Source organism: Pseudomonas grandcourensis, from assembly GCF_039909015.1.
Taxonomy (GTDB): Bacteria; Pseudomonadota; Gammaproteobacteria; order Pseudomonadales; family Pseudomonadaceae; genus Aquipseudomonas; species Aquipseudomonas grandcourensis.
The window spans coordinates 912,231-969,901 of the sequence record NZ_CP150919.1; the positions used below are offsets into that span (position 1 = coordinate 912,231).

The 57,671-nt window shown below is 59.5% G+C and carries 45 protein-coding genes (2 of these 45 cut by a window edge); 23 read left to right on the forward strand and 22 right to left on the reverse strand.

Annotated elements, in window-relative coordinates:
- From ampD to AABM52_RS03945, 4 genes are all read left to right on the forward strand, one after another.
- Nucleotides 1-59 carry the end of a 1,6-anhydro-N-acetylmuramyl-L-alanine amidase AmpD gene (gene ampD, locus AABM52_RS03930; RefSeq protein ID WP_347910541.1) on the forward strand. The gene continues 502 nt to the left of window position 1, outside the view, so 59 of the gene's 561 nt are visible here — the last part of the coding sequence; its start codon lies off the left edge, out of view; its stop codon occupies nucleotides 57-59.
- Nucleotides 56-892 carry a regulatory signaling modulator protein AmpE gene (gene ampE, locus AABM52_RS03935; RefSeq protein WP_347910543.1) on the forward strand — a complete coding sequence of 279 codons (837 nt, stop codon included), beginning with the start codon at nucleotides 56-58 and terminating at the stop codon, nucleotides 890-892. Before ampD ends, ampE begins: the two co-directional genes overlap by 4 nt.
- A 190-nt stretch (nucleotides 893-1,082) precedes the next feature.
- Nucleotides 1,083-3,113 carry a methyl-accepting chemotaxis protein gene (locus AABM52_RS03940; RefSeq protein ID WP_347910545.1) on the forward strand — a complete coding sequence of 677 codons (2,031 nt, stop codon included), beginning with the start codon at nucleotides 1,083-1,085 and terminating at the stop codon, nucleotides 3,111-3,113.
- Between the two features lie 257 nt (nucleotides 3,114-3,370).
- Nucleotides 3,371-3,760: a hypothetical protein gene (locus tag AABM52_RS03945; RefSeq protein ID WP_347910546.1), complete on the forward strand. Its 390-nt coding sequence runs from the start codon at nucleotides 3,371-3,373 to the stop codon at nucleotides 3,758-3,760.
- Here AABM52_RS03945 and AABM52_RS03950 read toward each other — a convergent pair whose 3' ends face one another.
- Together AABM52_RS03950 and cra are read right to left on the reverse strand one after the other, a co-directional pair.
- A complete protein-coding gene (locus AABM52_RS03950; protein WP_347910548.1) occupies nucleotides 3,761-4,537 on the reverse strand; it encodes a TatD family hydrolase in 777 nt (258 codons plus the stop codon).
- A 3-nt stretch (nucleotides 4,538-4,540) separates the two neighbouring features.
- Nucleotides 4,541-5,536 (reverse strand): catabolite repressor/activator, encoded by a 996-nt coding sequence (gene cra / locus AABM52_RS03955; RefSeq protein WP_347910549.1) that lies wholly within the window; start codon nucleotides 5,534-5,536, stop codon nucleotides 4,541-4,543.
- A 290-nt stretch (nucleotides 5,537-5,826) separates the two neighbouring features.
- On the opposite strand from cra, the gene ptsP reads away from it, so the two are divergent.
- From ptsP to AABM52_RS03985, 6 genes are all read left to right on the forward strand, one after another.
- The gene (gene ptsP / locus AABM52_RS03960; RefSeq protein WP_347910551.1) at nucleotides 5,827-8,688 is read left to right on the forward strand and encodes a phosphoenolpyruvate--protein phosphotransferase; all 2,862 of its coding nucleotides are present in this window, start codon (nucleotides 5,827-5,829) and stop codon (nucleotides 8,686-8,688) included.
- Nucleotides 8,688-9,629, forward strand: a complete 942-nt coding sequence (gene pfkB, locus AABM52_RS03965) for a 1-phosphofructokinase (protein ID WP_347910552.1) — start codon at nucleotides 8,688-8,690, stop codon at nucleotides 9,627-9,629. The genes ptsP and pfkB overlap by 1 nt, the downstream gene beginning before the upstream one ends.
- An 11-nt stretch (nucleotides 9,630-9,640) precedes the next feature.
- The gene (locus AABM52_RS03970; RefSeq protein WP_347910554.1) at nucleotides 9,641-11,380 is read left to right on the forward strand and encodes a PTS fructose-like transporter subunit IIB; all 1,740 of its coding nucleotides are present in this window, start codon (nucleotides 9,641-9,643) and stop codon (nucleotides 11,378-11,380) included.
- Nucleotides 11,381-11,522: 142 nt separating this feature from the next.
- Nucleotides 11,523-13,061, forward strand: coding sequence for an alkaline phosphatase D family protein (locus AABM52_RS03975; protein WP_347910556.1), 1,539 nt, complete (start codon nucleotides 11,523-11,525; stop codon nucleotides 13,059-13,061).
- A 348-nt stretch (nucleotides 13,062-13,409) separates the two neighbouring features.
- Nucleotides 13,410-15,656: an alpha-xenorhabdolysin family binary toxin subunit A gene (locus AABM52_RS03980; RefSeq protein ID WP_347910558.1), complete on the forward strand. Its 2,247-nt coding sequence runs from the start codon at nucleotides 13,410-13,412 to the stop codon at nucleotides 15,654-15,656.
- 105 nt (nucleotides 15,657-15,761) lie between these two features.
- Nucleotides 15,762-16,661, forward strand: coding sequence for a hypothetical protein (locus tag AABM52_RS03985; protein WP_347910560.1), 900 nt, complete (start codon nucleotides 15,762-15,764; stop codon nucleotides 16,659-16,661).
- 38 nt (nucleotides 16,662-16,699) lie between these two features.
- On the opposite strand, the gene AABM52_RS03990 is transcribed toward AABM52_RS03985, so the two are convergent.
- Together AABM52_RS03990 and AABM52_RS03995 are read right to left on the reverse strand one after the other, a co-directional pair.
- Complete coding sequence (locus tag AABM52_RS03990; RefSeq protein ID WP_347910561.1) at nucleotides 16,700-19,228, reverse strand: sulfite reductase flavoprotein subunit alpha; 2,529 nt, start codon at nucleotides 19,226-19,228, stop codon at nucleotides 16,700-16,702.
- A gap of 133 nt (nucleotides 19,229-19,361) precedes the next feature.
- On the reverse strand, nucleotides 19,362-21,686 hold the full coding sequence (locus tag AABM52_RS03995; protein ID WP_347910562.1) for a TonB-dependent siderophore receptor: 2,325 nt from the start codon (nucleotides 21,684-21,686) through the stop codon (nucleotides 19,362-19,364).
- A gap of 208 nt (nucleotides 21,687-21,894) precedes the next feature.
- Here AABM52_RS03995 and AABM52_RS04000 point away from each other — a divergent pair, with 208 nt between their 5' ends.
- Both AABM52_RS04000 and AABM52_RS04005 read left to right on the forward strand, forming a co-directional pair.
- The gene (locus AABM52_RS04000; RefSeq protein ID WP_347910564.1) at nucleotides 21,895-22,575 is read left to right on the forward strand and encodes a Fe2+-dependent dioxygenase; all 681 of its coding nucleotides are present in this window, start codon (nucleotides 21,895-21,897) and stop codon (nucleotides 22,573-22,575) included.
- On the forward strand, nucleotides 22,576-23,364 hold the full coding sequence (locus AABM52_RS04005) for a tetratricopeptide repeat protein (protein WP_347910565.1): 789 nt from the start codon (nucleotides 22,576-22,578) through the stop codon (nucleotides 23,362-23,364). It abuts the gene before it with no gap.
- A gap of 61 nt (nucleotides 23,365-23,425) precedes the next feature.
- On the opposite strand, the gene AABM52_RS04010 is transcribed toward AABM52_RS04005, so the two are convergent.
- From AABM52_RS04010 to AABM52_RS04035, 6 genes are all read right to left on the reverse strand, one after another.
- Entirely contained in the window at nucleotides 23,426-24,589 is a 1,164-nt protein-coding gene (locus tag AABM52_RS04010) for a type III PLP-dependent enzyme (protein WP_347910567.1), read from the reverse strand.
- A 748-nt stretch (nucleotides 24,590-25,337) separates the two neighbouring features.
- Complete coding sequence (locus AABM52_RS04015; protein WP_347910569.1) at nucleotides 25,338-25,715, reverse strand: hypothetical protein; 378 nt, start codon at nucleotides 25,713-25,715, stop codon at nucleotides 25,338-25,340.
- A gap of 225 nt (nucleotides 25,716-25,940) precedes the next feature.
- Entirely contained in the window at nucleotides 25,941-27,098 is a 1,158-nt protein-coding gene (locus AABM52_RS04020; protein WP_347910570.1) for an ABC transporter ATP-binding protein, read from the reverse strand.
- Nucleotides 27,095-27,748 (reverse strand): ABC transporter permease, encoded by a 654-nt coding sequence (locus tag AABM52_RS04025; protein WP_347910572.1) that lies wholly within the window; start codon nucleotides 27,746-27,748, stop codon nucleotides 27,095-27,097. Before AABM52_RS04025 ends, AABM52_RS04020 begins: the two co-directional genes overlap by 4 nt.
- A gap of 12 nt (nucleotides 27,749-27,760) precedes the next feature.
- Nucleotides 27,761-28,654: a glycine betaine ABC transporter substrate-binding protein gene (locus tag AABM52_RS04030; protein WP_347910573.1), complete on the reverse strand. Its 894-nt coding sequence runs from the start codon at nucleotides 28,652-28,654 to the stop codon at nucleotides 27,761-27,763.
- 20 nt (nucleotides 28,655-28,674) lie between these two features.
- On the reverse strand, nucleotides 28,675-29,391 hold the full coding sequence (locus AABM52_RS04035) for an ABC transporter permease (RefSeq protein WP_347910575.1): 717 nt from the start codon (nucleotides 29,389-29,391) through the stop codon (nucleotides 28,675-28,677).
- Nucleotides 29,392-29,718: 327 nt separating this feature from the next.
- On the opposite strand from AABM52_RS04035, the gene AABM52_RS04040 reads away from it, so the two are divergent.
- On the forward strand, nucleotides 29,719-31,302 hold the full coding sequence (locus AABM52_RS04040; RefSeq protein WP_347910576.1) for a peptide chain release factor 3: 1,584 nt from the start codon (nucleotides 29,719-29,721) through the stop codon (nucleotides 31,300-31,302).
- Between the two features lie 355 nt (nucleotides 31,303-31,657).
- Complete coding sequence (locus AABM52_RS04045; protein WP_347910577.1) at nucleotides 31,658-31,912, forward strand: hypothetical protein; 255 nt, start codon at nucleotides 31,658-31,660, stop codon at nucleotides 31,910-31,912.
- Between the two features lie 136 nt (nucleotides 31,913-32,048).
- Here AABM52_RS04045 and AABM52_RS04050 read toward each other — a convergent pair whose 3' ends face one another.
- The 9 genes from AABM52_RS04050 to AABM52_RS04090 all read right to left on the reverse strand — a co-directional run bounded on the left by AABM52_RS04050 (nucleotide 32,049) and on the right by AABM52_RS04090 (nucleotide 43,987).
- Nucleotides 32,049-33,029, reverse strand: a complete 981-nt coding sequence (locus tag AABM52_RS04050; protein WP_347910579.1) for a peptide ABC transporter ATP-binding protein — start codon at nucleotides 33,027-33,029, stop codon at nucleotides 32,049-32,051.
- Nucleotides 33,029-33,997: an oligopeptide/dipeptide ABC transporter ATP-binding protein gene (locus AABM52_RS04055; protein ID WP_347910580.1), complete on the reverse strand. Its 969-nt coding sequence runs from the start codon at nucleotides 33,995-33,997 to the stop codon at nucleotides 33,029-33,031. Before AABM52_RS04055 ends, AABM52_RS04050 begins: the two co-directional genes overlap by 1 nt.
- A gap of 10 nt (nucleotides 33,998-34,007) precedes the next feature.
- Nucleotides 34,008-34,919: an ABC transporter permease subunit gene (locus tag AABM52_RS04060; RefSeq protein WP_347910582.1), complete on the reverse strand. Its 912-nt coding sequence runs from the start codon at nucleotides 34,917-34,919 to the stop codon at nucleotides 34,008-34,010.
- A 10-nt stretch (nucleotides 34,920-34,929) separates the two neighbouring features.
- A complete protein-coding gene (locus tag AABM52_RS04065; protein ID WP_150727461.1) occupies nucleotides 34,930-35,940 on the reverse strand; it encodes an ABC transporter permease subunit in 1,011 nt (336 codons plus the stop codon).
- 72 nt (nucleotides 35,941-36,012) lie between these two features.
- Nucleotides 36,013-37,608, reverse strand: a complete 1,596-nt coding sequence (locus tag AABM52_RS04070; RefSeq protein WP_347910584.1) for an ABC transporter substrate-binding protein — start codon at nucleotides 37,606-37,608, stop codon at nucleotides 36,013-36,015.
- A gap of 78 nt (nucleotides 37,609-37,686) precedes the next feature.
- Nucleotides 37,687-39,120: an OprD family porin gene (locus AABM52_RS04075; protein ID WP_347910585.1), complete on the reverse strand. Its 1,434-nt coding sequence runs from the start codon at nucleotides 39,118-39,120 to the stop codon at nucleotides 37,687-37,689.
- Between the two features lie 174 nt (nucleotides 39,121-39,294).
- The gene (locus AABM52_RS04080) at nucleotides 39,295-40,896 is read right to left on the reverse strand and encodes an ABC transporter substrate-binding protein (protein WP_347910586.1); all 1,602 of its coding nucleotides are present in this window, start codon (nucleotides 40,894-40,896) and stop codon (nucleotides 39,295-39,297) included.
- Nucleotides 40,897-41,197: 301 nt separating this feature from the next.
- Nucleotides 41,198-42,823, reverse strand: a complete 1,626-nt coding sequence (locus tag AABM52_RS04085) for an ABC transporter substrate-binding protein (protein WP_347910588.1) — start codon at nucleotides 42,821-42,823, stop codon at nucleotides 41,198-41,200.
- Between the two features lie 447 nt (nucleotides 42,824-43,270).
- Nucleotides 43,271-43,987: an SIMPL domain-containing protein gene (locus tag AABM52_RS04090; RefSeq protein ID WP_347910589.1), complete on the reverse strand. Its 717-nt coding sequence runs from the start codon at nucleotides 43,985-43,987 to the stop codon at nucleotides 43,271-43,273.
- A gap of 373 nt (nucleotides 43,988-44,360) precedes the next feature.
- Between AABM52_RS04090 and AABM52_RS04095 the strand changes: the two genes are divergently transcribed.
- The 9 genes from AABM52_RS04095 to AABM52_RS04135 all read left to right on the forward strand — a co-directional run bounded on the left by AABM52_RS04095 (nucleotide 44,361) and on the right by AABM52_RS04135 (nucleotide 55,878).
- On the forward strand, nucleotides 44,361-45,623 hold the full coding sequence (locus AABM52_RS04095; RefSeq protein WP_008051702.1) for an ATP-binding protein: 1,263 nt from the start codon (nucleotides 44,361-44,363) through the stop codon (nucleotides 45,621-45,623).
- Nucleotides 45,616-46,176 carry a response regulator transcription factor gene (locus tag AABM52_RS04100; RefSeq protein ID WP_007973041.1) on the forward strand — a complete coding sequence of 187 codons (561 nt, stop codon included), beginning with the start codon at nucleotides 45,616-45,618 and terminating at the stop codon, nucleotides 46,174-46,176. Before AABM52_RS04095 ends, AABM52_RS04100 begins: the two co-directional genes overlap by 8 nt.
- A gap of 97 nt (nucleotides 46,177-46,273) precedes the next feature.
- Nucleotides 46,274-48,001, forward strand: a complete 1,728-nt coding sequence (locus AABM52_RS04105) for an ABC transporter ATP-binding protein/permease (RefSeq protein ID WP_347910591.1) — start codon at nucleotides 46,274-46,276, stop codon at nucleotides 47,999-48,001.
- Between the two features lie 192 nt (nucleotides 48,002-48,193).
- Nucleotides 48,194-48,943, forward strand: coding sequence for a FadR/GntR family transcriptional regulator (locus tag AABM52_RS04110; RefSeq protein ID WP_347910593.1), 750 nt, complete (start codon nucleotides 48,194-48,196; stop codon nucleotides 48,941-48,943).
- Between the two features lie 383 nt (nucleotides 48,944-49,326).
- Nucleotides 49,327-50,238, forward strand: coding sequence for a 5-dehydro-4-deoxyglucarate dehydratase (kdgD, locus tag AABM52_RS04115; RefSeq protein WP_347910594.1), 912 nt, complete (start codon nucleotides 49,327-49,329; stop codon nucleotides 50,236-50,238).
- Nucleotides 50,239-50,299: 61 nt separating this feature from the next.
- Nucleotides 50,300-51,745 (forward strand): aldehyde dehydrogenase family protein, encoded by a 1,446-nt coding sequence (locus AABM52_RS04120; protein ID WP_347910596.1) that lies wholly within the window; start codon nucleotides 50,300-50,302, stop codon nucleotides 51,743-51,745.
- Nucleotides 51,746-51,844: 99 nt separating this feature from the next.
- Entirely contained in the window at nucleotides 51,845-53,212 is a 1,368-nt protein-coding gene (locus AABM52_RS04125) for an MFS transporter (protein ID WP_347910598.1), read from the forward strand.
- Nucleotides 53,213-53,223: 11 nt separating this feature from the next.
- Nucleotides 53,224-54,777: a galactarate dehydratase gene (garD, locus tag AABM52_RS04130; protein ID WP_347910600.1), complete on the forward strand. Its 1,554-nt coding sequence runs from the start codon at nucleotides 53,224-53,226 to the stop codon at nucleotides 54,775-54,777.
- A 159-nt stretch (nucleotides 54,778-54,936) separates the two neighbouring features.
- Nucleotides 54,937-55,878 carry an AEC family transporter gene (locus tag AABM52_RS04135; protein WP_347910601.1) on the forward strand — a complete coding sequence of 314 codons (942 nt, stop codon included), beginning with the start codon at nucleotides 54,937-54,939 and terminating at the stop codon, nucleotides 55,876-55,878.
- Between the two features lie 100 nt (nucleotides 55,879-55,978).
- On the opposite strand, the gene AABM52_RS04140 is transcribed toward AABM52_RS04135, so the two are convergent.
- The 3 genes in view from AABM52_RS04140 to AABM52_RS04150 are tightly spaced (at most 50 nt apart) and all read right to left on the reverse strand, a layout consistent with a single transcriptional unit that may run on beyond the window.
- A complete protein-coding gene (locus tag AABM52_RS04140) occupies nucleotides 55,979-56,359 on the reverse strand; it encodes a carboxymuconolactone decarboxylase family protein (protein ID WP_007981449.1) in 381 nt (126 codons plus the stop codon).
- Nucleotides 56,356-57,417: a calcium/sodium antiporter gene (locus AABM52_RS04145; RefSeq protein ID WP_347910604.1), complete on the reverse strand. Its 1,062-nt coding sequence runs from the start codon at nucleotides 57,415-57,417 to the stop codon at nucleotides 56,356-56,358. The genes AABM52_RS04140 and AABM52_RS04145 overlap by 4 nt, the downstream gene beginning before the upstream one ends.
- Nucleotides 57,418-57,467: 50 nt before the next feature.
- On the reverse strand, nucleotides 57,468-57,671 hold the 3' portion of the coding sequence (locus tag AABM52_RS04150; protein WP_347910606.1) for a septal ring lytic transglycosylase RlpA family protein. Its footprint extends 171 nt past the window's final position; only the last 204 of its 375 coding nucleotides appear in the window; the start codon falls outside the window, past its right edge; the stop codon is at nucleotides 57,468-57,470.

The window sequence follows — 57,671 nt, forward strand, 5'->3', positions numbered from 1 at the left end:
GGCCGGCGTTCGACTGGGCACGCTATCGTGCCGCCCTGGCACAAGAGGAAGGACGATGAGTTTTCTGGTGTTGCTGTTGGCGGTGTGGATCGAGAAGTTCTCGGCCCTGCGCCATCGGGTTCAGCGTGACAATGGCTGGACACACGAGCTGAACAAGCTTGAGGCCAGTCCGCGACTTTCGGAGCGGCCATGGCTGGTGTTGTCGGTAGTGGTCTTGTTGCCGGTGGCGTTGCTGGGTTTGCTGCTGGTTGTCATCGAGCCGGTGGCCTACGGGTTGCTGGCGCTGCCGATCCATTTGCTGGTGGTGATCTACAGCCTGGGGCGCGGTGATCTGCTGGGCGATCTCGGGCCGTTCCGCGATGCCTGGCGTCGGGAGGACCTGCAAGCGGCGGCCCATGTCGCCAAGCGCGACCTGGATATCTGCGCAGACAGTGGCGAGCAGCTGCTGGAGCAGGTCGAAGGGCATTTGCTGTGGGAGGCCTACCAGAGCTTTTTCGCGGTGATTTTCTGGTACTTCCTGTTGGGTCCGGTCGCGGCGCTGAGTTATCGACTGCTGGCGCTGGCCGAAGAGCACGGGAAAAACCCGGCGGTGGTCGAGCGCGCCGGGCAACTGCGTCACGCCTTCGACTGGTTGCCGGTGCGTCTGCTGGCGGCGAGCCTTGCTTTGGTCGGCAATTTTGTCGCGGTCAGTCGGGTCATGCTGCATGAACTGCTGAACTGGAACATCAGCGCTGCGCAATTGATCGTGAAAGTCGGGCTGGTGGCCGGTGAAATTCCGGCACCGGTGACGGGCGCGGAAGGTATCAACAATCTGGACCGCATCTGGGCGCTGCTGCTGCGTGCGGCGGTGCTCTGGTATGCCGGGTTTGCGTTGTGGACGGTGCTGCATTAGCACCGCATTCAGAGCAAGCCCCTTAGCCACGGGGCGATCACTAGTCCGAAGTGCTTCGCCCTGTCGTTAACCTTAAGTTACAAAACCTCCTGCCGATTTAAGTTATACAGAGATAGCGCCGAATAGTGGCTATCTGCTGTCTGTCTGCGCCTGCCAATAAAAAAAATAAGAAATTGAAGGGAGACATCCAGTGAAGAGCTTGCTCTATCCCGCTGTCGCACTGATGAACCGCCTGAGCTTCGGCATGAAGTTCAGCCTGATCAGCGTACTGTTCCTGGTGCCGATGCTGGTGACCAACTTCTATCTGGTGCGTGACTCCTATCGCGAATTCCAGGGCACGCGGATCGAACTGCAAAGTCTCGACCTGTTGGGCAGTAGCCTGACGTTACGGCGCGATCTGGAAACCCTGAACAACCTGGTGCAGATCAATGTCAGCCTCGGCCAATCCGGCAAGGCCGGCAATGTCGAATCGAAGATCAGCGCCCTCGAACAGAATATTCTGACTCGCCTGCAAGGGCTGACGGCGATGACCAGCGACCCGGAGCAGGTCGCGGTGTTTGATGGCAAGCGCGATGAAATGATCGCCGCGTTCAAGGCCCAGCAAACGGAAAACTCCCTGCAAAGCAAAAGTGCCTTGATCGGCAAACTGGTGGGCAGCGCGCAGATTTTCAGCCAGCTCATCACCAGCCAGTCCGGTCTCAGTCGCGACAACCAGAACGACATGCGCCAGTTGAGCGAACTCGTCACCCTCGTCACGCCAAGGGTCACCCAGATCCTGGGCGAAGGTCGGGCAATGGGGTCTTACTCGTTGGGGCAGGGGTTCATCAACTCGGCGTCGAGTACCCGTTTCGATGAATTGCTGGCGCAGATTGAAAAGCTCCAGGCCGAGTATGGCCTGAAGTTGCAGGATGCCGTGGGTTCCAGCAAAGCCGCACGCGATAACCTGGCGACTCAGGCCGATAGCAGCCGGGCATCCTTGAAAAAAGCCAGCGAGCTGTTCGAAGAGCAAGTGGTCATGGCCGATACCCTCGACGCGCCGTGGCAGGGTTTTTACGATCAGGTCACTGCCCTGATGGACCAGACTTACCAACTCAATGAAGCGACCCTGAAGTACCTCGGCCCGCAGTTGCAGCAACGCCTGGACCAGAATCGTACGCACATGATCTTGCAGGCCGTGGCGTTGTCAGTGGTGTTTGTACTGATATTCTACCTCTACGGCGGTTTCTATGCCTCGACCCGCACCACCCTCAAACGCCTGGGGGGGGTGATGGACAAGGTGGCGGCCGGCGACATGACCGTGACCTTCAGCGCCCACAGCCGCGATGAGTTGGGGGAGTTGGGCGAGGTGTTCAACGGCACCGTGAAAAAGATCCATGACCTGATCGAGCGGGTGGGGCAGACCGTCAGTGAAGTCGAGCGTCAGGCCGGGCAAGTGGAAAGCGTTTCCGCGCAAAGCAACCAGGCCGTCGCCGGGCAGCGCACGCAGATCGAACAAGTGGCCACGGCGATGAACCAGATGTCGGCCACTTCCCAGGAGGTCGCGCGCAGTGCCGCCGCGGCGGTCAGCAGTGCCCACAGTGTCAACGATGAGACCATCAATGGTCGCGGTCTGGTGGAGTCGCAGCAAGGCAGCATTGCCGCGCTGGCCAGCGAGATCGATCAATCGGTGCTGGTGATCAACCAACTGGCCAGCGACAGCCAGTCCATCAGCCGCGTGCTCGAAGTGATCAAGAGCATCGCCGAGCAGACCAACCTGCTGGCGCTCAATGCCGCCATCGAGGCAGCACGGGCCGGTGAGCAGGGCCGTGGTTTCGCCGTGGTAGCCGACGAAGTCCGGACCCTGGCCAAACGAACCCAGCAGTCGACCGAAGAAATCGAGCAGATGATCGCCAGGCTCCATGGTGGTGTCGGCGCGGCGGTCAAGGCCATGGGCACCAGCCATGAAATGGCCAGCGGTACGGTGGGGCAGTCGGAGAAGGTCCAGCGGGCGCTGGAAAACATCCTGGGAGCGGTGGGCATGATCGTCGACCAGAACCAGCAGATTGCCGCCGCTGTAGAGCAACAAACCGCCGTAGCTCATGACATCGACCAGAACATCGTCGAGATCAACCGCGCCGGCGAGCGCACCGCTGAAGGTGCACATCAGACCGAAGATGCCAGCCGGGCGTTGTCGGCCCAGGTCGTGGAGTTGAAGCAGTTGATCAGTGCATTCCGGGTCTGAAAGACCGCTCGGGAACCTGTAGGAGCGAGCTTGCTCCGGGCGGCGATCCGACGATAGCGATCTTTCAGTCACATCGATGTTGAATGTGCCGCCGTGTTCGCGGGCAAGCCCACTCCCACGTTTTGGTGTACTGTCGGAAAGTTTCGTAATACTTTTTCCTTTTCCCGGTGAGAATCCTCCTGATTCTTTCCGTGCGCTGGATTTTGAATGTCAATCAAGGAAGAGTTACGCGGCTTACTTCATGGAGGAACTTGGTTATGTCTGTTGCAACATCAGGAGTCCAGGGACGCTGTGCGCATTGTCAGCGCACATTGCTGCTTCAACCCTGGCAACTCAACGCCATTGCGATCAATGAGGCGTTTGCCTGTGCCCACTGCCAGAAACACGTTCAGTTACGTTGTCCGGAACAATTCAGGCGCTTCAAGTCGCTCGACTCTTTTTCGCTGTTGCGCGCCAGCCTGCGGATGATGGTCTGCATCGCCTTGCTGGTGGCGTTGGTGATGGAGTGGGTGGGGATGCTCAGCGTCATCGAACAGTTGAATGCTTCGCTGATCGCCATATTCGTGTATTTCGCGGTGGTCCGTTACTTCCGCCGACGCCAGCACCTGACGCTGATCCTGGAAGCTGCCAGGGCTCACGCCGACTGATTACCAGCCGAACACTTCGCAGCTGTTGGCGGTGCTGGCAGCCGCCAGTCGTTCCGGGCTGATCGCCATCCATTGCGCCAATGCCGCGCAGATCGCCGGCAGGTGTGCCGGGCTGTTGCGTTGGCCGGGGAACATGGCTGGGGCCATGTCGGGCGAGTCGGTTTCCAGCACCACCGAATCCAGTGGCAGTTCGCCGAGCACGCGGTGCATGCGCAGCGCCTGCGGCCAGGTCGGGGCGCCACCAAGGCCGAGTTTGAAACCGAGCTTGATGTATTCCCGCGCTTCTTCCTGGCTGCCGGCAAAGGCGTGGATGATGCCGGCCCGTTTGAGCTTGAAGCGTTTGAGCGTGGCAATCACCGCCGCATGGCTACGCCGCACGTGGATCAGTGCTGGAAGATTGAAGTCAGCCGCCAGTTGCAGCTGTGCGTCGAACAATGCCTGCTGGCGGTCGCGGTCCAGGGTTTCGATGAAGTAATCCAGGCCGATCTCGCCGACTGCGCACAGTTGCCGATGGCCGGCCAGACGGGTCAGCCAGTCAGCGAGTTCGCTCAGGTGTTGCGGGCGATGATCGTCCAGGTACACCGGGTGCAATCCGAACGCGGCGTGCAGGTCGGGATCACTCTGCACCAGCTCCCAGACCCGCTGCCAATTGGCCTGATAAACCCCCAGCACCACGATCCGCCGCACCCCGAGGGCGCGGCTTTCGGCCAGCAACGCCTGGCGGTCGGCGTCGAAGTCCGGAAAATCCAGATGGGTGTGGGTGTCGATCAGCTCCACGGTTCAGTCCTGGCGAATACGCTGCTTGAACGTGCGCGGGATGGCCTGCACGCCGGGCCGGTAATCCGACTGCTCGATGGCTGCCAGGGCCAGCGCAAGGGCCTTGTCGGCGATCAGCTGGTGTTGCTGGGCCATGGCGTTGACCGGCAGCGGCAGGAAGTCCAGCAACTGGGTGTCGCCGAACGTGCCGAGGCGTAGCGGGCGGTTTTTCAGCGGGAAGTCGTGCAGCGCATCGAACACGCCCTGAAGCAACACGTAGGATGTGGTCACCAGGGCATCGGGTAAATGGCCCAGACGCTGCAGCAACTCTTCCATCAGTTGTTTGCCGCACTCACGGCTGAAGGACTCGCCTTCTTCGATCAGCACCTCACCGTTGAACCCGGCGAGCGCCTCTTTGAAGCCGGCGCAACGTTCCTGGCTGATGCTCAGCTCCGGGCGGGCGCCGATCAGTGCGATCTGTTTAGGCAAGGGATCGAGCAGGCTGCGGGTCAGTTGCAGGCTGGCCTCGCGGTCGTCACTGATCACCGAGCAGAAATGCTCGGGTTCCATGACCCGGTCGATGGCGATGATCGGAATGCCCTTGGCCTGCAATTGGTGATAGCTGTCGTCGCCGGCCGGCAGGCAGCTGGCAACGATCAGTGCGTCGCAACGCCGGGCGCGGAACAGTTGCAGCAGTTGCCGTTCACTGTCCGGTGCATCGTCGGAACTGGCGATCAGCAACTGATAACCCCGGGCCCGCGCACCTTGCTCCAGCAATTTGGCGATTCGCGCGTAACTGGGGTTTTCCAGATCCGGCAGAATGAACCCCAATGTGCGGGTGTGCCGGCTGCGCAAACCGGCGGCCTGTGGGTTAGGCGTGAAGCCATGTTGTTCGACGACCGCGCGCACGCGTTCGACGGTAGCGCTGCTGATGCGCTGTTGTTCGGCCTTGCCATTGATGACATAGCTGGCGGTGGTGACGGACACACCGGCCAACTGGGCGATATCACTGAGTTTCAACCCGCTGTTTCCTTGTTTTTTCGAGATTGCCTCGACATTTTCGTCAATCCTAACCGATTAAGGCAGGCGACCATTGTCGCAACGCATCCGACAAGTTGGACTTCAAGGATGGGCCAATATCGAGTAACGTGCCAATCGATCTAGATTAAACGTTTCAGCAAGCGTACTTTCTACGTTTTAGGCGCCTTTGGCCGGTTCTGCCGTGAAACCGCCAAAAGCGATGACCAAGCGCCTAAGCTGACTCATTCAAAACAATACCTGGTGCCCCAAGGCGCCAAAAAGGAGAAAGCATGCTCGAGCTCACTGTAGAGCAGATTTCCATGGGCCAGTCGGCTGTGGATAAATCCGCAGCGCTGCAATTGCTGGCCCGGCATCTGGTCGCCGACGGCCTGGTTGCCGAGGGGTATCTCGCCGGCTTGCAGGCGCGGGAAGCCCAGGGCTCGACCTTTCTCGGTCAAGGTATTGCCATCCCCCACGGTACGCCCGAAACCCGCGACCTGGTGTTCACCACCGGTGTGCGCCTGATGCAGTTCCCCGATGGCGTGGACTGGGGCGATGGTCATATCGTTTACCTGGCGATCGGTATCGCCGCCAAATCCGATGAACACCTGCGCCTGTTACAATTGCTCACCCGTGCCCTCGGCGAGACCGACCTGGGCCAGGCCCTGCGTCGCGCCGGTTCCGCCGAAGCCTTGCTGAAGTTGCTGCAAGGTGCGCCGCAGGAACTGGCGCTGGACGCGCAGATGATCGGTCTCGGTGTGGCGGCCGAAGATTTCGAAGAGCTGGTCTGGCGCGGCGCACGTTTGTTGCGGCAGGCCGACTGCGTGAGCAACGGTTTCTCCGCCGTGCTGCAACAGGTTGAAGCGCTGCCCCTGGGCGATGGCCTGTGGTGGCTGCACAGCGAGCAGACGGTGAAGCGCCCGGGCCTGGCCTTCGTCACCCCGGACAGACCGCTGCGCTACCTCGGCCAGCCACTCACTGGACTGTTCTGCCTGGCCAGCCTCGGTGAGGCCCATCAAGCCCTGCTCGAACGCCTGTGCGCGTTGTTGATCGAAGGGCGTGGCCATGAGTTGGGGCGCGCCACCAGCAGCCGCAAAGTCCTCGAAGTGCTCGGTGGTGAAGTGCCCGCCGACTGGCCCAGCGCGCGAATTGCATTGGCCAACGCCCATGGTTTGCATGCGCGGCCGGCGAAAATCCTCGCGCAACTGGCAAAGAGTTTTGAAGGTGACATCCGCGTACGCATCGTCGATGGCCACGACAGCGCCGTGTCGGTAAAGAGCTTGAGCAAGTTGCTCAGCCTCGGCGCCCGTCGGGGGCAGGTGCTGGAAATCATCGCCGAACCGGGCATCGCGGCGGATGCGTTGCCGGCCTTGTTGGCGGCCATCGAAGAAGGCCTCGGTGAGGAAGTCGAACCGCTGCCACCGGTAAGCCAGGTGCGCGAAGTCGTTGCCGATATGGCCGAAGTGGTCCTCGCCCCGGTGTCAGGCAGCATGGTTCAGGCGATTGCCGCCGCTCCGGGGATCGCTATCGGCCCGGCGCATATTCAAGTGCTGCAAACCATCGAATACCCGTTGCGCGGCGAGTCCGCCGGCATCGAGCGTGAGCGTCTCCAGCACGCCCTGGCGCAGGTACGCCGTGACATCCAGGGCCTGATCGAGCGCAGCAAGAGCAAAGCCATCCGCGAAATCTTCATCACCCACCAAGAGATGCTCGACGATCCGGAACTGACCGATGAGGTCGATACGCGCCTCAAGCAGGGCGAAAGCGCCGAGGCGGCGTGGATGGCCGTGATTGAAGCGGCGGCCCGGCAACAGGAAGCGTTGCAAGATGCCTTGCTCGCCGAGCGCGCGGCCGACTTGCGCGACATCGGGCGTCGGGTGTTGATGCAGCTCAGCGGCATCGAAACCCCGGGCGAACCGGATCAACCGTACATTCTGGTGATGGACGAGGTCGGCCCGTCCGACGTCGCGCGTCTCGACCCCGCTCGCGTGGCCGGGATTCTCACCGCCCGGGGTGGCGCTACGGCGCACAGTGCGATTGTCGCCCGGGCCCTGGGCATTCCGGCACTGGTCGGCGCCGGCCCCGGCGTATTGCTGCTGGCACCGGGTACGCCGTTGCTGCTCGATGGCCAACGTGGTCGCCTGCATGTGGACGCTGACGCGGCGACCTTGCAACGCGCCACGGCCGAACGCGATACCCGCGAGCAACGCTTGAAGGCGGCTGCGGAACGGCGCCATCAACCGGCGTTGACCACCGATGGCCATGCCGTCGAAGTGTTCGCCAACATTGGTGAAAGCGCTGGCGTGACCGGCGCGGTGGAGCAGGGCGCCGAAGGCATTGGCCTGTTGCGCACCGAACTGATTTTCATGGCCCACTCGCAAGCGCCCGACGAGGCGACCCAGGAAGCCGAGTACCGCCGGGTCCTCGACGGTCTGGCCGGGCGACCGTTGGTGGTGCGTACCCTCGATGTCGGTGGCGACAAACCGCTGCCGTACTGGCCGATTGCGAAGGAAGAAAACCCCTTCCTCGGCGTGCGCGGCATTCGCCTGACTTTGCAGCGCCCGCAGATCATGGAAGCGCAACTGCGCGCCTTGCTGCGGGCTGCCGACAACCGGCCGCTGCGGATCATGTTCCCGATGGTGGGTAGCGTCGACGAGTGGCGCCAGGCCCGTGACATGACCGAACGCCTGCGCCGGGAAATCCCGGTCGCCGACCTGCAGCTGGGGATCATGATCGAAGTGCCGTCGGCGGCATTGCTGGCGCCGGTGCTGGCCCAGGAGGTCGATTTTTTCAGCGTCGGGACCAACGACCTGACCCAATACACCCTGGCCATCGACCGTGGCCATCCAACGCTGTCGGCCCAGGCCGATGGCTTGCATCCGGCGGTGCTGCAATTGATCGACATCACCGTGCGCGCGGCCCATGCTCAGGGCAAATGGGTCGGTGTGTGCGGCGAGCTGGCGGCCGACCCGCTGGCGGTGCCGGTGCTGGTCGGCCTCGGGGTGGATGAACTCAGCGTCGGGGCGCGCAGCATTGCCGAAGTCAAGGCGCGGATTCGCGAACTGGGCTTCACTCAGACTCAAACCCTTGCCCGCCAGGCCCTGGCCGTGGGCAGCGCCAATGAAGTGCGTGCATTAGTGGAGGCCCTGTAATGGCCCGGATTCTTACCCTGACCCTCAACCCGGCGCTGGACCTGACCGTCCAGTTGCCGCGCCTTGAAGCCGGCCAGGTCAACCGCAGCGATGTGATGCACACCCACGCCGCCGGCAAAGGCGTGAACGTGGCGCAAGTGCTGGCGGACCTCGGGCATCAATTGACCGTCAGTGGCTTTCTTGGCGAAGACAACCTGCAAGCGTTCGAAACGCTGTTCGCCAAACGCGGATTTGTCGACGCTTTCATCCGCGTTCCGGGCGAGACCCGCAGCAATATCAAACTGGCGGAAAGCGACGGACGCATCACCGACATCAACGGGCCGGGACCGCAGGTCAGCGTAGCGGCGCAGCAGGCCTTGATCGATCGACTGGAGCAGATTGCCCCGGGACACGATGCGGTGGTTGTCGCCGGAAGCTTGCCGTTGGGTGTCAGCGCGCAATGGTTGCAGGCGTTGATCTTGCGCTTGAAAAAACTGGGCTTGAACGTCGCGCTCGACACCAGCGGCGAGGCGTTGCGTGCGGCGCTCAAAGCAGGACCCTGGCTCATCAAGCCCAACACTGAAGAACTGGCCGAGGTGCTGGACTGCGAGGTCGTCTCGGTCAGTGCCCAGGCCTTGGCGGCGGAGCGCTTGCACGCCCAAGGCATCGAGCATGTGGTGATTTCCCATGGTGCCGAGGGTGTGAACTGGTTCAGCGTCGGCTCGGCACTGCATGCCACGCCACCCAGGGTCAGCGTCGCCAGCACCGTGGGCGCGGGTGATTCGTTGTTGGCGGGGATGCTTCACGGTTTGCTCAGTGCCGATACGCCGGAGCAGACCTTGCGCACCGCTACGGCGATTGCCGCGATGGCGGTGACCCAGATCGGATTTGGCATTGGCGATGCTGCGCAACTGGCGCAGCTCGAACAGGGTGTGCGCGTGCGTCCCCTGACAGAACAATAAGAGGGTTTGTCATGAAGTTAGCCATCGTTACGGCCTGCCCGAACGGCATGGTCACCAGTGTGCTGTGTGCCCGGCTGCTCGATGCCGCGGCCCAGCGCCAGGGCTGGAGCACCAGTGTCGAAGTCACCGATGCCGCGCATCCCGAAAAGCAACTGTCGGCGGCCACCCTCGACGCGGCCGAGTGGGTGCTGCTGGTGACCAGCGCGCCGGTGGACATGTCGCGGTTTGTCGGCAAGCGGGTATTCCAGAGCACTCCGGCCCAGGCCCTGCAGGACGTGGAAGCGGTGCTGCGGCGAGGAGCGCAGGAGGCACAGGTCTACGTCGCAACCGAAGCCGTCGTCGAACCTGTGGCAGTTGTCCAGAACACGCCGCGACTGGTGGCCGTCACCGCGTGCCCGACGGGTGTCGCTCACACGTTCATGGCTGCCGAGGCCTTGCAGCAAGCGGCCAAACGCCTGGGCTATGACCTGCAGGTGGAAACCCAAGGCTCGGTCGGTGCGCGCAATCCCTTGAGCGCTCAAGTGATTGCCGAGGCCGATGTGGTGCTGCTGGCGGCCGATATCGAGGTCGCCACCGAGCGTTTCGCCGGCAAGAAAATCTATCGCTGTGGCACCGGCATTGCCCTCAAGCAAGCCGAGGCGACCTTGAAAAAAGCCTTGGCCGAAGGTCAGCAGGAAAGTGCCTCGAGTACTGCAAAAACAACGACCAAACAGGAGAAGACGGGCGTCTATAAACATCTGCTGACCGGTGTGTCGTTCATGTTGCCGATGGTGGTGGCCGGCGGCTTGATGATCGCCTTGTCGTTTGTGTTCGGCATCACCGCGTTCAAGGAAGAGGGCACGCTGGCGGCAGCGTTGATGCAGATCGGCGGCGACACTGCGTTCAAGCTGATGGTGCCTCTGTTGGCGGGTTACATCGCCTATTCCATTGCGGACCGTCCGGGCCTCGCGCCGGGGATGATCGGCGGACTGCTGGCGAGCACCCTGGGCGCCGGTTTCATCGGCGGGATCATCGCCGGTTTTCTGGCCGGTTACGCGGCCAGGGCGATCAATAAATATGCGCGTTTGCCGCAGAGCCTTGAGGCACTCAAGCCGATCCTGATCATCCCGCTGCTGGCGAGTCTGTTCACCGGTCTGGTGATGATCTACGTGGTGGGCAAACCGGTGGCCGGGATGCTTTCCGGGCTTACGCATTTCCTCGACAGCATGGGTACCACCAACGCGATTCTGCTGGGGGTGTTGCTGGGCGGCATGATGTGCGTCGACCTCGGCGGGCCGATCAACAAGGCAGCCTATGCGTTCTCGGTGGGCTTGCTGGCGTCGCAGAGCTATGCGCCGATGGCGGCGACCATGGCGGCCGGCATGGTGCCGCCTATTGGCCTGGGCATCGCCACGTTCATCGCGCGGCGCAAGTTCGCCCAGACCGAGCGCGAGGCCGGTAAAGCGGCGCTGGTTCTGGGGCTGTGCTTCATCTCCGAGGGGGCGATTCCGTTTGCGGCGAAAGACCCGTTGCGGGTGATTCCTGCGAGCATCGCCGGCGGTGCGCTGACCGGTGCGCTGTCGATGTATTTCGGCTGCAAACTGATGGCGCCCCACGGTGGGTTGTTCGTGTTGGCGATCCCGAATGCGATCAACCATGCGCTGCTTTATTTGTTGGCGATTGTGGCGGGGAGCTTGTTGACGGCGGTGGTGTATGCGCTGGTGAAGCGGTCAGAGACGGTGGAGTTGGCGCTCGAGCCGGCCAAGGCGTAGCTCAAAAGATCGCAGCCTTCGGCAGCTCCTACACTGGCAGATTGTGAACACCTGTAGGAGCTGCCGCAGGCTGCGATCTTTTCTCTGTCACCTCTACTTCATCCAGCCATGCTTTAGTTTTTCCTTTTTCAAGGAGAACCCCATGAGCGATTTCAACCTCGGGCGCCGTCGTGTCATGCAAGCGGTTGGCGCCGGGCTGTTGTTGCCGGGGCTGGCGCCGGCGGTGATCGCTTCGGTCAAGGATCGGCCGCAACTCACTGACGGCGTGCAGTCCGGCGATCTGCTGGGCGACCGGGCGATCATCTGGAGCCGCTGCGACCGCCCCGCGCGGATGGTGGTGGAGTGGGACACCCGCAGTCTGTTTCCCAACCCCCGGCGATTCGTCTCGTCCCTGGCCGATGCGCGCACCGATTTCACTGCCCGGGTCGAACTCACCGGGTTGCCCGCCGACCAGGCGATTTTCTATCGTGTGCAGTTTGAAGACGCCCAGAGCGGCGTTGCCAGCGAGCCCTGGTTCGGTCACTTGCGCAGCGTGCCGCAGACCCGTCGCGATATCCGTTTTGTCTGGAGCGGCGACACCGTCGGCCAGGGCTTCGGCATCAACCCGGACATTGGCGGCATGCGCATCTACGAAGCAATGCGCCTGCGTCTGCCAGACTTTTTTATCCACAGCGGCGACACCATTTACGCCGACGGCCCGATCCCGGCGCAGATCACCACGGAAGGCGGCCGGGTGTGGCGCAACATCACCACCGAGGCCAAGAGCAAAGTCGCCGAGACCCTCGATGAGTATCGCGGCAACTATCGCTACAACCTGATGGACGAAAACATCCGTCGCTTCAACGCCGAGGTCCCGCAGATCTGGCAGTGGGACGACCACGAAGTGGTGAACAACTGGTCGCCGGGCAAGCAGCTGGATGCGCGTTATCAGGACAAAGATATCCACAGCCTGGTGGGCCGCGCACGCCAGGCCTGGCTCGAATACGCGCCGATGCGTTTGCAGAGCGGTGATGGCGGCGGGCGGATCTATCGCAAGCTCGGTTACGGGCCGCTGCTCGATGTATTTGTACTCGACATGCGCAGCTATCGCGGGGCCAACGATGACAATCTGGGCGCTGCAAAACCCTTCCTCGGTCGTGAGCAACTGGACTGGCTCAAGCGCGAAATGCAGGCCTCCAACGCGCAATGGAAAGTCATCGCCGCCGACATGCCCATTGGCCTCGGCGTGCCCGACGGTGAAGTCAGTCCGGGTGTCGTGCGTTGGGAAGCGGTGGCCAACGGTGACCCCGGCCCGGCCCAGGGGCGTGAACTGGAGATCGCCGAGTTGCTCGGTTTCCTGCGGGCGCAGCAGGTACGCAATTTCCTGTTCCTGACCGCGGATGTGCATTACTGCGCGGCCCATCATTACCACCCGGATCGGGCGGCGTTCCAGGATTTCGAACCGTTCTGGGAGTTCGTCGCCGGGCCGCTGAATGCCGGTAGCTTCGGGCCTAATCCGCTGGATAAAACCTTCGGCCCTGAAGTGGTGTTCGAGAAGGCGCCGCCTGCGCAGAACGTCTCGCCGTTTGCCGGGTTTCAGTTCTTTGGCGAGGTGAATATCGATGGGCAGAGCGGGGAGTTGAGCGTGGTGTTGCGGGATCTGGATGGCGTGGCTGTGTTCGAGCAAAAACTGTCACCGTGAGACTCGGTAGTTGTTCGCTGTATGGGAAATGATTTTTGCACAAGAAGCTGATACTGGAAGTTGCTGAGTTTTATTTGTAGTTGCTGTCAGGTTTTGGAGTTTTGGAGTTCTGGGGTTGGTGTGTAGAAGTGGGTTGAAGTTTTCAGTGGTTCTCGTTGGTCGATGAGTTTGATGATTTTTTTTGCTGAAGTTTTATTCTGGTTTTCTAGCTATTACATTTTCATATATTTAATCGCTTGATCGATATTGGAGGGGTGCTTACTTTCTTTTCTGAACTTTATGACGAATAAGCAGGTTATGAAAGTTAAATGGTCTGGTTAAGAGTCGAACTTTTAGAGAGGAATCGCTATGTCCGCTGTATTGTGGGAAAAGAGCTTGGAAGGCAAAAATCGCGAAGAAATTGCAAATCTTGCAGCCGTTGTCCCCCAATCACTGATGTCCTTGTCGACCGGGGCCGCGAATGACATTACTCGCGCAAACGGCTTGATACTAACAAAAGCCCAAATCATTTCCCTGCGTAAATATGAAGCAGCAGGGCTGGCACTTCCGACCAACGAGCGATCCCTTGCGACTTACCTGAACTTTGGTGACGAAGACGGTGGCAAAGGTTTTACGACTGAAGACTTTCTCGTGTCTTTTACGAAGATAAACTCGCATGCCAGACTGTGGTCCCCCCTGCGCTCTCGCATCATGCTGACGGGAACCCATTTGAAAGTGTTTGGTTTGAGCATGGATGTTTACCTTGCTTCGGTCGAGGAAATTTTCGCTGAAGTCAAGTTGGCAAAGACGCTGGGCACACACAAAATCACCAACTACAAGGAACTGCGTGACTGGGAAGTGAAAGAAGGCAAATCGTTCCCGGATCTTGCGTTGGAAGAGGACACCATCCCGAATCTTGGGGATGTTCTTGATCTGATCTTCGAGCAGGTCAAAGAGCATCTGCAGACGGCCGTTGAAATAAAGACCGATCTCAGCACGTTTAGTCGACAACTGACTAACGATGTCATTCCCACGATCAAGTTGCTGGCGCTGGCTCTTGAAAGCAATACATACGCAGAGGACATCGAGGGTTTGAATAACGAGGTCAAGGAGCGCGCTAATCAGATTGATGAGTTGAATAAAGAGTACAAGGCACTGGTAATGAGTTCGCTTCAGTCGGTGAGCAGCTTTTCTCTCATAGGGTTGGGAGTTGCCATCTATATCGGAGTCGAAGCCGAAAGTGTTCGATCCCGGCGTAATGATCTGAGCAGCATCCAGAAAACGGCCATCAAGAGCCTTGAAAGCAAGTCCAAGACCCTGGGCTCGATCGCACGGATCAGAAGTGACATGCAGGATATGCAGACGGTTGCTCTAGATGCTGAAGTGGCGACAAATAACGTGGTCCATACTTGGAATGTGCTCCATACCTACATTGAAAGCTCCGGAAAAGCGGTCTCGAAGATCGAAGGTGGTGTTCGGTTACTAGCCTTCATTACTCAATTTCGTTTGGTCGCTGCGCCATGGCGAATAATCCACAGCAGTGCTGATGACCTTGTTGAATTATTCCGCGAGGCGGAAGTGGAATACATGAGGGAATACGGTTTTCAAGGAAAAAGATCAAGGAGGTCTTTAATGCAAAGTGATATGTACCCTGGCGTGCAAACCGATGTCTTGCAGGACAGTAGTTCGAAACTGCGTAACAGTGCGGTGGAAGCAAAGTTATTGTTCATGAAAACTGATTATCTTCCGGACTTTAGCAAAAAATTTAATACACTTTCGGTCGATGTTTCGACCGGCTCCAATGTGGTCAGGGAAAAGGCTCTGAAAACCGAATTTGTACTTAAATCCACGCTTGGACAGTTGATGTCGCTTGATGAAGAACTGCAAGAAGGTTCTGAAGAGATCGATGAAATTCATGGGGAGCAGGCTGTGTTGTTAAATGAGGCACAGGCATCCGTCAGTGAAATTTCCAACTCGCTGAGTGAGAGCCTCAGGAAGTTCAACGCAGGCTACGACGAGACAATCGTGCAGGGATTCAAAGCCTCGTTGATTAATGACGTTTCAGAGCGTGAAGTCGTATTGGAACGTTTGAATTCCAGCCTGACCGATCTTGAAAAGAAACGTGCAGTCATCAACGAAGCAGTGGATGAACTCAATAAACTCGGTATTTCCGGCGTTACCAAGAATATCGAGCTGAGTGTCGAGGCGGTCAAGAAACTTGGTGCGAAGCCATCTCAGGTTGATCTTGTGCTGGCAGCGATCGAAAAAGTGAAACAGGACCTGGAGGGTGCAGTCAGGAGTGTTTCCTTTGTCTTGATGGTAAAACAGAATCAGGTCCTTCGTGATAAGACTGTGGAGGTGCAGGCGCAAATCGCTGCCGAAAAACACAGCGCACGCATCACTGCCGACAAGATCAAACTCATCGAAGTTTTTGGCGAAATGAATGAGCAGCGCAAACTCTACGTGGCAGAGTTCGATAAGATCGACAAAACAGTGTCGCGCTTCTTGAACTCGATGAAGGCTCATCAGGCTATGCCCTTGAGTAAGCAGATTTCAGAATATTTCTCTACCGCCAATGGTTTTGTCGGTTACCTGAATCAGCTTTCTTATCTGTAAGTATTACGTTTCACACCGCCCTTGAATGACCGTGCGTCGAGCCTCTCGATGCACGGCTTTTTATTGATTGTGTTACTCGGGATTGAATATTCGCAGGAGACGACTATGAGCGACGAGAACAGGGATGTCATATTTTTTCAGGAAGATGATTTTATTTCGTTGCGCGCATACAAATTGTTCTTGAATGAGGTGCTCCACAGGGATTTCATCACTCACTCCACCCCTGAGACATCAAAGGTGCTAGGCGCCTATGCGCAGGAGTTGAGCGAAGAGGCTGACGCCGATCTCTCCAGATTTCAGTCCTTGGTGGATGATGTGGAGGAGTTACGGGCGGGAGTGCTTGCCTGCGTCGATCACGCCCGACATCTTCGGCAGGTTTTCATTGAGGCCAAGCCAGGCGTGACGCGCTACCGACGGGTGTCAATTGATTCTTTGGGGTGCGCTCCTTTCGACCTCTGGCAACCTCACCTTGCCATTTGCAGCTTTTACAACGTTTCCGGAGTCGTGAGCTTTTTCGTTGACCAGTGCCGCACCAAACTGCAAACAGTTGAACGGTACAGATTGAATGTCTCCTCGATGGAGCGAGGGATTCATCCAATGTTCCACCGCATCGTTGCAGCAAGAAAACAAAAAATAGAGGCATACGGCTACTCACCGCAAAAGCCTCCTTCGGGTTCCGGGACCTCACCCTTCGATTTCAGAAGACCGTACAAAGGAGATCCTGACCCGCAAACGCTGGAGCTGTATCGTTTGACCGGCGTATACGCGTCCTCCTCTTCCGCACTATTCAATTTCGGTCATTTTCTGAACAGGATTGAGCAGTTATTGATGGTGATGATTGATAGGCTTTGCTCGATAACCGCTTCCTCGACGTATTCGACTTTGCTCCTGGTGCTGAACCTGGTTGCCAGCTTGCTGGATCCACTGCAACTGCGTATGGACAGGTTGCAGGAATGGTCGGACTTCATGCGCAATCAAGGTAAATATGCTGTTGAAGAACAATGAGCAAAGTGGAGTTGTAGCCGGATGAGATCCGGCTGCACTCAGTAGACGTCGCGGCGATAACGGTTTTGTTCGATAAGCGTTTCTACCTGCGCTGCTCCGAGGACTTTCTGCAGCACCTGGTCAACCCCGCTAGCCATTCCCTGCATACTGCCGCAGATATAAATCACCGCACCCTCTGCCAGCCATTTTTTCAGTTCCTCGGCCGACTCCTGCAAGCGATCCTGCACGTAGATCTTCTCAGCCTGATCCCGCGAGAAGGCCAGGTCGAGACGGGCCAGATCACCGTTGATCAACCACTCTTCCAGTTCCGCGCGGCAGAGGAAATCGTGCTCACGATTACGCTCGCCAAACAGCAGCCACTGGCGCTGTTGACCGTCAGCAATCCGCGCCTTGAGCAAACTGCGTAACCCGGCCAGACCTGTGCCGTTACCCAGCAGAATCATCGGCACCGGCTCGTTCGGTAAATGGAAACCGCTGTTGCGCCGCACCCGCAGGCTGATGCTGCCACCCACCGGCGCATGTTCGGTCAACCAGCCAGAACCAATGCCGAGGCTGCCGTCGGCATGCTGCTCCTGGCGCACGATCAGCTCCAGCACGCCGTCTGCTGCAATCGAGGCGATAGAGTATTCGCGCATGGCCAAAGGCACCATCGCATCGACCAATGATTGAGCATGCAGGCCCACCAGGTGCGCGCGGTGTTCCGGCAGTTGACGCGAGGCCAGCGCTACTTCAAGCGGTTCTTCGAGGCCGTTGATTTTCACCGTGGTCTCGCCACAAATGCGGAGGCCGTCGAGGAAGTGTTCGATGACCCACGGGCAGTTGCGCGGCAGCACTTCGACCAGATCGCCGGCTAGCCAACTGCTGGTGTTCGGAGCAATCAGGCCCAACAGATAAACCGGCGAACCGCTGCTGTCGGGGTTCATCAGTTCGCGGCGCACCAGTGTCCAGTTGTCGTAGCTCGGTGCCTGCCAGGTATCGACCGGTGCCTGCCCGGTGAGCAGACCGAGCTGGGTTTGCCAGTGACGCAGGGCGTAGGGATCACCGCTGTCGACTTCCACTGGCGCGAACAGCGTCTTGCCGCCGTGTTCGCTCAACCGCTGATGCAGGCGTTTGGCGAACCCGCAGAAGTGCTGATATTGACGATCACCGAGACCGAGCACGGCGTAGTTCAGGCTGTCGAGCGACGAAGCCTTGCCCAGCACCTTGCGCTCGAAACCACGAGCACTGTCCGGTGCTTCGCCGTCGCCGAAGGTGCTGACCACGAACAGCGCATTACTGGAGTCATGCAAATCCTGTTCGCTGACATTCGCCAACGGTTGCACTTTTACTGGCAAGCCGGCGGCCTGCAATTGTCCGGCGGTCTGCCACGCCAGTTGCTCGGCAAAACCGCTTTGGCTGGCGAAGCCGATCAGCCATGCCGACGCATCACCGGCCGGTTGTTCGAGGCCTTTGCGCGCATCCTTGATCTGCTTTTTCTTGCGGCGACGATCCAGGTACAGCAGCCATCCAGTGATGAAGAACAGCGGCATACACACCGCTGCGACTGTGATGATGATCCGTCCGACGAGGCCGAAATAGCTGCCGACGTGCAGCGCATAAATGCTGGTCAGCAATTGCGCCTTGATGCTCTTGTCGGTATAGCGGTCAACGCGTTTGACGATGCCGGTGGCCGGGGCGAGGGTGATCTGGTTCAGCGCGCGATCATGGGGCGAGCTTTCGAGCAGATAGAACACGGTTGCCGGTTGGCCAGCCACTGGAGGCATGCGGATGTTGTAGGCGGACAGGCCTGGACCGGCGGCGCTGTAGATGCTGCTCCACATCGCTGCGTAATCGGCGGTCGGCGCCGGACCTTGCGGAGCCGGGCCGCGACCACCACGCACACGCTCGTTTTGCGGCGCGTCGGAAAGCAGTTTGGTCAGGCCTTTGTTGTACCACTCGTAGGACCAGGACAACCCGGTCAGCGCCGCCAGGAGGTAAAACACCAGGCACCAGGTGCCGGCCACCGAGTGCAGATCCCAATTGAAGGTGCGACCCTTTTTCTTCCAGTCCAGGGTCAGCCAGGCGCGCCAGCTTTTCCATTGGCGAGGCCAGCGCAGGTACAGGCCGGACAGGCAGAAGAACACCAGGATCAGCGTGCACGCGCCGGTGATTTGCCGACCCGTGTCACCCATGGCGAGGAAGCGGTGCAGTTGCAGTATCAGGCCAAAGAAGTCCTGGCCGGTGGCGTCGCCGAGGAACTCGGCGGTGTACGGGTCGAAGTAGCGCATCTCGCCACGGCGTTCACCCGGCGGCGGGGTGAACCACACTTTGGCGGCGTTGCCACTGTCGGTTTCCACCGTGAGCATCGAGACTTTTTTGCCCGACGCGGCTTCGATTCGCTCCACCAGTTCGGCGGGCGGCAGCACACCGGCGACCTGTTTCTCGACCTGCAACACAGAAGGGTTGAGTGTGCTCAGGATTTCATCCTGAAACGACACCACCGCCCCGGTGATGCCCATCAGGGTCAGGACCAGCCCGGCGCTGATGCCGAAAAACCAGTGCAACTGGAACAGGGTTTTCTTCAACACGTCGCTCGCCTTGTTCGTTCAAATTGATTCATCACGGCGCGCATTATGCCGTGGGGTTGTCGAGAAGCATTCTTTTTTACGCACAAAGGCCCCGTTCATATGGATGAACGGGGCCTCTGGCTTCACACATCTATCAGAAGTGGAAGTTGGTGCTCAGCAAAGCGGTGCGACCGGCCGCCTGGTTGGCGAAGTGAGTCGAGAACGCCTTGTCGTAGTAGGTTTCGTCGGTCAGGTTCTGCACGTTCAGTTGCAGGTCGACGTTCTTGGTCAACTTGTAGGCCGCCATCGCGTCGTAACGAACGTAGGAATCAACCATGGTGGTATTGGCGGCACTGCCGAACACGTCATCGACATAGAACGCACCGCCACCGATGGTCAGCTTTGGCGTGACCTGATAGGTCGTCCACAGGCTGGCGCTGTTTTTCGGCGTGTTAGGCAGTTCGTTGCCATCGTTGGCTTTGTTTGCCGGCAGGTCGCCGCCATCGACTTGCTCGCTGTCCATGTAGGCGTAGCCGGCGAAGACCTGCCATTTGTCGGTGAGCTTGCCGCTGGCCGACAGTTCGACACCTTGAACGCGGGTTTTGCCGACGTTTTCGTAGGTGGTGGTGTTGGTCTGCACACGAGCGTTGTCTTTCTCGGTGCGGAAGATATCGGCGGTCAGGGACAGACGATCGTTCAACAGGTCCCACTTGGTACCGATTTCGTAGTTCTTGGTGGTTTCCGGCTCCATGTCGCTTTTCAGCAGGTTGCCGTTGCGATCCGGTGTGCCGCCCAGCGGGTTGCCGTCCATGCCTTCACCCAGGGTGTTGCCCGGTGGGGTGGCGGACGTTGCGTAGGACGCATAGATGCTGCCGTTTTCGGCTGGTTTGTACACCACGCCGAACTGACCGGTAACGAATTCGCTGGTGTCATCGCCCTTGGACGTGGTCACGCTGGAACCGTTGAAGGTTTTGTAGTCGGTGTCGAAATGGTCGTAGCGCAGGCCCATGTTCACCAGCCACTGCTCGGACAACGTCAGGGTGTCGAACACATACAGTGCGTAGGTGTTGGCCTTGGTGTCGGTGCCGGCATAGTTGCGCGAGATGGCGCCGCTCCACGGATCGTTCTGGTTCGGGTTGGACAGCGAGGTGCAGTTGTAACCGCTTGGCGCACCGATCAGGGCCGGCGAGCAGTTGGTGGTCGCTGCTGCCGTTCCTGGGGTGGTGTCCGTGTTGACGTTGTACGTCGACTTTTCGCTTTCCTCGTGGGTGTATTCGACACCGGTGGAGAAACTGTTCTTGAAACCGGCGATGTACACATCACCAAACAGGTCGGTCTGGTTGGTGGTGGTCTCGGTGTTGCTCACGCGGGTGTTCGCCCGGCGCCAGACGCTGCCGTTGTTGACGTTGCCTTTACTGTCGTCCGGCTGGGTCAGGATGTAGTCCTGCATGCTGGTGCCGTGACGCAGGGTGTTCTTGATGGTCAGCGAGTCGCTCAGGTCGTGCTCGATGGCGAAGGTCGCGGTGTCGGTGCGGGTCTTGCGGAAGTCGCGGTCGGTCAGGCCATAGAAATTGCTGCTGTCGCCGCCGTCATTCGGCTTGTCCGGGTTGGCCTTGGTACGCGCCGCCGAGCCTCCGGTCGGGATGGAGTACGGAATACCCGAGTCCGGCAGGTCGTTGCTTTCGAGATGGTAGTAGTCGAGGTTGACGCGGGTGTCGGTGCCCAGGCCGAAGGCCAGGGACGGTGCAACACCCCAACGGTCGTAGTTGACGCTGTCACGTCCGGCGACGTTGCTCTCGTGGCTCAGCAGGTTCAGGCGGCCGGCGGCGGTATCGGTGAACTGGTAGTTGCCGTCGAAGGTGTAGCGCTGGGTCTGGTCGGAGCCCCAGGTGAAACCACCGTCGAGCGAATCGCCCAGGTGAGCTTTCTTGCTGACCAGGTTAATGCTGCCACCCGCAGCGCCACGGCCGCCGATGGCCGAGTTCGGGCCCTTGCTGACTTCGATCGACTCAACGGCGAAGATCTCGCGGCTCTGTGAGCCGGTGTCGCGCACGCCGTCCAGGTAGGTGTCGCCCTGGGCGTCGAAGCCGCGGATGAACGGGCGGTCGCCCTGGGGATTGCCACCTTCACCGGCACCGAAGGTGATGCCTGGAACAGTACGCAATGCATCCTGCATGTTGAGGGCGCCGGTGTCTTTCAGAACCTGTTGCGGAATGACGGTTACCGAGCGCGGCGTGTCGATCAGCGGCGCGGTGTACTTGGGCGAGGAGGCTTTCTCTACGTTGTAGGTTGTCTCGTCCTTGGCTTCGCCGGTGATGGCGGTGGCGCCCAGCGAAATCACTTTGTCCGGTGCTTTTTCGTCGGCTTTTTCCGCCGCGAAAACCATATGGCCCGCAGAGCTGGCAGTAATCGCCATGCCGATGGCCGATGCGAGCAAACGTGGTGAACTGACCGGTACTTGTGGTTGTTGACGCGACATTTGAATTCCCCTCCCCAAGGATTTGAGGCCGCGGAATATAGTGTAAATAGGTATTCGTAACAATTGCGAAACATTACTATTCGCACTGAATTTACAATCTTTACAATTTAACCTTACGGTTTCTGCTGGCTCATTCGTCAGATGTGTTTTACACAGGCAATAAGAATCAATACCATTGGCACCATCTTTGGTTTCAGGTGCCTTTGTCATGCTGCTGCACATTCCCGGCCTGTTCGAAAAAGACGAGGTGCAGCGCATTCGCGAGGCTCTGGAGCAAGCCGATTGGGCCGATGGCAAGATCACCGCCGGCTACCAGTCAGCGAAGGCCAAGCACAATTTGCAGTTGCCGGAAGGGCATCCGCTGGCCAAGGAGATCGGCGCGGCGATGCTGGAGCGGCTGTGGAAAACCCCGCTGTTCATGTCAGCAGCCTTGCCGCACAAAGTCTTTCCTCCGTTGTTGAACTGTTACACCGCCGGTGGCAGTTTCGACTTCCATATCGACAACGCAGTGCGTCAGCCCAAAGGCGGCATCGAGCGGGTGCGTACGGATTTGTCCGCCACGCTTTTTTTCAGCGAGCCGGAGGATTACGACGGCGGCGAGTTGGAAATCCAGGACACCTTCGGCACCCAACGGGTGAAGCTGCCCGCCGGTGATATGGTGCTGTACCCCGGCACCAGTCTGCACAAGGTCAACGCGGTGACGCGCGGAACGCGACTCGCCTCGTTTTTCTGGACGCAAAGCCTGGTGCGCGAAGACAGCCAGCGCGCCCTGTTGTTCGAGATGGACGGGGCCATCCAGCAATTGACCCGCGATGTGCCCGATCATCCATCGCTGATCCGCCTCACCGGTACGTATCACAACCTGTTGCGTCGCTGGGTCGAGGTGTAAGTGGCGGATTTTCGTTTACGCCGCGAGGAAGTGCTCGACGGTGAGCGCCTGCGCGCGATGCTCGACGAAAGTCCGGCCCGAGCGGCCCAGGCCATCCTGATTGCCGCACGAGAAGGAGAGGTCGAAGCCCAGGCCTTGCTCGGGCAGATTCTGCTCGACGGCCAGGGGATCGCACAGGACCAGCCGCTGGCGCTGAGCTGGTTCGGCATCGCCGCGCGCCAGGGGCACCTGATGGCGCGCAACATGCTCGGTCGTTGTCATGAGCATGGTTGGGGTTGTGTGGCAGATACCTCGATTGCCGCGCGGCATTATCGTGTCGCGGCGCAGGCTGGGCTGGATTGGGCGATGTACAACTACGCTAATTTGCTGGCGACCGGGCGTGGGGTAAATAAGGATCAGACGTCGGCGTTCAGCTTCTATCAACGCGCGGCACACTTGGGCCATGCCAAGTCGATGAACCTGCTGGGTCGCTATCTGGAAGAGGGACGAGTGTGTCCCATGGATTTACGTGCGGCCCGCGACTGGTATCGGCGTTCGGCCGAAGGCGGGGACTTTCGAGGGCAGTTCAGCCATGCGGCGGTTTTGGCCCATGTCGGCCAAATTGATGAAGCACTGGGCTGGTTGCGCAAGGCGCTGGCGAACGGCAATCCGAATTTTCTGCGGGTGGCGAGTGAGACATTGTCGGCATCGACTGACTCAAGAATTCACATGCTGGCTGCCGAATATCAGCAGCGCGCTCTGGAGCTGAGCTCGCCACAGGGTGAATCGCTCGTTGTGGTTCTGAATTGAAATCGCAGGCACAAAAAAGCCCATGACACGTCATGGGCTTTTTGCTTTCTGCGTGACGTATTTACACGTAGAACGACTTCAGTGGCGGGAAGCCATTGAACTCGACGGCGCTGTAGCTGGTGGTGTAAGCGCCGGTCGACAGCCAGTACAGGCGATCACCGATGGCCAGGTTCAGCGGCAGGCCGTACTTGTAGTTTTCGTACATGATGTCGGCGCTGTCGCAGGTAGGGCCGGCGATAACCACTTCTTCCATCTCGCCCTTTTTCTCGGTCCAGATCGGGAACTTGATGGCTTCGTCCATGGTTTCGATCAGGCCGGAGAACTTGCCCACATCCGTGTACACCCAACGCTCTACCGCGGTACGGGATTTACGCGCGACCAGCACTACTTCGCTGACCAGGATACCGGCGTTGGCGATCAGCGAACGGCCTGGTTCGAGGATGATTTCCGGCAGGTCGTCACCGAAGTCTTCCTTCAGGAAACGGATGATTTCCTCGGCGTAGGTTTCCAGGCTGTTGGTGCGGGTGATGTAGTTGGCCGGGAAGCCGCCGCCCATATTGATCAGCTTCAGGTGGATGCCGTCTTCTTCCTTCAGGCGTTCGAAGATCACTTTGACCTTGGCGATCGCCGCGTCCCAGACGCTGATGTCGCGCTGTTGCGAGCCGACGTGGAACGAGATGCCGTAAGGCACCAGGCCCAAGTCGCGGGCGAGGATCAGCAGGTCCATGGCCATGTCGGTCTGGCAGCCGAATTTGCGCGACAGAGGCCAGTCAGCCGTGGTCGAGCCTTCGGTGAGGATGCGCACGTAGACTTTCGAACCCGGTGCTGCCTTGGCGATGTTGCGCAGGTCGGCTTCGGAGTCGGTGGCATACAGACGCACGCCCTTCTCGTAGAAGTAGCGAATGTCTTTTGATTTCTTGATGGTGTTGCCGTAGCTGATGCGATCCGGGCCGACGCCCTGGTTCATCACTTTATCGAGCTCGTAGATCGAGGCGATGTCGAAGCTCGAGCCTTTCTCTTTGAGCAGGTCGATGATCTCGACGGCCGGGTTGGCCTTGACCGCGTAGTAGACCTTGGCGAATTCGAAACCGGCGCGCAGGTCATCATAGGCCTGGCTGATCATCGCGGTGTCGATCACCACGAACGGGGTTTCCTGTTTGTCGGCGAACGCCTTCATTTTCTGAAAGGTTTCACGCGCGAAATAGTCTTCGACCTGGATCGACATGCTGGGAACTCCTACTGGCAAACTAAAATTATCAATGGGTGCAAATGAACGTCCTCCGTATCCCCACTTTGGTTCGCCTACTTCCCAAGGCATGTCGCCGAAAGCAAAAAGGCCATGGGAAGTGCAGCTTTCCCTTGGCCTTGCTGTCTCGTCGTCAGTACTTGAGCCGGATGGATCGTTTCCAGCATGGACGTTCGGCGCGAACTTTAGGGCGTGAGGGGCTTGAGATCAACAAAAAATGTCGCGTTTTTGCACTCTTCTGACGCGCGTTACTAGCATCACTCTTTGTAACCGACTCAGATGACAGTCGGATGTTCCCGAAGATTTATGAAGTGTTAAAAATACCTGCACGTTCGACGCTTTTGTGCGCCAACTCCCTAATAACTACGATAGCGTCAAAATCGGCGACGTTGGCTGCGAGAAGGTAAGCTGAGAGGGAATTTGGCTATTTCAGAAGGTATTTCTGGATGGCTTTTGCAGGTGGTGCTGTTGATATTTTTTTCCGGCCTGCGAATCACTAAAAAATCGCGCAGAACTGTGGGAGCGAGTTGCTCGCGATAGCCTAATGTCAGTCAACGACGTTGTTGGCTGTGAAAATGCCATCGCGAGCAAGCTCGCTCCCACAGGTTTTGCATTTTTACCGAGCCATAGGAGCTATCAGGCGACTACGGCAGCTGAGCTCCCGAACAGGAGCAAGGTCGATCAGAGTGACACTATTCGACCGACGAAATACGGGAACGGTCGCCGATCAATAGACGTTAAGCCTAAGGCTTACGCTCTTGCGAATGGCTGGGTACTGCTGCGTGGTAACGGTAAATTGAATGATGGTGTTTTGTTGCACATTGTTTAGCGTGAATGTCCCGCTCATGTTTCCAGGACCTCGGTTGATAGTGGCGCCAGCTGTAGTTGTCGTCCACACGGAGGTAACGCCTGTAATTTCCCCGCCGTCTTTATCGACGAGTTTTGCCGCGATCACCAATTTGAAGTTTCCCCCTTTTTTGACAAGTTGCGGGTCTGCTAGACCTCCTATGATGATTTGTGTGGGTGGGCCAGCCATGAACTTTGGCTTCGCGCAGTTGGCCTCTGGTGTCGGTGTGGCAGGTGATGTCGAATTGTTGGTTTTCATGGGTGACCTCTATAACCTGATAAGTTTATTTGTGAGAGCGTGTCGCTGTGCTCCCGATTGAGTAGAACTTTTTCCAGGCAATAGAGGACCTATCACTTTTGACAGTTTTTAATATTCGTTTGTTAACGATTGCGAATTTACATAGCGCCAGCACTTGACCCAATCTCCGTTTTTCCTCTTGAGGTGGTGATGGGCCAAGCGAAATGGACTATGAAAGATAATCTATCAAGTGAGTGCTACTTCAGCCGGTGAAACAATACTGGTCTTGGCGCCGCGGGAGCGACCTGAGCTCAAGTAAGCCGCAATCGACTCCTGTGTGACCTCGCCGAGGAACACTCGCTCGGCATCCATCACCGGCAACCACGCCCGATTGAACTCGTACATGCGCGACAGCAGGATGCGCAAATGCTCGTCGTACGCCGCCGTGGCGTTGAACTCGCGTTGGTACTGCGCGCAGGTGCCGGTCTGACGGTGCAGGTCGCGACGTCGTACATAACCCAGGGCTTTATTCTCGGCACAAGTGACCACCACATAGCGTCGGTCATGTTCGTCCATCAACTCCAGCGCTTCGGCCACCGGTGTATGCGGGCTGACGGATGGCGCGTTATCCGCCGCATCTTCGGCTTTCACCAGCAGCAGACGTTTGAGCGTGCTGTCCTGGCCGACAAAGTTGCTGACAAAGTCATCCGCCGGGTGCGCGAGCAGAGTGTCCGGGTGATCGATCTGCAACAGTTTGCCAGCGCGGAAGATCGCGATCTTGTCGCCGAGCTTGATCGCCTCGTCGATGTCATGGCTGACCATGATCACGGTCTTGTTCAGTGCCCGCTGCATCTCGAAGAACTCGTTCTGGATCATCTCGCGGTTGATCGGGTCGACTGCCCCGAACGGCTCATCCATTAATAGCAGTGGTGCATCCGCCGCCAGTGCGCGAATCACGCCGATTCGCTGTTGTTGGCCACCGGACAATTCGCGGGGATAGCGATGCAAATACTGCTTGGGTTCGAGCTTGATCATGCTCATCAACTCGCGGGCGCGGTCGTGGCATTTCTGCTTGTCCCAGCCGAGCAGTTTCGGCACCACGACGATGTTCTCCTCGATGGTCATGTTAGGGAACAGACCGATCTGCTGGATGACGTACCCGATGTTGCGGCGCAGCGTCACTTCATCGAGGCCGGTGGTGTCTTCGCCGTTGATCAGGATCTTGCCCGAGGTCGGTTTGATCAGGCGGTTGATCATTTTCAGCGTGGTGCTTTTGCCGCAACCCGATGGCCCGAGGAACACGCAGATTTCACCTTCATTGACGGTCAGGCTTACCGAGTCCACGGCTTTCACATCTTTGCCGTTACTTTGGAAGGTCTTGCTGAGGTTTTGAAGTTCGATCATTTCAGGAGTCCTTTTGGAGTCAGCGAACGTTGCAGCCATTGCAGTAGCAGGTCGGCGAAGATGGCCAGCACACTGACCAGCACAGCGCCGACAATCAGCATCGACATGTCGCTGCGGCTGATGGAGGCGAGGATGAGTACGCCCAGGCCGCCGGCACCGATGGTGGCGGCGATGGTCATGACGCCGATGTTCATCACCACGGCGGTGCGTACACCGGCGAGGATCACCGGCACGGCGATGGGCAACTCGACCATGCGCAGGCGCTGGCCGAAGGTCATGCCGATGCCGCGGGCGGCTTCGCGGATGCCCGGCTCGACGCTGGTCAGGGCCAGGTAGGTGTTACGCATGATCGGCAGTAGCGAGTACAGGAACACTGCGGTAATCGCCGGCATCGGCCCCAGGCCCTGACCGAACTTTGAGTAGAACGGCAGCAGCATGCCGAACAGGGCAATCGACGGCACGGTCAGCAGCACCGTGGCGCTGGCCTGCAAGGGGCCGGCGAGACTCGGGAAGCGCGTCATCAAAATGCCCAATGGCACGCCGACCAGAATCGCCAGGGTCACGGCAATGCCGACCAGGGTGATGTGTTGCCACGTCAGGTGTAAGACCAATGGCCAGTCGAGATGGGAAAAGGCGTTCAGGAATTCCATGACTTTTCCTCCTTAATTGATCGGGTGCTGGCGCAGAAAATCGGCGGCAACGGCTGAAGGACTTTGGTGCTCGACATCGACCCGGGCGTTGAGCTCGCGCATGGTGTTGTCGTTGAACAGTTCGGCCAGTGGCTTGAGTTGTTCGGCCAGTTGCGGATGCGCATCGAGGTAGGCCTGACGCACCACTGGTGCGGCGGTGTAGTCGGGGAAGTAATGCTTGTCGTCTTCCAGCAGTTTCAGCTTGAAGGCGTTGAGGCGACCGTCGGTGGTGTAGACCAGGCCGGCAAACACCTGCCCGTTACGCAGCGCGGTGTAGACCAGACCGGCGTCCATCTGCCGGATATTCTTGCGGGTCAGGTTCATGTCGTAGAGCTTTACCATGCCGGCCAGACCGTCCGAACGGTTGGCGAACTCGGTATCCAGCGCCACCAGGTTGTTGGTCTCGGCTTCCTTGCGCAGCACCGTGTTCAGATCACTGATGGTGTTGATGTGCGGGTATTGGTCGGCGACGTTCTTCGGCAGGGCGAGGGCGTAGGTGTTGCTGAATTTCGACGGGGTGAGCCAGATCAGGCCTTTTTTTCCGTCGAGTTCTTTTACTCGTGCGTAGGACTGTTCGCTGTCGAGTTTTTCAGTGACATGGTTGTAGGCCACCAGCGAAACGCCGGTGTATTCCCAGAGCATGTCCAGCTGGCCACTTTCGTGGGCGCTGCGGGCCAGATTGCTGCCCAGGCCGCCGGTCACTTGCACCTCGTAACCCTTGGTGCGCAGGTACTGCGAAGTGATTTCCGCCAGCAGGGTCTGTTCGGTGAACACCCGGGCGCCGATGCGGATCAAGGGTTTGTCAGCGGCTTGGGCAAATCCTGCGAACAGCAGGACGCAGCCTAGTAAAAAGCTTGAAGTTTTCATGACGATTCCTTTGCCGAGGCTTAAGACGGGCGCAAGCCGCGTTCGAGCCAGAGGCGGCTGGCGAGTGTCACCAGGCCGTCGAGCAACAAGGCCAGCAGGGCGGTGCAGGCCGCGCCGAGCAGCAATTGCGGCTGATTGTTCAGGGCAATGCCGGGGAAGATCAGGCTGCCGAGACTGTTGGCGCCGATCAGGAACGCCAGCGGCGCCGTCCCGACATTGATCGCCAATGCCACGCGCACACCACCGATGATGATCGGCACCGCGTTGGGCAATTCGACTTTCCACAGCACCTGGAGCGGGGTCATGCCGATGCCGACGGCGGCTTCCTTGAGCGAACCCTGAACGTTTTTCAGGCCTTCATAGGTGTTGCGCACGATGGGCAGCAAGGAGGCGAGGAACAGTGCGAAGATGGCCGGACCGCTGCCGATGCCGAGGATACCGAGGGCGATGGCCAGGACGGCCAGGGGGGGAACGGTGTTACCGATGTTGAAGAACTGCATGAAGCGTTCGGCGCGGCCGACCATGGACGGGCGGCTGAGGAGGATGCCGGCAGGGATGCCCACGGCAAGGGCGGCCAGCATGGAAGCGAGGACGAGAACCAGATGAGCTTGCAGGTAAAACAACAAATCGTCGCGGTAGTGTTCGATCGTGTTGATGCCGATCCATTGGATCAGCAGGGCCAGAAGGGCGAATACCAGCGCGCCTCCTATCAGCCCTTTGCCATAGTGGATAGCCACAGGCGGACTCCTTTTTTCAGTCGGCGAACACTTTTTCGTGTGGCAACGCCTTGCTTGGCTGCCGAAAAAATGTCGCGATAAGCAGCTCGAGCAGGCCGGCAAAGCAGCGTGCAATCGAGCCATGAGCACAGCCTCGTCAGGCCGATTTGCAGGTGTTTCAGGCCCCCGACGAGTGGTCGTAACGGGGGAGTGGACGTCTCCGTGCTTTAAAAGGTTCCCATCTGCGGCAGCATTTGGCCACCCCTAATGTGCTCAACGGTTCGGTTCTTGGATCAACTTGGGCTATAATCTGCGCCCTTTTTTGAATCACCTGCCAGGCGATTTCCCATGACCAAACAGGCCGCCGAAGTCGCGAAACGCCGCACTTTCGCCATTATTTCCCACCCCGATGCCGGTAAGACCACCATCACCGAGAAACTCTTGCTGATGGGCAAGGCGATTGCGGTAGCCGGTACGGTGAAATCTCGTAAATCCGATCGCCATGCCACCTCCGACTGGATGGAAATGGAAAAGCAGCGTGGTATCTCCATTACCACGTCGGTCATGCAGTTCCCGTATCGCGAACACATGGTCAACCTGCTCGACACCCCGGGCCACGAAGACTTCTCCGAAGATACCTACCGCACCCTGACCGCGGTGGACTCGGCGTTGATGGTGCTTGACGGCGGTAAAGGTGTAGAGCCACGGACCATCGCCCTGATGGACGTCTGCCGTCTGCGTGACACGCCGATTGTCAGCTTCATCAACAAACTCGACCGTGACATCCGCGACCCGATCGAGCTGCTCGACGAAATCGAAGCCGTCCTCAAGATCAAGGCGGCGCCGATCACCTGGCCGATTGGTTGCTACCGCGACTTCAAGGGCGTGTATCACCTCGCCGATGACTACATCATCGTGTACACCGCCGGTCACGGCCACGAGCGTACCGATGTGAAAATCATCGAGAAGCTCGACTCCGATGAAGCCCGCGCCCACCTGGGCGACGAGTACGAGCGTTTCATCGAACAGCTGGAACTGGTGCAGGGCGCCTGCCACGAGTTCAACCAGCAGGAGTTCCTCGACGGTCAACTGACCCCGGTGTTCTTCGGTACGGCACTGGGCAACTTCGGTGTCGACCACGTCCTCGACGCCGTTGTGGACTGGGCACCACGTCCGTTGGCGCGCGTGGCCAACGAGCGTACCGTGGAGCCGGTGGAAGAGAAGTTCTCGGGCTTCATCTTCAAGATCCAGGCGAACATGGACCCGAAACACCGCGACCGCATTGCCTTCATGCGTATCTGCTCCGGCAAGTACGAAAAAGGCATGAAGATGCGCCACGTGCGCACCGGCAAAGACGTGCGGATCGGCGACGCGCTGACCTTCTTCTCCTCCGAGCGTGAGCAACTGGAAGAAGCGTTTGCCGGCGACATCATCGGCCTGCACAACCACGGCACCATCCAGATCGGCGACACCTTCACCGAAGGCGAAGTCCTGGGTTTCACCGGCATCCCGCACTTCGCCCCGGAACTGTTCCGCCGCGTACGCCTGAAAGATCCGCTGAAATCCAAGCAACTTCGCCAGGGCCTGCAACAGCTGGCCGAAGAAGGCGCGACCCAGGTGTTCTTCCCGGAGCGCAGCAACGACATCATCCTCGGCGCCGTCGGTGTGCTGCAGTTCGATGTGGTCGCCAGCCGCTTGAAAGAGGAATACAAGGTCGAGTGCTCCTACGAGCCGATCACCGTTTATTCCGCGCGCTGGATCGATTGCAGCGACAAGAAGAAGCTTGAGGAATTCTCCAACAAGGCGGTGGAAAACCTGGCGGTGGACGGCGGTGGTCACCTGACCTACCTCGCGCCTACGCGGGTCAACCTGGCCCTGATGGAAGAGCGCTGGCCGGACGTGAAATTCCGTGCGACCCGTGAACACCATTAAGCGCTGAATTGCTTTACCCAAAACCCCGTTGCGCGAGCGGCGGGGTTTTTTGTTGTCCACATTTCCATGATTGACGATGGATCCCTGTGGGAGCGAGCTTGCTCGCGATAGCGGTGTGTCAGTCGACATTAATGCTGGCTGCAGGTCCGTCATCGCGAGCAAGCTCGCTCCCACAGGATTCTCTCACAGGATTCTTCGGTGCTAGTTGAATTGGGAATAGTCTCTATTCCAAACCAGTCTCCAAACCCTCTGCATTTTCCCCCGTTCGATAACGTCCAATCTGGAGAACCCGGCTGATCGGAACTAGATTTGACTCAGCGCCAGACAGGCACTCAACGAAAGGAAGGAATCGGCTATGAACAGGTTATTTCGCGTTTTACTGCTGTTGAAGGTGATGGTGATGCTCTCGCTCGGCACTTCGATGGCGTGGGCCGAGTGTATCGATCATGGGGAGCAGGCTTCGAGCGGGCAGGCGGGTTACGCGGGGTTGATGCTCGCCAAGTCCGAATCGGAACCGGGAGATCAGGGGCAGGGTGGTGCAGACAACGACGATGACTCGACCACCGACGAGCCGGACTCCGATGAGGAAGATGGCGACAGCCAGACGTAGTCGCTCGATTGCAGACAAAAGAAAACCCCTTCTACCTGAGTGATGCGCATTCGAGGCGGAAGGGGTTGGGTTAACGCTTCAACTAATTGGACAACTCAATCCCTGTGGGAGCTAGCAGGCTGGCTCCCACAGTTTTTTATGCCGCGCCGTCGAGGAATTGCTCGGCGTAGTGGCAAGCCACCTGGCGGTTGTCGAGCAGGCGCAGGGCCGGCTCTTCAGTGCTGCAACGCTCGGTGGCGTACGGGCAGCGCTTGTGGAAGGCGCAGCCGGACGGCGGGTTCAGCGGGTTGGGCAGTTCGCCGACGATCTTGATTTTCGGCTTGTTCGGATCCGGGTGGATGGCCGGTGTCGCCGACAGCAGTGCCTGGGTATAGGGGTGCAGGGGACGGGAGTAAATGTCCTCTTTCGTGCCCATTTCCACCGGGCGACCGAGGTACATCACCATCACGTGGTCGGCAACGTGGCGAACTACTGCCAGGTTGTGGGAGATGAACACGTAGGCGGTGTTGAACTCTTGCTGCAAATCCATGAACAGGTTGAGCACCTGCGCCTGAATCGACACGTCCAGCGCCGAGGTCGGTTCGTCCGCCACCAGCACTTTCGGTTGCAGCATCATCGCCCGGGCCAGGGCGATGCGCTGGCGCTGACCGCCGGAGAACATGTGCGGATAACGCTGGTAGTGCTCGGGACGCAAGCCCACCTGCTTCATCATCGCCTGGACTTTCTCGCGACGTTCCGCGGCGCTCAGATTGGTGTTGATCAATAGTGGCTCTGCCAGCTGATCACCGACTTTCTGCCGTGGGTTCAACGAGGCGTACGGGCTCTGGAACACCATCTGCACGTCTTTGCGCAGTTGCTTGCGCTGGGCCTTGTCGGCGCCGGCAACTTCCTGGCCGGCGATTTTCAAGGAGCCGGAGGACGGCTCTTCGATCAGGGTCAGGGCACGGGCCAGGGTGGATTTGCCGCAACCCGACTCGCCTACGACAGCGAGGGTCTTGCCGGCTTCCAGTTCGAACGACACGCCGTTGAGGGCGCGCACGGTGGCGTGACCCTTGAACAGGCCTCGGGACACCTCGTAGTGACGGGTCAGGTCGCGGGCGGTAAGAACGACGGCCATTACGCCACCTCCTGGTTCAGCGGGTAGAAGCAGCGAGCGAGGCTGTTGCTTTTCTGGTCAAGGGCCGGACGTTGTTGACGGCAGTTGTCTTTCACGTACGGGCAGCGTGGCGACAGCAGGCAGCCCTGCGGACGGTCGTAGCGACCGGGAACGATGCCCGGCAGGGTCGACAGGCGCGCGGCGCCCAGGCTGTGTTCCGGAATCGCCTTGAGCAGCGCTTCGCTGTACGGGTGTGCCGGGATGTCGAACAGTTGCGGCACCTGACCGACTTCGACCGCCTGGCCGGCGTACATCACGCACACGCGCTGGGCGGTTTCGGCCACGACGGCAAGGTCGTGGGTGATCAGCACCAGGCCCATGTTCTGCTCTTTCTGCAACGCCAGCAGCAGGTCCATGATCTGCGCCTGAATGGTCACGTCGAGTGCCGTGGTCGGTTCGTCGGCGATCAGCAGTTTCGGTTCGCCAGCGATCGCCATGGCAATCGCGACGCGCTGGCTCATACCACCGGACAGTTGGTGCGGGTAGGCGTCCATACGGCTGGCGGCACCCGGGATTTCAACTTTTTCCAGCAGTTCGATGGCGCGCTTGCGGGCGGCCTTGCCGGACATTTTCAGGTGCAGGCGTAGCACTTCTTCAATCTGGAAGCCGACGGTGTAGCTCGGGTTCAGCGCGGTCATCGGATCCTGGAAGACCATGGACAGGTCTTTACCGACGATCTGTCGACGCTGGCGATTGTTGAGCTTGAGCATGTTCTTGCCGTCGAAATTCAGGGCGTCGGCGGTGACGATCCCCGGATGCTCGATCAGGCCCATCAGCGCCATCATGGTCACGGACTTGCCGGAACCGGATTCGCCAACGATGGCCAGCACTTCGCCCTTGTCCACTTTCAGGTCGAGGCCATCGACCACTGGCGTGGCGGTTTTGTCGCCGAAGCGGACGTTGAGATTCTTGATTTCTAGCAGTGACATGGGAATCTCCTCAGGCGGCGTTCTTGAGTTTCGGGTCCAGCGCATCGCGCAGGCCGTCGCCCATCAGGTTGATTGCCAGCACGCTGAGCAAAATGGTCAAACCAGGCAGGCTCACCACCCACCAGGCGCGTTCGATGTAGTCGCGGGCCGAAGCCAGCATGGTGCCCCACTCAGGGGTTGGCGGTTGTACGCCAAGGCCGAGGAAGCCCAGTGCGGCGGCATCGAGGATCGCCGAGGAGAAGCTCAGGGTGGCCTGAACGATCAGCGGCGCCATGCAGTTGGGCAGCACGGTGACGAACATCAGGCGCGGCAGGCCGGCACCGGCCAGGCGTGCGGCGGTCACGTAGTCGCGGTTCAGCTCGCCCATCACCGCCGCGCGGGTTAGGCGAACGTAGGACGGCAGGGAGACCACGGCGATGGCAATGATGGTGTTGATCAGGCCAGGGCCGAGGATGGCGACAATCGCCACGGCCAGCAGCAGCGACGGCAGGGCCAGCATGATGTCCATCAGACGCATGATGGTCGGGCCGAGAACCCGCGGGTAGAACCCGGCGAACAAGCCCAGCAGGATGCCCGGGATCAGCGACATCACCACCGACGACAAACCGATCAGCAACGACAGGCGCGAACCATTGATCAGACGCGACAGCAGGTCGCGGCCCAGTTCGTCGGTGCCGAGCAGGAATTGCAGTTGCCCACCTTCCAGCCAGGCCGGCGGGGTCAGCAGGAAATCGCGGTATTGCTCGCTCGGGTCGTGGGGGGCAACCCACGGGGCGAAGATCGCGCAGAAAATCACCAGCAGCATGAACATCAGGCCGGCGACGGCGCCTTTGTTCTTGGAGAACGCTTGCCAGAATTCTTTGTACGGAGACGGGTACAGCAGGCTTTGATCGACTGCTACCGATGGAATTGGAGTGGTCATGGTCATGATCTCAGCGCTGGTGACGGATGCGTGGGTTGGCAAAGCCGTAGAGGATGTCCACTACGAAATTGACCACAATCACCAGGCAGGCGATTAACAGGATGCCGTTTTGCACGACGGGGTAATCCCGGGCGCCAATGGCTTCGATCAGCCATTTGCCGATGCCGGGCCACGAGAAGATGGTTTCGGTCAGGACCGCACCGGCCAGCAGGGTGCCGACTTGCAGGCCGACCACCGTCAGTACCGGAATCAGCGCGTTACGCAGACCGTGCACGAACACCACGCGCGACGGCGACAGGCCCTTGGCCTTGGCGGTGCGGATGTAGTCTTCACGCAGCACTTCGAGCATCGACGAACGGGTCATCCGCGCGATCACCGCCAGCGGGATGGTGCCGAGCACGATGGCCGGCAGGATCAGGTGATGCAGGGCATCGAGGAACGCGCCGACGTCATCGGCCAGCAGCGTATCGATCAGCATGAAGCCGGTACGCGGCTCGATGTCATACAGCAGGTCGATCCGCCCGGATACCGGGGTCCAGCCCAGGCTTACCGAGAAGAACATGATCAGGATCAAGCCCCACCAGAAGATCGGCATCGAGTATCCCGCCAGGGAGACACCCATCACCCCATGGTCGAACAGGGATCCTCGCTTGAGTGCCGCGATCACCCCGGCCAGAAGGCCCAGGATGCCGGCGAACAACAGGGCGGCCATGGACAGTTCCAGGGTCGCGGGGAACAGGGAAGTGAATTCGCTCCAAACGCTTTCACGGGTACGCAGGGATTCCCCGAGATCGCCGTGGGCCAGCTTGCCGATGTAATCCAGGTACTGGGCATACAGGGGTTTGTTCAGACCTAGGCGTTCCATTGCCTGAGCGTGCATTTCGGGATCGACCCTACGTTCTCCCATCATGACTTCTACGGGGTCGCCCGGGATCATGCGAATCAACGCGAAAGTCAGCAGGGTGATGCCGAAGAACGTAGGGATCAACAACCCCAGTCGGCGGGCAATAAAACTAAACATCGTGTGTTGTACCTCATCAGCCGGTTAGGCGTGCCCGGCATGCCTGGGTCAGGAATGCCGGGAGTTTTCTTATTACTTCACCTGGGTGGTGGCGAAGTTATTCGTGGTGAGGGGGCTAATGTGATAGCCCTCTACGTTGTTGCGCATTGCGGTAAACATTCTAGTGTGTGCCATGCTGATCCACGGCTGGTCCTGGTTAAAAATAACCTGGGCCTGTTCGTAGAGCGCTGCGCGTTCGGCCGGATCGGTTTTTTCCCGGGCCTGGTCGATCAGCGCCTGGAACTTGTCATTGCACCAGCGTGCGTAGTTTTCTCCGTTCTTGGCCGCTTCACAACTGAGCATAGGCGTCAGGAAGTTATCCGGGTCGCCGTTATCGCCCGCCCATCCGGCGGAAACCATGTCGTGCTCGCCGTTTTTGGCGCGTTTGAGCATTTCGCCCCATTCCATCACGCGGATGTCGATCTTGATCCCGACCTTGGCCAGGTCGGCTTGCATCATCTGCGCGCCGAGCATCGGATTCGGGTTGGTCGGACCGCCACCGTTGCGGGTGAACAGGGTGAAGGTGGTGCCTTCCGGTACGCCGGCTTCCTTGAGCAGGGCGCGCGCCTTGTCCAGGTCATGGGCCGGGTTCTTCAGGCTGTGGTTGTAGCCCAGCAGGGTGTCCGGGTACGGGTTGACCGCGGCGGTCGCATTGCCCTTGCCGAACAACGCATTGACGTATGCCTCTTTGTCGAAGGCGATGTCGATGGCTTTGCGCACCCGCACGTCACTCATGTACTTGTGCGTGGTGTTCAAGGCGACGTAGGAAACGGTCATCGCGTTGAGTTCATCGACTTTCAGCTTGTCGTCTTTCTTGATGCTCGGAATGTCATCCGGTTTCGGATACAGCGCGACCTGGCACTCGTTGGCCTTGAGCTTCTGCAGGCGCACGTTGTTGTCGGTGGCGATGGCCAGGATCAGCGCCTCGGCCGGAGGCTTGCCACGGAAGTAGTCCGGGTTGGCCTTGAAGCGGACCTGGGCGTCCTTGTTGTAGCGCTGGAAGATGAACGGGCCGGTGCCGACCGGCTTGTTGTTCAGGTCGGCGGTCTTGTTGGCCTTGAGCAGCTGGTCGGCGTACTCGGCGGAGTAGATTGACGAGAAGGCCATGGCGATGTCGGCCAGGAACGGCGCTTCACGGCGGGTCAGGGTGAACTTGACCGTGTTGTCGTCGACTTTCTCGACGCTTTTCAGCAGTTCCTTGAAGCCCATGCTTTCAAAGTACGGGAAACCCACGCTCGACAGTTTGTGCCATGGATGATTCGGGTCCAGCTGGCGCTGGAAGCTCCAGACCACGTCGTCGGCATTCATGTCGCGGGTCGGCTTGAAATATTCGGTGGTGTGGAACTTGACGCCTTTACGCAGATGGAACGTGTAGCTCAGGCCGTCTTCGCTGATGTCCCAGGAATCGGCCAGTGCCGGAATCACGTCGGTGGTACCGGGCTTGAAGTCTGCCAGGCGATTGAAGATGGTTTCGGCCACGGCATCGGCGGTGACTGCAGTCGTGTACTGGACCATGTCGAAGCCTTCAGGGCTGGCTTCGGTGCAAACCACCAGGGGTTTGGCCGAGACACCGACAGCGACACTGAGCAACGCGGCCGCGATGGCCGCACGTAGGGGAAGCATTTTCATCAAGAACCCTCTGCAATCAGTTAAAGGACAAAAGCCGAACGGCCGATTCGTCATTGAGTCAGCCGTTCGGCACGGGCATTACAGGATGTTGAACGGAACCGTGGTTACGAGACGGAACTCGTTGATGCTGCCGTCAGCCTGGTTTTCGCTGGCACGGTGAGCGGTGTAGGTGCCGCGGATCGTGGTGGCCTTGAGCGGGCCGCTCTGCACGGCGTAGGTCGCGCCGATGCCGTATTCATAGTGGGTTTCGCCATCCTGGGACTGGATACCGTCGTAACCCTTGCCGGCCACGCCGCCGTTGCCGGTGTAGTGAGTACCGTCGATACCCCAGCCGCGAGCCTGGTAGATGTTGAACTTCAGGCCTGGCACGCCGTATTCGGCCATGTTCAGACCGTAGGCAACCTGGAACGATTTTTCGTTCGGGCCGTTGAAGTCCGACAGCAGGGAGTTGGCCAGGTAGATGCCGTTGGTTTCGTGCAGGTAGTCGAAGTACTCGTTACCGTTCACTTCCTGGTACGAGAAGGTGAGGGAGTGGGCCTGGTGGGTCAGGCCGAACGACAGCGAGTAGGTGTCGTTGTCGATATCGCCGATCAGGGCTTTACCGGTTTCCTTGGTTTTGTAGTAGTTCAGGCCGGTGGTCAGGCTCAGTACCTGGCTGTCGCCCAGTACGTGAGAGGCGCCGAAGTAGTACTGGTTCCAGATGTCTTCAGCCTGGGTCGCCCAGAGGCTGGTGGTCAGGCTGGCGAGCGGGTTGTAGGTGATACCGCCGGTGTAGATGTGGTCGGTTTCGACGATGCCGTTGGCGTACTCGGTGCGGAATTTGCGCTGGCTTTCTTCGGTACGCGGTGAGTTGCGGTCGAAGGTGGCCAGGTCGAAGGCCAGGTTGTTCAGCTCTTCGCTGTGGAGGGCCACGCCCTGGAAGCTCGAAGGCAGTGCACGGTTACCGATCACGTCGACCATCGGGCTGCTGAAGTTCATGCGGCCGGCGGTCAGGGTGCTGTTGGAGATACGGGCCTTGACGTTGGCCAGGCCCAGTTTGCTCCACTGGCCTTGAGCGTCGCCGCCTTCCTTGGTCAGGGTACGGTTGTTGCCCGCGCCAGGACGAGAGCCCGGTGCGCCGCCATTGTTGGATGCCAGGTCCTTGCGGTCCCGGTCCAGGGCGATGGCGTTGTACGCCGCCACTTCAGTGCTGAAGCCTACGGTGCCTTCGGTGAAGCCCGAGTTGTACTTGAGGATGGTGCCCTGGACCCAGTTGATCCGGCGATCGGTCGGGGTCGAAACGCCGTCCTTCTTGTAGGCGAACTTGGCGCCGCGTTGCAGTTGCTCGTTGGCGTACCAGTTACGCGTGGTGCCGGTGATCGACTGGCCTTCGACAAAGCCGGTGGCTTCGCTTTGGGCGCTTTTCTCGTTCACGGTAACCGGGGTGAAAGCCTGGCTTTGGGTTTCTGCGTAAGCCGTGGCGGTTACGCTGCTGATGGCCAGGGCCAATAACGCGGTGTTGCTCAGTTTCATGGGTAAAGCTCCTTACTTTCTTTTTTTTGTGCCGGTCTTTTTTTGTGATCCGGCTATTGGTTTAGAACTCATTCACGGCATCGCAAACGTTTGCTGTCGGCCAAATTGGCGAAAGACGGCAAAGCGTCTGCGTGAGGGCGGAAAATCCGCCCCCCGGCATTTCTGGCTAATCGGTTATTTTTCTATGCTGACACCCGAGAAAACGTTGCGACCGAACGGGCTCACCTTGAACCCTTCGATTTTGGCGCTCAGCGGTTGATTGACCGTTGAGTGGGCGACTGGCGTGATCGGCACTTGCTGCTTGAGCAACTGCTGCGCCTGTTTGTAGAGCAGGGTGCGCTGGTCGCGGTCGGTGACGACCTTGGCCTGCTTGATCAGCTTGTCGTAAGCCGGATCACACCACATCGAGTAGTTGTTGCCGCCAATGGCGTCGCAACTGTAGAGCGTGCCCAGCCAGTTGTCCGGGTCACCGTTGTCACCGGTCCAGCCGATCAGGCTGATGTCGTGCTCGCCATTCTTGGTGCGCTTGATGTACTCGCCCCACTCATAGCTGACGATCTTGACCTTGAGGCCGATCTTCGCCCAGTCAGCCTGAAGCATCTCGGCCATCAACTTGGCGTTGGGGTTGTACGGACGCTGGACCGGCATGGCCCAGAGGGTGATTTCAGTACCTTCCTTGACGCCGGCAGCCTTGAGTAATTCCTTGGCTTTTTCCGGGTCGTAGGCGGCGTCCTTGATCGTGTCGTCGTAGGACCATTGGGTCGGCGGCATGGCGTTGACCGCCAGTTGCCCCGCGCCCTGGTAGACGGCATTGAGAATGCCTTGCTTGTTCACCGCCATGTCCAGTGCCTGGCGCACTTCGAGCTGATCGAAGGGTTTGTGGCGCACGTTGTAGGCGATGTAGCCGAGGTTGAAACCAGGCTTCTCGATCAGTTGCAGGGCCGGGTCGTTCTTCAGTGCGGGCACATCGGCAGGGCGCGGGTGCAGGGTGATCTGGCATTCGCCGGCCTTGAGTTTCTGCACGCGCACCGAGGCGTCGGTGTTGATGGCGAAAATCAGGTTGTCGAGCTTGACCCGGCTCGGGTCCCAGTAATGCTTGTTGCCGGTGTAACGGATGTTCGAGTCTTTCTGGTAGCTCTTGAACACGAACGGCCCGGTGCCGACCGGCTTCTGGTTGATGTCGCTTGGCTTGCCTTCGGCCAGCAGTTTGTCGGCGTATTCGGCCGAAAGGATGGCGGCGAAGCTCATGGCGATGTTCTGGATGAACGCGGCGTCCACGCTATTGAGCGTAAAGACCACGGTCAGCGGCCCGGTCTTTTCGACCATGGCGATGTTCTTGTTCAGGCTCATGCCGTTGAAGTATGGAAACTCTGTCGGATAAGCCTTACGGAAGGGCTGTTGCGGGTCGAGCATGCGATTGAACGTGAACAGCACGTCATCGGCGTTGAAGTCCCGGGTCGGCGTGAAGTATTTGGTGGTATGAAACTTCACCCCTTCGCGCAGGTGAAACGTGTATTTGAGGCCGTCCTCGGAAATATCCCAGCTCGTGGCCAGGCCCGGTACGACGTTGGTCGCGCCTTTTTCAAACTCTGCCAACCGGTTGTACAGCGGCTCGGCGGCGTCGTTGTCGGTCGCAGTGGTGTACTGCGCCGTGTCGAAACCGGCGGGGCTGCCTTCGGAGCAGAACACCAGGCTGTTGTTGGCGGCCTGGCTGATGGAAGTGGCGGCCAACAGGCCGGTGCCCAGCAATGCGGATAAAACCAAGGTATGGCGCATAACGCTCCCTCTTCTCTAAGTGTTGTCAGTGAGCCGCCGCCCCGTCCGCGGACGTAGAGGCATCACTGATTTCAAGCCATGCACGCAGCAGTAACCGATGACCCACGCATGCACTGGTCGGATCCCGACGGTATGAGCCACGGGTCCGGCAGTAAATGCGTAGAGTCCTAAAGACTCGTAGGAAATGGCAACGCGTCCTCGCCCGATGCTGTAGTCAGCTGCGGATTAGGATGTAGGCGAATTCCTGCTTTCTCGGTAGATAAAGCAACGGCGACGTCAGGAACGCCGCCGTTGCAAAACCTTATTTGCTGACGCTGACGCCGTAGAAGGAGTTCAAGCCAAATGGGCTGATCTTGAAGTCCTGCACGTTGGCGCGCATGGGTTGGAACACCGTCGAGTGAGCGATAGGTGTCATAGGCACAGCGTCCTTGAGGACGTGTTGCGCCTGTTTGTACAGCTCGGTGCGTTTGCCTTGGTCCGAAGTGCGCTTGGCTTGCTTGACGATGTCGTCAAACTTCTTGTCGCACCATTTGGAGAAGTTGTTGCCTTCCAGCGAGTCGCAGCCGAACAGCACGTTCAGCCAGTTGTCCGGATCACCATTGTCACCGCTCCAGCCAATCAGCATCGCCTGGTTCTCGCCACCTTTGGAACGCTTGATGTACTCGCCCCACTCGTAGCTCTGGATCTTGACCTTGAGGCCGATCTTGGACCAGTCGGACTGCAGCATTTCTGCCATCAGCTTGGCGTTCGGGTTGTATGGACGCTGTACCGGCATCGCCCAGAGAACGATTTCGGTGCCATCTTTCACGCCAGCTTCCTTGAGCAGCTCTTTGGCTTTCTCAGGGTTGTACGGCGCATCCTTGATGGTGGTGTCGTAGGACCACTGGGTCGGTGGCATGGCGTTGACGGCCAGTTGGCCGGCGCCCTGGTACACGGAGTCGATGATCTGCTGCTTGTTGACGGCCATGTCCAGTGCCTGGCGCACTTTCAGGTCAGCCAACGGGTTCGCATCGGTTTGTCCCTTGACCTTGGGCATCACGTTGTAGGCGATGTAACCGAGGTTGAAACCAGCCTGGTCAGGCAGTTTCAGGGTCTTGTCTTCGCGCAGTGCCTTCAGGTCGGCCGGACGAGGGAACAGGGTGACCTGGCACTCGTTCTTCTTCAGCTTCTGGATACGTACCGACGGGTCGGTGGTGATGGCGAAGATCAGGTTGTCGATCTTCACGTCGTCAGGCTTCCAGTAGTCCTTGTTCCCGGTGTAGCGGATGTTGGAGTCTTTCTGGTAGCTCTTGAACACGAACGGACCAGTGCCGATCGGCTTCTGGTTGATGTCGGCGGCCTTGCCTTCCTTGAGCAGCTGGGCAGCGTACTCGGCGGACTGGACCGAGGCGAAGCTCATGGCCATGTTCTGGATGAACGCGGCATCAACATCTTTCAAAGTGAACTTGACGGTCTTGTCGTCGACTTTATCGATCTTGGTGATGTTGGTATCCATCCCCATGTCGGTGAAGTACGGGAATTCGGTCGGGTACGCTTTGCGGAACGGGTCATCCTTGTTGATCATGCGATTAAAGGTGAACAGCACGTCGTCGGCGTTGAATTCACGAGTCGGCTTGAAGTACGGCGTGGTGTGGAACTTGACGCCTTCACGCAGGTGGAAGGTGTAAGTCAGGCCGTCATCGGAAACGTCCCACTTGGTCGCCAGCCCAGGAATAACGGCGGTGCCGCCGCGCTCGAACTGGGTGAGACGGTTGAACATGGTTTCTGCAGAGGCGTCGAAGTCGGTTCCGGTGGTGTATTGACCTGGATCGAAACCGGCCGGGCTCCCTTCGGAGCAGAACACCAGGTTAGTCGCTGCTTGGGCGAACGGTGCGCTGGCTAGCAAGCTTGCGCCAACTAAAAACGGAATGACCGCGTGTTTAAGCATGGTGGCCTCATGATTTGTTGTCATTTTTGGAATTAGAGGACGACCTCGTGAGTCGTGCCTGCGGATACTTATGCAGGGGCCATACCCAATGCAAGATCCAGAGTGACTACAAGCCTTAAACGGTGGCACGAACGTACCTTAATGTCGCATTTGTGTAATTCCTGACGCATTTGACCGTTTGCGCGTCATTTTTACGGTGCAAATGACGCACTTTTACAGTGCGCTCATGGCTCAGGTTGCTCCCGCGTGGGGCGGTGGTGTTACTTATTCATACCCCGGATTGTGGGGTGGGCATGGCGTGAATAAGAGTGGTTATTGTTGCACCGATAGTGGCCAATCGACGGCTTTTCTCGGGTGGACCTATCCAGTTATAGCTCATGCCTGAAAACTGCCAAAAAAAACGGCGATCATTTTCATGATCGCCGTTCTTGTTTACGGGCTATCGATTCAAGGCATCAGCACTTCAATCGAGCCATCGGCGGTCATGCTGACCTGGCTGGTGCCGGCCTCGACATCCGGAGTCACCGGTGCGCTGTCCATGGCGGCGGCTTTCATCATCATCGGCGCGCGCAGGTACGGCTGTGGATATCCGTTGCTGTTGAGGTTCAGGTTGACGATTTTGTAGCTCTTGCCGCCCAGAGCATCAGTCGCAAGCTGGGCGCGGGCCTTGAAGGCGGTCACGGCGTCCTTGAGCAGCGCGTCTTCGCTGGCCTTGCGGGTCGGGGTGGCGATGGCGAAGTCCATGCCACCCATTTTCAGGTCGGTGAGCAGTTCGCCGGTCAGTTTCGACAGTGCGGCGAAGTCCGAGCTTTCCAGGCGCAATTCGGCGCGCTCGCGCCAGCCGGTGATTTTCTGGCCCTTGGTGTCGTAGATCGGGTAGCTGTTGCGGCTGCCCTGGCGCAAGGTGATGTCCTTGACTTGCTTGGCCTGGGCCAGCGCCTTGTTCATGGTGGTGCTGACGTCGGCGGCGAGTTTGGCCGGGTCGGTGTTCTGTTCTTCGGTGTAGAGGGTCACGATCATCAGGTCGCGGGCCACTTCCTGACTGACTTCGGCGCGCAGGGAAATCTGGTTGTAATGAAGCTCGTCGGCGGCCAGGGCCGGGAGGCTGGCGACGGTGCCTACACTCAGGACGAGGAGGGCGGCGCTGCGGCGGAATGTGTGCATGAAGGCTCCTTGAAAGGTGCGCAGGGGTATGGTCCGGGCCTGCGTGAAACCATCAGACTCTAGCTTTTATGTTCCGGTTCGCACAGTTACAACTTCTATACAGATAGACCTCAGGTGGCCCTGTGGCGAGGGGGCTTGCCCCCGTTGGACTGCGAAGCAGTCCCAATACCTGCCGCCGCATTTTTCTCGGTCGGACCAAGTGAGGCAATCGCGACTGCTCCGCAGCCGAACGGGGCAAGCCCCCTCGCCACAGAGTTCTCTGTGCGCCGATTATCGCTGTAGGGCTGTGGCCGTTTGCCGCACTTTTGCCTGTCAGCCCCCGCGCTTGGTTATACTCCCTGCGATCCGCCTGGAGCGCTCATCAGGAGAGCTCATGCTCGCCCCCGTTCAAATCACTTCCGCGACTCGCCAGAACCTCTGGCGGCTGACGTTCATCCGCACGTTAGTGCTGGCCGCCCAGGCCGGTTCAGTTGGCCTGGCCTACTGGCTCGAATTGCTACCACTGCCCTGGTTTCAACTGGCGGCGACGCTCGCATGTTCAATGCTGTTGTGCGTGTTCACGGCGATTCGCCTGCGCACCTCGTGGCCGGTGACCGAGCTTGAATACGCCGTGCAACTGGCCTGCGACCTGTTTATCCACAGTGCCTTATTGTATTTCTCCGGCGGCTCGACCAACCCCTTCGTTTCCTATTATCTGGTGCCGTTGACCATTGCTGCGGTGACGTTGCCATGGCGTTATTCGGTGATCCTGTCGGGTATCGCGCTGACGATGTACACGCTGTTGCTGGCGCAGTTCTACCCGCTGCAAACCTTTCCGATCGCTCGGGAAAACCTGCAGGTGTACGGGATGTGGTTGAGCTTCGCCCTTGCCGCCGCGGTGATCACCTTCTTCGCCGCGCGCATGGCCGAAGAGCTGCGTCGCCAGGAAGAGTTACGCGCCATTCGTCGCGAAGAAGGCCTGCGCGATCAGCAACTGCTGGCCGTCGCCACCCAGGCCGCCGGCGCGGCCCATGAACTGGGCACGCCGTTGGCGACCATGAGTGTGCTACTTAAGGAAATGCGTCAGGACCACCATGATCCGATGTTGCAGGACGACTTGAGCGTGCTGCAGGATCAGGTCAAGTTATGCAAGCAAACCTTGCAGCAACTGGTGCGCGCCGCCGAGGCCAATCGCCGGTTGGCGGTGGAAATGCAGGACGTCACCGATTGGCTGGATGAAGCCCTCAATCGCTGGCACCTGATGCGCCCGGAAGCCAGCTATCGCTTCCAGCGCCTCGGCCAGGGCCCGGTCCCCCGCATGGCGCCGCCGCCGGACCTGACCCAGGCTTTGCTGAATCTGTTGAACAACGCTGCCGATGCCTGCCCCGAAGGGCTGCAAGTGACGCTGGACTGGGATTGGGAAAACCTGACCATCAGCATCCGTGACCATGGCGCCGGTGTGCCGCTGGCCATCGCCGAGCAAATCGGCAAACCGTTTTTTACCACCAAGGGCAAAGGTTTCGGCCTGGGCCTGTTTTTGAGCAAGGCCAGCGTGACACGCGCCGGCGGCTCAGTGAAACTCTACAGTCATGAGGAAGGTGGCACGCTCACCGAGCTGCGCCTGCCCCGTGTCGCCCGAGGAGACGAACATGAGTGAAGAGATCCAAGTCGAAGGCGAAGAACTGCCGCATTTGTTGCTGGTCGATGACGACGCCACATTCACCCGCGTCATGGCCCGCGCCATGGCCCGCCGCGGTTTTCGCGTCAGCACTGCCGGTTCCGCCGAGGAAGGCCTGGAGCTGGCCAAGGCCGATCTGCCGGATTACGCCGCTCTGGACTTGAAGATGGACGGCGATTCCGGCCTGGTGCTGCTGCCCAAGTTGCTGGAAATGGACCCGGAAATGCGCGTGGTGATCCTCACCGGTTACTCGAGCATCGCCACCGCCGTCGAGGCGATCAAGCGTGGTGCCTGCAACTACCTGTGCAAGCCGGCAGACGCCGACGACGTGCTGGCGGCGCTGCTGTCCGAGCACGCCGACCTCGACAGCCTGGTGCCGGAAAACCCGATGTCCGTGGACCGCCTGCAGTGGGAGCACATCCAGCGCGTGCTGACCGAACACGAAGGCAACATTTCCGCCACGGCCCGTGCCCTGGGCATGCACCGCCGCACCCTGCAGCGCAAACTGCAGAAGCGTCCCGTTCGCCGCTGAACCTGCGCTGAACGAATGCGGGCCGTATCTCGCGACAAACCGGACCGATCATCTATGATCGGTTCGTGTTCGTACTTTTCTCTATCGAGCCTTATCCATGAATCAGAACGCTGAGTATTCCGCGGTCAACGACGCCGTGCGCGGGCAGTTTTTTCGCAAAGTGTGGGCGATGATCACGCCTTACTGGCGCAGTGAAGAGAAGGCCAAGGCCTGGACACTGCTGATCGCGGTGATTGCGCTGTCGCTGATCAGCGTGGGGATCTCTGTGTGGTTCAACACCTGGTACAAGGACTTCTACAACGCCCTGCAAAAGAAGGACGAGGCCGCGTTCTGGCAACTGATCCTGTACTTCTGCGCGATTGCGGCGGTGGCGATCGTCGGCGCGGTGTATCGGCTGTATCTGACGCAGATGCTGACGATCCGCTGGCGGGCATGGCTCACCGAAAAGCATTTTGCACGCTGGTTGGGTGACAAAAATTACTACCAACTGGAGCAGGGCGGTTACACCGATAACCCGGACCAGCGGATTTCCGAAGACCTCAATAACTTCACCTCCAACACCCTTGAGCTGGGTATCGGGCTGCTGCGCAATATCGTCAGCCTGGTGTCGTTCTCGATCATCCTGTGGGGCGTGTCGGGCAGCATTGAAGTATTCGGTATCACCATTCCCGGCTACATGTTCTGGTGTGTGCTGGTCTACGCGGTGGTAGGCAGTTGGTTGACGCATTTGATCGGTCGTCGCCTGATTGGCCTGAACAACCAGCAACAACGTTTCGAAGCCGACCTGCGTTTCTCCATGGTGCGAATTCGCGAGAATGCTGAAAGCATCGCGTTGTATAACGGCGAACCGAACGAAAACCGTCGGTTGAGCGGCCGCTTCGGGATGGTCTGGCACAACTTCTGGGACATCATGAAAGTGTCCAAGCGCCTGACGTTCTTCACCGCCGGTTACAGCCAGGCCGCCATCATCTTCCCCTTCATGGTTGCCGCCCCGCGTTACCTTTCCGGCAAGATCGAACTGGGCGAACTGATGCAAATCAGCTCGGCGTTCGGCAATGTGCAGGAGAGCTTCAGCTGGTTTATCAGTGCGTACCAGAGCCTCGCTTCCTGGCGCGCCACCTGCGATCGTCTGCTGAGCTTCCACCAAGCCATGCGTGACAACGAAGAGCGTGCGCCGGCCATCGATGTACAGAATTCGGGCTCGGTGCTGAAGGTGCACAACCTCGGCCTCGACCTGGCTGAAGGTCGCCACCTGCTGACCAACGCCGACATGACCGTGAAGGAAGGTGAGCGTGTGATGCTCAGCGGTCGTTCCGGCAGCGGCAAGTCGACCCTGCTGCGGGCGATGGGACATCTGTGGCCGGCCGGCCACGGCAGTATTCGCCTGCCATCGGCGCGCTACCTGTTCCTGCCGCAAAAACCGTATTTGCCGATTGGCACCCTGCGCGATGTCCTGAGTTATCCACAGCCCGGCGATACCTATCCGAACGAGCGCTACGTGCAGGTGCTGGAAACCTGCCGCCTGCCGCACCTGATTGCCCGTCTCGACGAAGCCAACCACTGGCAGCGCATGTTGTCGCCTGGTGAGCAGCAGCGCCTGGCCTTTGCCCGCGCGCTGCTTTATGCACCGCAGTGGCTGTATATGGACGAAGCCACTTCGGCGATGGACGAAGAGGATGAGGCCACGCTGTATCAGGCGCTGATTGATGAGTTGCCGGGGCTGAGCATCGTCAGCGTCGGCCATCGCAGCAGCCTGAAGCGCTTCCACCCGCGGCACATTCGTATCGAGAATGGCCATCTGGTGGATCAGGCTGTAACTGCATAAACACCGAAAAACCTGTGGGAGCGAGCTTGCTCGCGATGGCTAACTGACATTCAACGACGATGTTGCCTGCCAGATTGTCATCGCGAGCAAGCTCGCTCCCACAGGGGATAGTGTTCACCGACGGTGATCGTACAACCGCGTTGCGCTATGATGCGCTTTCAGCCGCCGAACTTTTCGAGACAGATGTTCACCATGGAAAACCTGAACGACGCACCACGCCTCCCACGCAAGCGCCGCAGCCTCGCTCAGGAACTGGTGACGGTGCTGTCCGAGCAGATCCGCGATGGCCATCTCAAGCGTGGCGACAAGTTACCCACCGAGTCGGCCATCATGGATGCCCATGGCGTCAGCCGCACGGTGGTGCGCGAGGCGATTTCCCGTTTGCAGGCGGCGGGGCAAGTGGAAACCCGCCACGGTATCGGCACCTTCGTGCTCGACACGCCGAGCCCGAGCGGTTTCCGTATCGACCCGGCGACCGTGGTGACCTTGCGCGATGTGCTGGCGATCCTGGAGCTGCGCATCAGTCTGGAAGTCGAGTCTGCCGGGCTGGCGGCGCAACGTCGCAGCCCGGAACAGTTGGCCAACATGCGCGCCGCCCTTGATGCGTTGAATGAAAGCGCCGCTCACGCCAGTGACGCCGTGGCTTCGGACTTCGCCTTCCACCTCGAAATCGCGCTGTCCACCGGCAACCGTTACTTCACTGACATCATGACCCACCTGGGCACCAGCATCATTCCGCGCACACGGCTGAACTCCGCGCGCCTGGCCCATGACGACCAGCAGCACTACATGGGTCGCCTGAGCCGTGAGCACGAAGAAATCTACGACGCCATTGCCCGTCAGGATTCCGATGCGGCCCGGGCCGCCATGCGTTTGCACCTGACCAACAGCCGTGAGCGGTTGCGTCATGCCCATGAAGAGGCTGAGGCGCAGCGGGGGTAAGCAATCTGCCCTTGTCCTCCATCGTCTGAACTACCGCTATCGCGAGCAGGCTCGCTCCTACAGTGGATCTCGCAACACTGAAGATCACTGTAGGAGCGAGCCTGCTCGCGATAGGGCCGTAAGCCATAAAACAAATCCAGCAGCTTTCCCGTATCTTCCGACAACGTATCTCTCAAGCGACCGTTTATCACGGTACTCGCAACTGTCCTTCCTCCGCTGAAACCCGCTAAAACTCAGGCAGACAGCCTTTCTTGTCGAACAATTTTCACCCCCGGCGATGAAATGCAGTTGACGGTTGTATTTTAAGTTGTACGATGACCTACAACTTCAGCGCAGGCTGAACGGTTTTCTCACACAACGTCGCAATCCAGGGTGTTCGAATAATGAATCCACAAGAACTGAAGTCCATCCTCTCTTCCGGTCTACTGTCTTTCCCGGTCACCGATTTCAATGCTCAGGGCGACTTCAATCGCGCGGGTTACATCAAACGTCTCGAATGGCTGGCCCCATACGGCGCCTCGGCACTGTTCGCCGCGGGCGGCACCGGTGAGTTCTTCTCTCTGGCGGCCAGCGAGTATTCGGAAATCATCAAGACTGCCGTAGACACCTGCGCCACCAGCGTGCCAATCCTGGCCGGTGTGGGCGGTGCGACCCGCCAGGCCATCGAATACGCTCAGGAAGCCGAGCGTCTGGGCGCCAAAGGCCTGTTGCTGCTGCCGCACTACCTGACCGAAGCCAGCCAGGACGGCGTTGCCGCCCACGTTGAAGCCGTGTGCAAATCGGTCAACATCGGCGTGGTGGTCTACAACCGTAACGTCTGCCGCCTGACCGCGCCGCTGCTGGAACGTCTGGCCGAGCGCTGCCCGAACCTGATCGGCTACAAGGATGGCCTGGGTGATATCGAGTTGATGGTGTCGATCCGTCGCCGCCTCGGTGATCGCTTCAGCTACCTGGGTGGTTTGCCGACCGCCGAAGTCTACGCCGCGGCCTACAAGGCGCTGGGCGTGCCGGTCTACTCCTCGGCGGTGTTCAACTTCATCCCGAAAACCGCGATGGATTTCTACCACGCGATCGCTTGCGAAGATCACACCACCGTCGGCAAGATCATCGACGACTTCTTCCTGCCGTACCTGGATATCCGTAACCGCAAGGCCGGTTATGCCGTGAGCATCGTCAAGGCCGGGGCAAAGATTGCCGGCTACGACGCAGGTCCTGTGCGTGCACCGCTGACCGATCTGACTGGCGAAGAGTACGAAATGCTCGCCGCGCTGATCGACAAGCAGGGTGCGCAGTAACACATCCGTTTAAGTAAGGCCGCTGAGCAATCAGCGGCCTTTTGCGTGAGGAGATCTCAAAGTGGCAGATGCAAAGCGTTTCGATAACTACATCAACGGCGAATGGGTTGCCGGTGGTGACTATTCGACCAACATCAACCCGTCCGAACTGAGCGACGCCATCGGTGACTACGCCAAGGCTGACCTGGCTCAGGTGCACGCCGCCATCGACGCCGCCCGTGCCGCGTTCCCGGCCTGGTCCACTTCCGGCATTCAGGCGCGTCACGATTCCCTGGACAAAGTCGGTACTGAAATCCTCGCCCGTCGCGAAGAGCTCGGCACCCTGCTGGCCCGGGAAGAGGGCAAGACCCTGCCTGAAGCCATCGGCGAAGTGACCCGCGCCGGTAACATTTTCAAGTTCTTTGCCGGTGAGTGCCTGCGTCTGTCCGGCGACTACCTGCCGTCGGTGCGTCCGGGCGTCAACGTTGAAGTCACTCGCGAAGCCCTGGGCGTGGTCGGTCTGATCACCCCGTGGAACTTCCCGATTGCCATCCCAGCGTGGAAAATCGCCCCGGCCCTGGCCTACGGCAACTGCGTCGTGCTCAAGCCTGCTGACCTGGTTCCAGGTTGCGCCTGGGCCCTGGCCGAAATCATCTCCCGCGCAGGCTTCCCGGCCGGTGTGTTCAACCTGGTGATGGGCAGCGGTCGTGTGGTTGGCGATGCACTGGTCCACAGCCCGAAAGTCGACGGCATCAGCTTCACAGGTTCCGTGGGCGTGGGTCGTCAGATCGCCGTCAGCTGTGTATCGCGCCAGGCCAAGGTCCAGTTGGAAATGGGTGGCAAGAACCCGCAGGTCATTCTCGACGACGCCGACCTCAAGCAAGCGGTCGAGTTGTCGGTCCAGAGCGCGTTCTACTCCACTGGCCAGCGTTGCACCGCTTCCAGCCGCTTTATCGTCACCGCCGGCATCCACGACCAGTTTGTCGAAGCCATGGCCGAACGCATGAAGTCGATCAAGGTCGGTCACGCGCTGAAAGCCGGCACCGATATCGGGCCGGTGGTCTCGCAAGCACAGCTTGAGCAGGACATGAAGTACATCGACATCGGCCAGTCCGAAGGTGCGCGTCTGGTCAGCGGCGGTGGTCTGGTGACCTGCGACACCGAGGGCTACTTCCTCGCGCCAACCCTGTTTGCCGACAGCGAAGCTTCGATGCGCATCAGTCAGGAAGAGATCTTCGGCCCGGTTGCCAACATCGTGCGCGTTGCCGATTACGAAGCCGCGCTGGCCATGGCCAACGACACCGAGTTCGGGCTGTCGGCGGGCATCGCTACCACGTCCTTGAAGTACGCCAACCACTTCAAGCGCCACTCCCAGGCCGGGATGGTGATGGTCAACCTGCCGACCGCCGGTGTGGATTACCACGTTCCGTTCGGTGGGCGTAAAGGTTCATCCTATGGATCACGTGAGCAAGGTCGCTATGCGCAAGAGTTTTACACGGTCGTAAAAACTGCCTACATCGGATCGTAACCCGCTGCACCCGCGCGAGGCCCTTGCCTAAGGCCTTGCGCGGCACATGACTCTTGAATGTTTTACCCGCATAAAAATAATCAGTGGGAGTACATCTACATGCAATCGACCAAGCCGACTCACGTCCGCTATTTGATCCTGCTCATGCTGTTTCTGGTGACCACGATCAACTATGCCGACCGCGCTACCATCGCAATCGCCGGCTCCAGCCTGCAAAAAGACCTCGGCATCGACGCCGTTACCCTCGGCTACATCTTCTCCGCATTCGGTTGGGCCTACGTGGCCGGGCAAATCCCAGGTGGCTGGCTGCTGGACCGTTTCGGCTCGAAAAAAATCTACGCACTGAGCATCTTCACCTGGTCGCTGTTCACCGTGTTGCAGGGGTATGTCGGCGAGTTCGGCATGTCCACCGCAGTGGTCGCGCTGTTCATGCTGCGCTTTTTGGTGGGCCTGGCCGAAGCGCCATCCTTCCCCGGCAACGCGCGCATCGTAGCGGCCTGGTTCCCGACCGCTGAACGCGGCACCGCCTCGGCGATCTTCAATTCGGCGCAGTACTTCGCCACTGTGTTGTTCGCACCGCTGATGGGCTGGATCGTCTACAGCTTCGGCTGGCAACACGTGTTCATCGTCATGGGCGTGATCGGCATCATTTTCTCCGGAATCTGGCTGAAAGTGATCTACAGCCCGCGCCAGCACCCGATGATCAACGATGCCGAGTTCAAGCACATCGCTGACAACGGCGGCATGGTCGACATGGATCAGGACAAGGGCAAAGGCAAGAAGACCGACGGTCCGAAGTGGGACTACATCCGTCAGTTGCTGACCAACCGCATGATGCTCGGCGTATACCTGGGCCAATACTGCATCAACGGCATCACCTACTTCTTCCTGACCTGGTTCCCGGTGTACCTGGTGCAGGAGCGCGGCATGACCATCCTCAAGGCCGGTTTCATCGCGTCCTTGCCGGCGATCTGCGGCTTTATCGGTGGTGTGCTCGGCGGGGTGATTTCCGATTACCTGCTGCGCAAAGGCCATTCCCTGACCTTCGCCCGCAAGGCGCCGATCATCGCCGGCCTGCTGGTTTCCAGCAGCATCGTGGCGTGCAACTACGTGGACGTAGAATGGATGGTCGTCGGCTTCATGGCCCTGGCATTCTTCGGCAAAGGCGTAGGCGCATTGGGCTGGGCGGTGGTGTCCGACACCTCGCCGAAGCAGATCGCCGGTCTGAGCGGTGGCCTGTTCAACACCTTCGGTAACATTGCGTCGATCACCACCCCGATCGTCATCGGCTACATCATCAGCTCCACCGGTTCGTTCAAATGGGCGCTGGTGTTCGTCGGTTGCAACGCTTTGGTCGCAGTGTTCAGCTATCTGGTGATCGTGGGCCCGATCAAGCGCGTGGTGCTCAAAGAGCCACCAGCGAACGGCACTGAAGCCCCTGGCAAATTGTCTCAAGCGCATTCCTGAGGAGCGGCGTCATGCAGTTGATTGAACATTCCGACTCGCCGCGCTACATCCGCCTGCACGAGCGGGATAACGTAGTGATCGTGGTCAATGATCAGGGTGTACCGGCCGGTACCGAGTTTGCGGACGGCCTGGTTACCGTGGACTTCGTGCCACAGAGCCACAAGGTCACCCTGGAAGACATTCCCGAAGGTGGCCAGGTGATTCGTTACGGCCAGGTCATTGGCTATGCCTTGCAGCCGATCCCCCGCGGTAGTTGGGTCAAGGAAGATCAACTGCGCATGCCGACCGCGCCACCGCTGGACAGTCTGCCGCTGTCCACCGACGTACCGGCCGCGCAGGCACCGCTGGAAGGCTTCACCTTCGAGGGTTATCGCAACGCCGACGGCACCGTCGGCACGCGCAACATTCTCGGTATCACTACCACCGTGCAGTGCGTGACCGGGGTGCTGGATCATGCGGTCAAGCGCATCAAGGATGAGTTGCTGCCCAAGTACCCGCACGTCGATGACGTGGTGGCGCTGACCCACAGCTACGGCTGTGGCGTGGCCATCACCGCCACCGACGCGTACATCCCGATCCGCACCGTGCGCAACCTGGCCCGCAACCCGAACCTGGGTGGCGAAGCCTTGGTGATCAGCCTGGGCTGCGAGAAATTGCAGGCCGGGCAGGTGATGCACGACAACGACAGCTCGGTTGATCTCAGCGAGCCTTGGTTGTACCGCTTGCAGGACTCCAGCCACGGCTTCACCGAGATGATCGAGCAGATCATGGCGCTGGCCGAGACGCGCTTGAAGAAGCTCGATCAACGCCGCCGGGAAACCGTGCCGGCGTCCGAGCTGATCCTTGGCATGCAATGCGGCGGCAGTGATGCGTTCTCCGGCATCACCGCCAACCCGGCGCTCGGTTATGCCTCGGACCTGCTGCTGCGGGCCGGTGCGACGGTGATGTTCTCCGAAGTCACCGAAGTGCGCGATGCCATTTACCTGCTGACCTCCCGCGCGGAAAACCAGGACGTCGCCCAGGAACTGGTGCGGGAAATGGACTGGTACGACCGCTACCTGGCCAAGGGCGAGGCGGATCGCAGTGCCAATACCACGCCGGGCAACAAGAAGGGCGGGTTGTCGAACATTGTCGAGAAGTCCCTGGGTTCGATCGTCAAGTCCGGCAGCAGCGCGATCAACGGCGTGCTTGGCCCTGGCGAGCGCTTCAAGAAAAAAGGCCTGATCTTCTGCGCGACCCCGGCCAGCGACTTTGTCTGCGGGACCTTGCAGTTGGCGGCGGGGATGAACCTGCATGTGTTCACTACCGGTCGTGGCACCCCTTACGGGCTGGCCATGGCGCCGGTGGTGAAGGTCTCGACCCGGACCGAACTGGCGCAACGCTGGCCGGACCTGATCGACATCGACGCCGGGCGCATTGCCACCGGCCGCGCATCGATCGAGGAACTTGGCTGGGAGCTGTTCCACTACTACCTGGACGTGGCCAGCGGCAAGAAACAGACCTGGGCCGAGCAGCACAAGCTGCATAACGACATCACCCTGTTCAACCCGGCGCCGATCACTTAAGACCGCGTTATCGTTCATCGCGAGCAGGCTCGCTCCTACATTTGGAATGCATTCCCCTGTAGGAGCGAGCCTGCTCGCGATGGCGATCTACCAGACGCCAACGTCCTTGGTGGCTTATCATTAGCTAACTAACGACGCCCACCCCAAGGTCCTCCCGGCATGCTGGCAATTTTCCTCGAAACCCTGAACATCACCGCGCCGGTGTTTGCCATGCTGTTTCTGGGTGTGCTGCTCAAGCGCATCGACTGGATCAACGACAACTTCATCCACACCGCATCGGCACTGGTGTTCAACGTCACCATGCCGGCGCTGTTGTTTCTGGGCATCCTGCATGCCGACCTGCACGCGGCGTTGCAGCCGGCGCTGCTGATCTATTTTGCCCTTGCGACCCTGGTGTGTTTTGCCATTGCCTGGGGCTGGGCGATCTGGAAGTGCCCGCGGGAAGACCGGGGGATCTACACCCAGGGCGCCTTTCGCGGTAACAACGGAGTCATCGGCCTGGCGCTGGCGGCAAGTATGTACGGCGACTACGGGATTTCCCTCGGGGCGATCCTCGCGGCGTTGGTGATCCTGTTCTACAACACCCTCTCGACCATCGTGCTGGCGGTGTACAGCCCGGTGATCAAGTCCGATCCGTGGAGCATCTGCAAAAGCGTGTTCAGCAATCCGTTGATCATCAGCGTGATTGCGGCTGCACCGTTCGCCTATTTCAAGATCGGCTTGCCGGGCTGGCTGGAGACCTCCGGCCGGTACCTGGCGCAAACCACCTTGCCGCTGGCGCTGATCTGCATCGGCGGCACGCTGTCCCTGGCGGCACTGCGCAAAAGCGGCAACATGGCGCTGAGTTCAAGCCTGGTGAAGATGATCGGCTTGCCGGTACTGGCGACGCTGGGGGCGTGGTTGTGTGGCTTTCGTGGCGCGGAACTGGGGATTCTGTTCCTGTACTTCGGCAGCCCGACCGCCGCTGCCAGTTTCGTCATGGCCCGGGCGGCGGATGGCAATCACGAACTGGCGGCGGCGATTATCGTGATCACTACGCTGATGGCGGCGATCACCACCAACGTCGGGATCTTCTTTTTGCAGTGGGGCGGGTGGATTTAAAGGCAAAGGTCAAAACATCGCAGCCTGCGGCAGCTCCTACAGGAGGGCACATTCCAATGTCGGAGCTGCCGCAGGCTGCGATCTTTTCAAAGCAATGAAATTATTCCGGCTTCTGGTAGCTGTCGATCACTTCCTGCGCCGCCCTGAACGCATCAATCGCCGCCGGCACACCGGCATACACCGCGCAATGCAGAAGCGCCTCGCGAATCTCATCCACGGTGCATCCGTTGTTCAGCGCACCGCGCACGTGACCTTTCAACTCCTGCGGGCACTTGAGTGCAGTCAGGGCGGCAAGGGTGATCAGGCTGCGGGTTTTCAGCGGCAGGCCTTCGCGATTCCACACACCGCCCCAGGCGTGCTCATTGACGAAATCCTGTAGCGGCTGGGTGAATTCGGTGGCATTGCCCAGTGCGCGGTCGACGAAGGCGTCGCCCATCACTTGGCGGCGGACTTCAACGCCGGTTTTTTTATTCTCGGTCATGGGACTTCCTTCTTATGGTGTTGGCGACGCCAGGCGCATAGCGACGTGAACAGCAAAAACGTCACCAGCGCCGGCAGGACGAAAAACAGCATCAAGTGTTCCAGCTTGCCGGCCAGTGGCATGCCGGTGGTGAATGACACCACATGCAGCCCATACGCCAGGTACAAACCCAGAAACAGCAGGCCTTCGGCGCGGGTCACCCGGTAGCCGGTATAGAACAGCGGCAAGCACAGCACCGCGACGCCGAGCATCACCGGCAGGTCGAAATCCAGGGCGTTAGGCGACACCGACAGCGGCGACGGTGCCACCAGCGCGGTAAAACCGAGCACACCCAGGAGGTTGAACAGGTTGCTGCCGATCACGTTGCCCACGGCAATATCGCGCTCGCCGCGCATGGCCGCGATCAACGAAGTGGCGAGCTCAGGCAGTGAGGTGCTGACGGCGACGATGGTCAGGCCGATGATTCGCTCCGACAACCCAAGGTCGGTGGCGACCACAACCGCCGCGCCCAGCAGCAAGTGCCCGGCGTACACGAGCATCGCCAGCCCGGTGACGATCATCAGCAGGCTGCTGAGCCATGGCGCTTGCGCATGATGATCATGGCTGGATACCGGCCGTCCCGAATGCCGTGACTGGCGCAGCAACAAGCCCAGGTAAATCGCCAGTGCCGTCAGCAACATCACGCCGTCGGCACGGTTCAGTTCTTCATTCCAGGCGAGTACGAACACCAGCAGGCTGGCGCCGATCATCAACGGAATATCCAGGCGCACCAGTTGCCGGGAAACCCGCAAAGGAATGATCAGCGCGGACAACCCGAGGGTGACGAGGATGTTGAAAATGCTGCTGCCGATCACACTGCCGACGGCGATGTCGGCATTGTGCGCCAAGGTCGCTTGCAGGCTGACCGCCATCTGCGGTGCGCTGCTGCCGAGGGCGACGATGGTCAGGCCGATGATCAGCGGTCGTACGTGCAACCGCGCGGCGATGCGTACGGCGGCGCGTACCATCAATTCGGCGCCGACTATCAGCAGGAGCAATCCGCTGAGCAATTCGATCACGCTGATCAGAGGTAAATCGGCTAATCCGAAAATGGTCGGGGCTCCATCGGTCAGTCGTCGAGAGCTTGCACGCGAACCCGTGCGGTACCGCTGCTCAGCATGCCCAGGCGCTCGGCGGCTTCCCGGGACAGGTCGATCAGGCGGCCACGGGTGTGCGGCCCGCGATCATTGATGCGTACCACGCAGGATTTGTCGTTATTCAGATTGGTGACCTTCACCCGTGTACCGAAGGGTAGCTGGCGATGGGCGGCGGT

Excerpts from the sequence above, each read along its gene's own strand:
- ampE (WP_347910543.1), top strand. The coding sequence starts at position 56 with ATGAGTTTTCTGGTGTTGCTGTTGGCGGTGTGGATCGAGAAGTTCTCG.
- AABM52_RS03945 (WP_347910546.1), top strand. The coding sequence starts at position 3,371 with ATGTCTGTTGCAACATCAGGAGTCCAGGGACGCTGTGCGCATTGTCAG.
- ptsP (WP_347910551.1), top strand. The coding sequence starts at position 5,827 with ATGCTCGAGCTCACTGTAGAGCAGATTTCCATGGGCCAGTCGGCTGTG.
- pfkB (WP_347910552.1), top strand. The coding sequence starts at position 8,688 with ATGGCCCGGATTCTTACCCTGACCCTCAACCCGGCGCTGGACCTGACC.
- AABM52_RS03970 (WP_347910554.1), top strand. The coding sequence starts at position 9,641 with ATGAAGTTAGCCATCGTTACGGCCTGCCCGAACGGCATGGTCACCAGT.
- AABM52_RS03975 (WP_347910556.1), top strand. The coding sequence starts at position 11,523 with ATGAGCGATTTCAACCTCGGGCGCCGTCGTGTCATGCAAGCGGTTGGC.
- AABM52_RS03980 (WP_347910558.1), top strand. The coding sequence starts at position 13,410 with ATGTCCGCTGTATTGTGGGAAAAGAGCTTGGAAGGCAAAAATCGCGAA.
- AABM52_RS03985 (WP_347910560.1), top strand. The coding sequence starts at position 15,762 with ATGAGCGACGAGAACAGGGATGTCATATTTTTTCAGGAAGATGATTTT.
- AABM52_RS03995 (WP_347910562.1), bottom strand. The coding sequence starts at position 21,686 with ATGTCGCGTCAACAACCACAAGTACCGGTCAGTTCACCACGTTTGCTC.
- AABM52_RS04000 (WP_347910564.1), top strand. The coding sequence starts at position 21,895 with ATGCTGCTGCACATTCCCGGCCTGTTCGAAAAAGACGAGGTGCAGCGC.
- AABM52_RS04010 (WP_347910567.1), bottom strand. The coding sequence starts at position 24,589 with ATGTCGATCCAGGTCGAAGACTATTTCGCGCGTGAAACCTTTCAGAAA.
- AABM52_RS04015 (WP_347910569.1), bottom strand. The coding sequence starts at position 25,715 with ATGAAAACCAACAATTCGACATCACCTGCCACACCGACACCAGAGGCC.
- AABM52_RS04020 (WP_347910570.1), bottom strand. The coding sequence starts at position 27,098 with ATGATCGAACTTCAAAACCTCAGCAAGACCTTCCAAAGTAACGGCAAA.
- AABM52_RS04025 (WP_347910572.1), bottom strand. The coding sequence starts at position 27,748 with ATGGAATTCCTGAACGCCTTTTCCCATCTCGACTGGCCATTGGTCTTA.
- AABM52_RS04030 (WP_347910573.1), bottom strand. The coding sequence starts at position 28,654 with ATGAAAACTTCAAGCTTTTTACTAGGCTGCGTCCTGCTGTTCGCAGGA.
- AABM52_RS04040 (WP_347910576.1), top strand. The coding sequence starts at position 29,719 with ATGACCAAACAGGCCGCCGAAGTCGCGAAACGCCGCACTTTCGCCATT.
- AABM52_RS04045 (WP_347910577.1), top strand. The coding sequence starts at position 31,658 with ATGAACAGGTTATTTCGCGTTTTACTGCTGTTGAAGGTGATGGTGATG.
- AABM52_RS04050 (WP_347910579.1), bottom strand. The coding sequence starts at position 33,029 with ATGGCCGTCGTTCTTACCGCCCGCGACCTGACCCGTCACTACGAGGTG.
- AABM52_RS04055 (WP_347910580.1), bottom strand. The coding sequence starts at position 33,997 with ATGTCACTGCTAGAAATCAAGAATCTCAACGTCCGCTTCGGCGACAAA.
- AABM52_RS04060 (WP_347910582.1), bottom strand. The coding sequence starts at position 34,919 with ATGACCACTCCAATTCCATCGGTAGCAGTCGATCAAAGCCTGCTGTAC.
- AABM52_RS04065 (WP_150727461.1), bottom strand. The coding sequence starts at position 35,940 with ATGTTTAGTTTTATTGCCCGCCGACTGGGGTTGTTGATCCCTACGTTC.
- AABM52_RS04070 (WP_347910584.1), bottom strand. The coding sequence starts at position 37,608 with ATGAAAATGCTTCCCCTACGTGCGGCCATCGCGGCCGCGTTGCTCAGT.
- AABM52_RS04075 (WP_347910585.1), bottom strand. The coding sequence starts at position 39,120 with ATGAAACTGAGCAACACCGCGTTATTGGCCCTGGCCATCAGCAGCGTA.
- AABM52_RS04080 (WP_347910586.1), bottom strand. The coding sequence starts at position 40,896 with ATGCGCCATACCTTGGTTTTATCCGCATTGCTGGGCACCGGCCTGTTG.
- AABM52_RS04085 (WP_347910588.1), bottom strand. The coding sequence starts at position 42,823 with ATGCTTAAACACGCGGTCATTCCGTTTTTAGTTGGCGCAAGCTTGCTA.
- AABM52_RS04090 (WP_347910589.1), bottom strand. The coding sequence starts at position 43,987 with ATGCACACATTCCGCCGCAGCGCCGCCCTCCTCGTCCTGAGTGTAGGC.
- AABM52_RS04095 (WP_008051702.1), top strand. The coding sequence starts at position 44,361 with ATGCTCGCCCCCGTTCAAATCACTTCCGCGACTCGCCAGAACCTCTGG.
- AABM52_RS04100 (WP_007973041.1), top strand. The coding sequence starts at position 45,616 with ATGAGTGAAGAGATCCAAGTCGAAGGCGAAGAACTGCCGCATTTGTTG.
- AABM52_RS04105 (WP_347910591.1), top strand. The coding sequence starts at position 46,274 with ATGAATCAGAACGCTGAGTATTCCGCGGTCAACGACGCCGTGCGCGGG.
- AABM52_RS04110 (WP_347910593.1), top strand. The coding sequence starts at position 48,194 with ATGGAAAACCTGAACGACGCACCACGCCTCCCACGCAAGCGCCGCAGC.
- kdgD (WP_347910594.1), top strand. The coding sequence starts at position 49,327 with ATGAATCCACAAGAACTGAAGTCCATCCTCTCTTCCGGTCTACTGTCT.
- AABM52_RS04125 (WP_347910598.1), top strand. The coding sequence starts at position 51,845 with ATGCAATCGACCAAGCCGACTCACGTCCGCTATTTGATCCTGCTCATG.
- garD (WP_347910600.1), top strand. The coding sequence starts at position 53,224 with ATGCAGTTGATTGAACATTCCGACTCGCCGCGCTACATCCGCCTGCAC.
- AABM52_RS04135 (WP_347910601.1), top strand. The coding sequence starts at position 54,937 with ATGCTGGCAATTTTCCTCGAAACCCTGAACATCACCGCGCCGGTGTTT.
- AABM52_RS04140 (WP_007981449.1), bottom strand. The coding sequence starts at position 56,359 with ATGACCGAGAATAAAAAAACCGGCGTTGAAGTCCGCCGCCAAGTGATG.